Annotated in this window: 45 protein-coding genes and 1 pseudogene (1 of these 46 running past the window's edge); 24 read left to right on the top strand and 22 right to left on the bottom strand. The window is 71.4% G+C overall.

The window, feature by feature from the left end:
• The 4 genes from IF12_RS0120815 to deoC all read right to left on the bottom strand — a co-directional run.
• On the bottom strand, window positions 1–744 hold the 5' portion of the coding sequence (locus IF12_RS0120815) for a hypothetical protein (protein WP_030161934.1). 99 nt of this gene lie to the left of the window's left edge; the window shows 744 of its 843 coding nt (coding positions 1–744); its start codon is at window positions 742–744; its stop codon lies beyond the left edge, outside the window.
• A 224-nt stretch (window positions 745–968) separates the two neighbouring features.
• Window positions 969–1,919 (bottom strand): aldehyde dehydrogenase family protein, encoded by a 951-nt coding sequence (locus IF12_RS0120810; RefSeq protein WP_081913810.1) that lies wholly within the window; start codon window positions 1,917–1,919, stop codon window positions 969–971.
• Window positions 1,912–3,336, bottom strand: coding sequence for an aldehyde dehydrogenase family protein (locus IF12_RS0120805; protein ID WP_030161930.1), 1,425 nt, complete (start codon window positions 3,334–3,336; stop codon window positions 1,912–1,914). Before IF12_RS0120805 ends, IF12_RS0120810 begins: the two co-directional genes overlap by 8 nt.
• A 3-nt stretch (window positions 3,337–3,339) precedes the next feature.
• Entirely contained in the window at window positions 3,340–4,254 is a 915-nt protein-coding gene (gene deoC, locus IF12_RS0120800; RefSeq protein ID WP_030161928.1) for a deoxyribose-phosphate aldolase, read from the bottom strand.
• 169 nt (window positions 4,255–4,423) lie between these two features.
• Between deoC and upp the strand changes: the two genes are divergently transcribed.
• A complete protein-coding gene (upp, locus tag IF12_RS0120795) occupies window positions 4,424–5,056 on the top strand; it encodes a uracil phosphoribosyltransferase (RefSeq protein WP_030161926.1) in 633 nt (210 codons plus the stop codon).
• A gap of 57 nt (window positions 5,057–5,113) precedes the next feature.
• On the opposite strand, the gene IF12_RS0120790 is transcribed toward upp, so the two are convergent.
• Both IF12_RS0120790 and IF12_RS24455 read right to left on the bottom strand, forming a co-directional pair.
• Complete coding sequence (locus IF12_RS0120790) at window positions 5,114–6,772, bottom strand: phospho-sugar mutase (protein ID WP_030161923.1); 1,659 nt, start codon at window positions 6,770–6,772, stop codon at window positions 5,114–5,116.
• Between the two features lie 56 nt (window positions 6,773–6,828).
• A complete protein-coding gene (locus IF12_RS24455) occupies window positions 6,829–8,838 on the bottom strand; it encodes a protein kinase (protein WP_081913809.1) in 2,010 nt (669 codons plus the stop codon).
• Window positions 8,839–9,021: 183 nt separating this feature from the next.
• Here IF12_RS24455 and IF12_RS0120780 point away from each other — a divergent pair, with 183 nt between their 5' ends.
• Window positions 9,022–10,608 carry a methylmalonyl-CoA mutase gene (locus tag IF12_RS0120780; RefSeq protein WP_030161912.1) on the top strand — a complete coding sequence of 529 codons (1,587 nt, stop codon included), beginning with the start codon at window positions 9,022–9,024 and terminating at the stop codon, window positions 10,606–10,608.
• A 570-nt stretch (window positions 10,609–11,178) separates the two neighbouring features.
• A complete protein-coding gene (locus tag IF12_RS0120775) occupies window positions 11,179–12,369 on the top strand; it encodes an amidohydrolase (protein ID WP_035749886.1) in 1,191 nt (396 codons plus the stop codon).
• A gap of 602 nt (window positions 12,370–12,971) precedes the next feature.
• Here IF12_RS0120775 and IF12_RS0120770 read toward each other — a convergent pair.
• On the bottom strand, window positions 12,972–13,415 hold the full coding sequence (locus IF12_RS0120770) for a gamma-glutamylcyclotransferase family protein (protein WP_030161908.1): 444 nt from the start codon (window positions 13,413–13,415) through the stop codon (window positions 12,972–12,974).
• A gap of 63 nt (window positions 13,416–13,478) precedes the next feature.
• Between IF12_RS0120770 and IF12_RS0120765 the strand changes: the two genes are divergently transcribed.
• Window positions 13,479–14,864 carry an NAD(P)H-quinone dehydrogenase gene (locus tag IF12_RS0120765; protein WP_030161906.1) on the top strand — a complete coding sequence of 462 codons (1,386 nt, stop codon included), beginning with the start codon at window positions 13,479–13,481 and terminating at the stop codon, window positions 14,862–14,864.
• 54 nt (window positions 14,865–14,918) lie between these two features.
• On the opposite strand, the gene IF12_RS0120760 is transcribed toward IF12_RS0120765, so the two are convergent.
• The 4 genes from IF12_RS0120760 to IF12_RS24450 form a co-directional block, all read right to left on the bottom strand.
• Window positions 14,919–15,914: a hypothetical protein gene (locus tag IF12_RS0120760; protein WP_133884432.1), complete on the bottom strand. Its 996-nt coding sequence runs from the start codon at window positions 15,912–15,914 to the stop codon at window positions 14,919–14,921.
• A 236-nt stretch (window positions 15,915–16,150) separates the two neighbouring features.
• Window positions 16,151–17,584 (bottom strand): GuaB1 family IMP dehydrogenase-related protein, encoded by a 1,434-nt coding sequence (locus tag IF12_RS0120755; RefSeq protein WP_030161902.1) that lies wholly within the window; start codon window positions 17,582–17,584, stop codon window positions 16,151–16,153.
• Window positions 17,548–19,557, bottom strand: a complete 2,010-nt coding sequence (locus IF12_RS0120750) for a biotin carboxylase N-terminal domain-containing protein (protein ID WP_081913808.1) — start codon at window positions 19,555–19,557, stop codon at window positions 17,548–17,550. The genes IF12_RS0120755 and IF12_RS0120750 overlap by 37 nt, the downstream gene beginning before the upstream one ends.
• A 200-nt stretch (window positions 19,558–19,757) precedes the next feature.
• Window positions 19,758–20,432 (bottom strand): PadR family transcriptional regulator, encoded by a 675-nt coding sequence (locus IF12_RS24450; RefSeq protein ID WP_051704694.1) that lies wholly within the window; start codon window positions 20,430–20,432, stop codon window positions 19,758–19,760.
• Between the two features lie 144 nt (window positions 20,433–20,576).
• On the opposite strand from IF12_RS24450, the gene IF12_RS0120740 reads away from it, so the two are divergent.
• Together IF12_RS0120740 and IF12_RS0120735 are read left to right on the top strand one after the other, a co-directional pair.
• Window positions 20,577–21,545 carry a daunorubicin resistance protein DrrA family ABC transporter ATP-binding protein gene (locus IF12_RS0120740; protein WP_030161896.1) on the top strand — a complete coding sequence of 323 codons (969 nt, stop codon included), beginning with the start codon at window positions 20,577–20,579 and terminating at the stop codon, window positions 21,543–21,545.
• A 1-nt stretch (window position 21,546) separates the two neighbouring features.
• The gene (locus IF12_RS0120735; protein WP_030161894.1) at window positions 21,547–22,308 is read left to right on the top strand and encodes an ABC transporter permease; all 762 of its coding nucleotides are present in this window, start codon (window positions 21,547–21,549) and stop codon (window positions 22,306–22,308) included.
• Window positions 22,309–22,479: 171 nt separating this feature from the next.
• Here the strand turns inward: IF12_RS0120735 and IF12_RS0120730 are convergent, their stop codons facing one another.
• Window positions 22,480–23,757 (bottom strand): nucleotide sugar dehydrogenase, encoded by a 1,278-nt coding sequence (locus tag IF12_RS0120730; RefSeq protein WP_035749863.1) that lies wholly within the window; start codon window positions 23,755–23,757, stop codon window positions 22,480–22,482.
• A 340-nt stretch (window positions 23,758–24,097) separates the two neighbouring features.
• Here IF12_RS0120730 and IF12_RS23410 point away from each other — a divergent pair, with 340 nt between their 5' ends.
• Window positions 24,098–25,213, top strand: a complete 1,116-nt coding sequence (locus tag IF12_RS23410; RefSeq protein ID WP_081913807.1) for a glycosyltransferase — start codon at window positions 24,098–24,100, stop codon at window positions 25,211–25,213.
• On the opposite strand, the gene IF12_RS0120720 is transcribed toward IF12_RS23410, so the two are convergent.
• Both IF12_RS0120720 and IF12_RS0120715 read right to left on the bottom strand, forming a co-directional pair.
• The gene (locus IF12_RS0120720) at window positions 25,130–26,596 is read right to left on the bottom strand and encodes a glycosyltransferase family 2 protein (RefSeq protein ID WP_081913806.1); all 1,467 of its coding nucleotides are present in this window, start codon (window positions 26,594–26,596) and stop codon (window positions 25,130–25,132) included. The two genes, IF12_RS23410 and IF12_RS0120720, sit on opposite strands and share 84 nt — an antisense overlap.
• Window positions 26,593–27,999 (bottom strand): glycosyltransferase family 2 protein, encoded by a 1,407-nt coding sequence (locus IF12_RS0120715; RefSeq protein WP_051704690.1) that lies wholly within the window; start codon window positions 27,997–27,999, stop codon window positions 26,593–26,595. The genes IF12_RS0120720 and IF12_RS0120715 overlap by 4 nt, the downstream gene beginning before the upstream one ends.
• Window positions 28,000–28,258: 259 nt before the next feature.
• On the opposite strand from IF12_RS0120715, the gene IF12_RS0120710 reads away from it, so the two are divergent.
• The 5 genes from IF12_RS0120710 (at window position 28,259) to IF12_RS0120690 (ending at window position 34,656) form a co-directional block, all read left to right on the top strand.
• Window positions 28,259–30,799, top strand: a complete 2,541-nt coding sequence (locus IF12_RS0120710; RefSeq protein ID WP_030161886.1) for a glycosyltransferase family A protein — start codon at window positions 28,259–28,261, stop codon at window positions 30,797–30,799.
• Window positions 30,796–31,122: a hypothetical protein gene (locus tag IF12_RS0120705; protein ID WP_030161884.1), complete on the top strand. Its 327-nt coding sequence runs from the start codon at window positions 30,796–30,798 to the stop codon at window positions 31,120–31,122. Before IF12_RS0120710 ends, IF12_RS0120705 begins: the two co-directional genes overlap by 4 nt.
• 126 nt (window positions 31,123–31,248) lie before the next feature.
• Window positions 31,249–32,103, top strand: a complete 855-nt coding sequence (locus IF12_RS0120700; RefSeq protein WP_030161882.1) for an ABC transporter ATP-binding protein — start codon at window positions 31,249–31,251, stop codon at window positions 32,101–32,103.
• Window positions 32,100–34,085 (top strand): CDP-alcohol phosphatidyltransferase family protein, encoded by a 1,986-nt coding sequence (locus IF12_RS0120695; RefSeq protein WP_051704689.1) that lies wholly within the window; start codon window positions 32,100–32,102, stop codon window positions 34,083–34,085. Before IF12_RS0120700 ends, IF12_RS0120695 begins: the two co-directional genes overlap by 4 nt.
• Window positions 34,086–34,191: 106 nt before the next feature.
• Window positions 34,192–34,656, top strand: coding sequence for a hypothetical protein (locus tag IF12_RS0120690; RefSeq protein ID WP_133884430.1), 465 nt, complete (start codon window positions 34,192–34,194; stop codon window positions 34,654–34,656).
• Window positions 34,657–34,784: 128 nt separating this feature from the next.
• Here IF12_RS0120690 and IF12_RS0120685 read toward each other — a convergent pair whose 3' ends face one another.
• Window positions 34,785–35,684 (bottom strand): polysaccharide deacetylase family protein, encoded by a 900-nt coding sequence (locus tag IF12_RS0120685; RefSeq protein WP_166659628.1) that lies wholly within the window; start codon window positions 35,682–35,684, stop codon window positions 34,785–34,787.
• Between the two features lie 79 nt (window positions 35,685–35,763).
• Between IF12_RS0120685 and IF12_RS0120680 the strand changes: the two genes are divergently transcribed.
• Both IF12_RS0120680 and IF12_RS0120675 read left to right on the top strand, forming a co-directional pair.
• A complete protein-coding gene (locus IF12_RS0120680) occupies window positions 35,764–36,348 on the top strand; it encodes a UbiX family flavin prenyltransferase (RefSeq protein ID WP_030161875.1) in 585 nt (194 codons plus the stop codon).
• A 3-nt stretch (window positions 36,349–36,351) separates the two neighbouring features.
• On the top strand, window positions 36,352–36,735 hold the full coding sequence (locus tag IF12_RS0120675; RefSeq protein ID WP_030161873.1) for a hypothetical protein: 384 nt from the start codon (window positions 36,352–36,354) through the stop codon (window positions 36,733–36,735).
• Between the two features lie 184 nt (window positions 36,736–36,919).
• Here IF12_RS0120675 and IF12_RS0120670 read toward each other — a convergent pair whose 3' ends face one another.
• Window positions 36,920–38,314: a UDP-glucose/GDP-mannose dehydrogenase family protein gene (locus IF12_RS0120670; RefSeq protein WP_081913803.1), complete on the bottom strand. Its 1,395-nt coding sequence runs from the start codon at window positions 38,312–38,314 to the stop codon at window positions 36,920–36,922.
• Window positions 38,315–38,658: 344 nt separating this feature from the next.
• Between IF12_RS0120670 and IF12_RS0120665 the strand changes: the two genes are divergently transcribed.
• Window positions 38,659–39,825: an acyl-CoA dehydrogenase family protein gene (locus tag IF12_RS0120665; RefSeq protein WP_030161869.1), complete on the top strand. Its 1,167-nt coding sequence runs from the start codon at window positions 38,659–38,661 to the stop codon at window positions 39,823–39,825.
• A gap of 76 nt (window positions 39,826–39,901) precedes the next feature.
• Here IF12_RS0120665 and IF12_RS0120660 read toward each other — a convergent pair whose 3' ends face one another.
• Window positions 39,902–40,297, bottom strand: coding sequence for a hypothetical protein (locus tag IF12_RS0120660; protein WP_030161867.1), 396 nt, complete (start codon window positions 40,295–40,297; stop codon window positions 39,902–39,904).
• Window positions 40,298–40,306: 9 nt separating this feature from the next.
• Complete coding sequence (locus tag IF12_RS0120655; RefSeq protein ID WP_051704687.1) at window positions 40,307–41,230, bottom strand: sulfite exporter TauE/SafE family protein; 924 nt, start codon at window positions 41,228–41,230, stop codon at window positions 40,307–40,309.
• A gap of 361 nt (window positions 41,231–41,591) precedes the next feature.
• Between IF12_RS0120655 and mdh the strand changes: the two genes are divergently transcribed.
• The 3 genes from mdh (at window position 41,592) to IF12_RS0120640 (ending at window position 44,672) form a co-directional block, all read left to right on the top strand.
• Window positions 41,592–42,542: a malate dehydrogenase gene (gene mdh / locus IF12_RS0120650; protein WP_030161863.1), complete on the top strand. Its 951-nt coding sequence runs from the start codon at window positions 41,592–41,594 to the stop codon at window positions 42,540–42,542.
• Between the two features lie 105 nt (window positions 42,543–42,647).
• The gene (locus tag IF12_RS0120645; protein WP_133884429.1) at window positions 42,648–43,394 is read left to right on the top strand and encodes a phosphatase PAP2 family protein; all 747 of its coding nucleotides are present in this window, start codon (window positions 42,648–42,650) and stop codon (window positions 43,392–43,394) included.
• Between the two features lie 36 nt (window positions 43,395–43,430).
• Entirely contained in the window at window positions 43,431–44,672 is a 1,242-nt protein-coding gene (locus tag IF12_RS0120640; RefSeq protein WP_030161855.1) for an APC family permease, read from the top strand.
• A 115-nt stretch (window positions 44,673–44,787) separates the two neighbouring features.
• On the opposite strand, the gene IF12_RS0120635 is transcribed toward IF12_RS0120640, so the two are convergent.
• Window positions 44,788–45,150 (bottom strand): DUF3263 domain-containing protein, encoded by a 363-nt coding sequence (locus IF12_RS0120635; RefSeq protein WP_081913802.1) that lies wholly within the window; start codon window positions 45,148–45,150, stop codon window positions 44,788–44,790.
• Between the two features lie 11 nt (window positions 45,151–45,161).
• Complete coding sequence (locus tag IF12_RS0120630) at window positions 45,162–45,947, bottom strand: HAD-IIA family hydrolase (protein ID WP_030161852.1); 786 nt, start codon at window positions 45,945–45,947, stop codon at window positions 45,162–45,164.
• A 151-nt stretch (window positions 45,948–46,098) separates the two neighbouring features.
• Here IF12_RS0120630 and IF12_RS0120625 point away from each other — a divergent pair.
• Window positions 46,099–46,686 (top strand): annotated as a pseudogene (locus IF12_RS0120625) (FABP family protein); the annotation flags it as partial.
• Between the two features lie 259 nt (window positions 46,687–46,945).
• On the opposite strand, the gene IF12_RS0120620 reads toward IF12_RS0120625, so the two are convergent.
• Window positions 46,946–47,137, bottom strand: a complete 192-nt coding sequence (locus IF12_RS0120620) for a type II toxin-antitoxin system HicA family toxin (protein ID WP_030161849.1) — start codon at window positions 47,135–47,137, stop codon at window positions 46,946–46,948.
• A gap of 119 nt (window positions 47,138–47,256) precedes the next feature.
• Window positions 47,257–49,596 (bottom strand): DEAD/DEAH box helicase, encoded by a 2,340-nt coding sequence (locus IF12_RS0120615; RefSeq protein ID WP_231492663.1) that lies wholly within the window; start codon window positions 49,594–49,596, stop codon window positions 47,257–47,259.
• Window positions 49,597–49,823: 227 nt separating this feature from the next.
• Between IF12_RS0120615 and IF12_RS0120610 the strand changes: the two genes are divergently transcribed.
• The 5 genes from IF12_RS0120610 to IF12_RS0120590 all read left to right on the top strand — a co-directional run bounded on the left by IF12_RS0120610 (window position 49,824) and on the right by IF12_RS0120590 (window position 57,457).
• Window positions 49,824–50,183: an STAS domain-containing protein gene (locus IF12_RS0120610; protein WP_051704685.1), complete on the top strand. Its 360-nt coding sequence runs from the start codon at window positions 49,824–49,826 to the stop codon at window positions 50,181–50,183.
• Window positions 50,180–50,698, top strand: a complete 519-nt coding sequence (locus tag IF12_RS0120605; protein WP_051704684.1) for an ATP-binding protein — start codon at window positions 50,180–50,182, stop codon at window positions 50,696–50,698. The genes IF12_RS0120610 and IF12_RS0120605 overlap by 4 nt, the downstream gene beginning before the upstream one ends.
• A gap of 225 nt (window positions 50,699–50,923) precedes the next feature.
• A complete protein-coding gene (locus tag IF12_RS0120600) occupies window positions 50,924–53,257 on the top strand; it encodes a sodium-translocating pyrophosphatase (RefSeq protein WP_030161844.1) in 2,334 nt (777 codons plus the stop codon).
• A gap of 153 nt (window positions 53,258–53,410) precedes the next feature.
• Complete coding sequence (gene topA, locus IF12_RS0120595) at window positions 53,411–56,167, top strand: type I DNA topoisomerase (RefSeq protein ID WP_030161843.1); 2,757 nt, start codon at window positions 53,411–53,413, stop codon at window positions 56,165–56,167.
• Window positions 56,168–56,290: 123 nt separating this feature from the next.
• On the top strand, window positions 56,291–57,457 hold the full coding sequence (locus IF12_RS0120590) for a glycosyltransferase family 4 protein (protein WP_030161842.1): 1,167 nt from the start codon (window positions 56,291–56,293) through the stop codon (window positions 57,455–57,457).
• The last annotated feature ends 214 nt before the right edge of the window (window positions 57,458–57,671 follow it).

The following is a 57,671-nucleotide window of genomic DNA, read 5'->3' as shown; positions in this document are numbered from 1 at the left end:
GAGCTTGCCGCGCAGGCCCCCGTCCACGACGATCCGGAAGGTCTCGTCGAGGTCGTCGAGCGGCGACCCGGGGGCGAGCGATCCGACGATCGAGTCGTTGCGGAGCGCGTACCCGAGGTCGCGGCCGACCTCGGCGGCCTTGATGAGCAGCTCGGGCTCCCACGTGTCGTGCCCGCCGCGCAGGTTGGCGACCACCAGGTCCAGCTCGTACGTGTCGTCTTCGTCACAGGCGACGTCGTCGACGGTGAGGCGCTCCTGGAGCTCGGCGTACTCCTCGATCGCGGCGAGGTCGTGGTCGTCGTTCTCCTTGACGTAGGCCACGAGCGCCTCGGGCTCGCGGAACAGCAGGAGCTTGCCCTTGCGGGTCAAGAAGACCGGGACCTCTTCGGGATCGGCGTCGAGCGCGTCGACCTCTTCGTCGGCCGCCTCCTCGTCGTCGTCCTCGAAGTCGGCCGCGTCGGGCTCGGGGGCGTCCTCGTCCTCGGGGTCGGCGTCGTCGACCTCGGCGCCCTTGCGGCGACGGCCCTTCGGCTCGTCCTCCGCTTCCCGCGGCGCTTCGGCCGACTCCTCGTCCTCCTCGGGCTCGGTGGCCTGGGGACCGGGCAGCGTGTCCGACATCCGATAGGCGCGCAGGGTGAAGCCGGAGTCCTTGCCCAGGTGGAGCTCCACCGGGTCGACGCCGGTCTCGTTCCAGAGCTTCTCGGTCTCGGCGCTTCGCGCCGGGCCGTCCGATTCGGCCGCCATGTCGCGTCCCTCCCGCAGTCGTCAACATAGAGTCGTCTAGCTGGGGAACAGCCTACGACCACGTGACACGAGACGTCGCATCCGGTGTGCGCTTTCCACAATGTGCGCACGAATCGGGTCGAACCGGTCGCTTTCCGCACGACCCGTCCCACCCGGCACACGATCCCGGCCCACCCTGCACACGACGAAGGGGCCGCACCTTGGGCGCGGCCCCTTCTGACGTACTAGTAGCCGCCGCCGGCGGTGGCGGCCATGCCGGCCGGGTGCCACACGGTCTTGTACTCCGTCCACTGCCGCAGCAGGTCGAGGGCGCTGCCGGTCTTGCCGGGGCGGCGCACGACCTTGAGCGTCCCCGCCGCGGCGGCCTCCAGCTCCTTCGCCAGCTCGGCGTCCTCGACCCCGCCGAGGTCCAGGCCGTTGACGTCGGCGTGCGCGGCCAGGTGCGGCGCGACCTCGCCCACCTTGCCGCTCAAGACGTTGACGACCCCGCCGGGCAGGTCGGAGGTGGCGAGCACTTCACCGAAGCTCAACGCGGGCAGCGGCTTCGCCTCGCTCGCGAGGACCACCACGGTGTTCCCGGCGGCGATCGCCGGAGCGACCGCCTCGACCAGGCCCAGCAGCGGGTCCTCCTGCGGGGCGACCACGGCGACGACGCCGAGCGGCTCGGGCTTGGTGTGGTTGAAGTACGGTCCCGCGACGGGATTGGCCCCGCCCAGCACGGACGCGTACTTGTCGGTCCAGCCCGCGTAGTGCACGAGCCGGTCGATCGCCTGCTCCACGACCCCAAGGGCCGCATGGGGATCGGCGCCCGTGGCGTCGGCGAGCTCCTCCGCGAACTGCCCGGCGCGGCCCTCGAGCATCTCGGCGGCCCGGTAGAGGATCTGGCCCCGCAGGTAGGCGGTCTGCCCCGCCCACGGCCGCTGCGCCTTGCGGGCGGCGGCCACGGCGTCGCGGGCGTCCTTGCGGCTGGCGAGCGCGGCGTTCGCCAGCTCGGCGCCGTCCGGGCTGGTCACCGGGTAGCTCCTTCCGGACTCCGAGCGGGGGAACTTCCCGCCGACGTAGAGCTTGTAGGTCTTCTTGACGCGCAGGCGAACGGGTTCGGCCCGCTCGGCCTCCGTCTGGCCGGGCTCGGTGTGCGCGGGCTTGTCGTGCTCGGGCTTGGTGTGCTCAGACATCGAGGTAGGCCTCCAGTCCCTGGCGGCCGCCTTCGCGGCCGTAACCGGACTCCTTCAGGCCGCCGAACGGGCTGGCGGCGTCGAACTGGTTGAACGTGTTGGCCCACACCACACCCGCGCGCAGCCGCTCGGCCGCCCACAGGATCTTGGAGCCCTTCTCGGTCCACACCCCGGCCGACAGGCCGTAAGGCGTGTTGTTCGCCTTGGCGATCGCCTCGTCGGGGGTGCGGAAGGTCAGCACGGACAGGACCGGGCCGAAGATCTCCTCGCGGGCGATCCGCATGGACTGCTGGACGCCGGTGAACACGGTGGGGCGGAACCAGAAGCCGCGCTCGGGCAGGTCGCACGCGGGCTGCCACACCTCGGCGCCCTCGGCCCCGCCGGTCTCGGTGAGCGCGGTGATCCGCTCGAGCTGCTCGGCGGAGTTGATCGCGCCGATGTCGGTGTTCTTGTCGAGCGGGTCCCCTACGCGCAGTGTGGAGACGCGGGCCTTGAGCCGCTCCAGCACGTCGTCGGCGACCGACTCCTGGACGAGCAGTCGCGAACCGGCGCAGCACACGTGGCCCTGGTTGAAGAAGATCCCGTTGACGATCCCCTCGACGGCCTGGTCGATCGCGGCGTCGTCGAAGACGATGTTCGCGGCCTTGCCGCCCAGTTCGAGCGTGACCTTCTTCTTCGACCCCGCAACGGCCTTCGCGATGGCGCGGCCGACGGCGGTCGAGCCGGTGAACGCGATCTTGTCCACCGCGGCGTCCACAAGGGCCGCTCCAGTGGCCCCTGCGCCGGGGAGGATGTTGACCACGCCCGCGGGCAGGTCCGCCTCCTGGCACAGCTCGGCGAACAGCAGCGCGGTCAGCGGCGTGGTCTCGGCGGGCTTGAGCACCACCGTGTTCCCGCACGCGAGCGCGGGCGCGATCTTCCACGCGAGCATGAGCAGCGGGAAGTTCCACGGGATGACCTGCCCGACCACGCCGAGGGACTTCGGGTCCGGCCCGAGCCCTGCGTATTCGAGCTTGTCGGCCCAACCGGCGTGGTAGAAGAAGTGCTGCGCCGCGGTCGGCACGTCGAAGTCGCGGGTCTCCTTGATGGGCTTGCCGTTGTCGAGGGACTCGGCGACGGCGAACTCGCGGGCCTTCTCCTGGAGGAGCCGGGCGATGCGGAAGAGGTACTTGCCCCGCTCGGCCCCGCTCATGGGGCCCCACACGGTCTCGTGGGCGCGGCGGGCGGCGGCGACGGCGTTCGCGACGTCGGCTTCGCCGGCCTCGGCCACGGTGAACAGGACCTCCTCGGTGGAGGGGTCGACGGACTTGAAGACCGAGCCGTCGGCGGCGTCGGCGAACTCGCCGTCCACGAACAGCCCGTAGTGCTCTTTGATCTGGGGCCGCACCGACTCGGGCGCGGGCGCGTACTCGAACATCGCTTAGTCCACCGTCACGTAGTCGGGGCCGGAGTAGTGGCCGGTCTTGAGCTTCTGGCGCTGCATGAGCAGGTCGTTGAGGAGGCTGGAGGCGCCGAAGCGGAACCACTCGTTCGAGAGCCAGTCGTCGCCGAGGGTCTCGTTGACGCACACCAGGTACTTGATCGCGTCCTTGGTGTTGCGGATGCCGCCGGCCGGCTTCACGCCGACCTGCACGCCGGTCTGGGCCCGGAAGTCGCGCACGGCCTGCAACATCAGGAGGGTGACCGGCAGCGTGGCGTTGATGCCGACCTTGCCGGTGGAGGTCTTGATGAAGTCGGCACCGGCGTGCATGGCGAGCCAGGAGGCGCGGCGCACGTCGTCGTAGGTCACCAGTTCGCCGGTCTCGAGGATCACCTTGAGCCGGGCCTCGCCCGAGGCGGCCTTGACGGCCTTGATCTCGTGGAAGACCCGCTCCAGGTCCCCGGCCAGGAAGGCGCCGCGGTTGATGACCATGTCGATCTCGTCGGCCCCGGCGCGGACGGCCGCCTCGGTGTCGGCCAGGCGCACGTCGAGCGGGACCTGCCCGGCGGGGAACCCGGTGGCGACGGAGGCGACCTTCACCGAAGACCCTTCGAGCGCTTCGGCGGCGGTGGCGACCATCGACGGGTAGACGCAGACCGCGGCGGTCGACGGAGCGTCGCCGTCGGGGCGGATCGCCTTCGCGGCGAGCGAGCGGACCTTCCCGGGGGTGTCGGCGCCTTCGAGGGTGGTGAGGTCGATCATGCTGATGGCGAGGTCGATGGCCCGGGCCTTCGACTCCTTCTTGACCGAGCGGGTGGCGAGCCCCGCCGCGCGCGCTTCGAGGCCGACCGCGTCGACGCCGGGGAGGGCGCGGACGAGGGCGGCGGCCTCGGCGCCGCTCAAAATTGATCCCATGACCCGATGGTATCCGTATCCGTGCGATGCTCAGGCGCGACCGGGGCCGCGTCGACGCGCGAGTGGCGACCAGCTCACATTAGCGTGGCGGACCGGGCGTCAGGCGGCGTTCGAGGCCTCGGACACCGACCCGCCCGAGGGCCCCGGACACGGCCTAAGGTTGGGAACCGTGGATGTCAAGATCGTCGAACACCCGCTCGCCGCTGAACGGCTCACCGCCATGCGGGACGAGCGCTCGGACTCACCTAGGTTCCGGGCTGCCCTGCACGAGCTCACTGTGATGCTCGTCTACGAGGCCACGCGCGACGTGGCCGTGACCGAATACGAGATCCGGACCCCGGTCGCCCCCGCCAAGGGCTTCCGGCTCGGGAACCCGCCGGTGCTCGTCCCGGTGCTGCGCGCCGGGCTCGGCATGGCCGACGCGGCCCAGTCGATGATCCCGGACGCCTCGATGGGCTTCGTGGGTCTGGCCCGCGACGAGGAGACGCACGAGCCGTACGCGTACATGGAGTCCCTGCCCGACGACCTGGCCGGACGCCACGTGATCGTGCTCGATCCGATGGTCGCCACGGGCGGTTCGCTGCTGCGCTGCTGCGAGATGATCGCCGATCGCGGATGCACCGACATCGACCTCATCAGCGTCCTGTGCGCCCCGGACGGCATCGAGAAGCTCGCCGCTTCGGGCATCGCCATGAAGATGACCACCGCCGCGGTGGACCCCGAACTCAACGACAAGGCCTACATCGTCCCCGGTCTGGGCGACGCGGGAGACCGCCAGTTCGGCGCCTACCGCCGCTTCTGACCCAGACGCAAGGGGGGCCGGGCGCGCAGCGCTCGGCCCCCCTTCACGTCTATTCGTTTAGTGGGGGACGCCCAGGACCGCCGCCATCTCGGCCTTCAGGGCCTCGACGCCTGCTCGGGCCCTCTCCCTGGCGCCTTGGAGGTCGCCTCCGACGTCCTCCCGGACTTCCAGGTACGCCTTCAGCTTCGGCTCCGTGCCGCTCGGGCGGGCCACCACCCTCGCGTTCGCGGTCGTGATCGTCACGACGTCCGCGTCCGGCAGCCGGTCCAGGTAATCGGTCACCGGCTCGTCCAGCAGGCTCGTCGGCCGGTGCGCCCGCAGGCGCTTCATGCACGCGTCGATCTCGGACAGGTCCTCCACCCGGATCGACAGCTGCCCGGTCTCGTACACCCCGAACTCCTCGGCGAGCTCGTCGAGCCGGTCCTGCAATGTCGCCATCCGCGCGGCCTGGCCCGCCGCGATCTCGCTGACGACGAGCGCCGCCGAGATGCCGTCCTTGTCGCGCAGGAACTCCGGCGCGACGCAGTAGCCCAGCGCCTCCTCGAACGCGAACGCGAGGTCCGCCCCGGCCCGCGCGAGCCACTTGAAGCCCGTCAGCGTCTCGTCGTACGCGAACCCGCGCTTGTCGCACATCGCCTTGAGCTGCGTCGTGGAGACGATCGTCGTCGCGTACTTCCCTTTGTGGCCCTTGCGCATCCAGTGGTCGGCCAGGAGCACGCCCACCTCGTTGCCGGTGAGCTGGCGCCACGAGCCGTCGCCGACCGGCACGGCCACCGAGCAACGGTCCGCGTCCGGGTCCAGCGCGATCGCCACGTCCGCGCCCTCCTCGGCCGCGAGCGCCTTCAAGAGGTCGATCGCCCCCGGCTCCTCGGGGTTCGGGAACGACACGGTCGGGAAGTCCGCGTCCGGGTCGGCCTGCTCGGGCACCAGGGTCGGCGCCGGGAACCCGGCCCGCTCCATCGCTTTGACCAGGGTCCGCCCGCCGACGCCGTGCATCGGGGTCGCCACCGAGGCGAGCCGCTTGGGGTCGTCCGGGTCGACCACCGAGGCGATCGCCGCCAGGTACGACTCCAGGACCGACTCGTCGAGCACCTCGCCCTCGTCGCCCAGCGGGACCTCCGAGAGCGGCCCGAGCGCCTCGATCGCCGCCTCGATCTCGGTGTCCGCCGGCGGGACGATCTGCGCGCCCGCGCCCAGGTCGCCGCCGAGCTCGCGCCCCAGGTACACCTTGTAGCCGTTGTCCTGCGGCGGATTGTGGCTCGCGGTCACCTGGACCGCCGCCGCGCCGTCGAGCTTCGTGACCGCGTACGCGGTCACCGGGGTCGGCAGCGGCCCGGGCATGAGCAGCGCCCGCCGCCCCGAACCGGTGACGACCCGCGCGGTCTCGACGGCGAAGTCGTGGCTGCCGTGCCGCGCGTCGTAGCCGATGACGACCGGGCCGGTCGCGCCCTTGGCGTCGAGCCAGTTCGCCAGTCCCGCCGCGGCCGCGCGCACGACCGCGAGGTTCATCCCGTTCGGGCCCGCGCGCAGCGGCCCGCGCAGTCCCGCGGTGCCGAACTTGAGCCGCCCGGCGAAGCGGTCGGCCAGGTCGTCGGCCGAACCGGGGAGCGCGTCGAGCATCCGGTACAGCTCGTCGCGGGCGGCCTTGTCGGGGTCGTCGGTGATCCACTGGAGCGCCGTGGCGCGCAGTGCATCCAGATTGGTCGCGTCCGTCATGGGGAAATGGTCGCATATCCGCCGCCACGCGGACCGCTCTTGCGGGCCGTGTGGCCTCAGCCGGTCTGGAACGAGGCCACGGCCTCCTGGTAGACCTGCTGCGACAGCTCCCAGGCGTCGGCGTCCCCTGAGATGAAGATCCCGAAAGTCGTCCCGTCCCCGGCGTCCACGATGGCCCAGATCGAGTGCCGCTCGGCCCCGACGTCGTCGAGGTTCGTCCCGGTGTACTCCAGGACCGTGCCGCTGAGGCCGCCGATCACGACGTCCTCGAGCCGTACCTGGACCAGGTCGGTCATCTCGCCCGGCAGCCCGTTCCAGTAGTCGCCCAGGTAGCCCTCGGGGTTGCCCGCGCCGCGGTCGGAGCCGCCGTAGAACCGCACCCACTGGGTCTCGTCCTGCGGGTTGTAGAACGAGACGTAGTCGTCGCCGGCCATGCCCTCGGGCCAGTCGGCGGGGTGGTTCACGCTGAAGCCGCTGCCGCTGTACGTCGCGGTCTCGAACGGGGCGCTGCTCTCATCCTCGCCGCCGTCGTCCCCGCCGCCGTCGGGCGGGTCCTCCTCGCCGGTGGTCTCCTCGGCCAGGGTCGGGTCCTCCCCGCCGGCCTCGCCGCCGTCGCCGGAGAACTGCCACTTGTAGACGCCCCAGCCGAGCACGAGCACGAGCAGCACGCAGATGGCGATGGCCGACCCGGACTTCCAGCGGTTCGTCTCCGGCTCAGGCTCGGGTTCGTCCACGCGCGGGCGCGCGCCCGTTCGCGGCGGCGAGACCTCCTGGTGCGCCGCCGAAGGGCTGCCGCCCCGGTACTGCTGCATGCCGCCGGTGCCACCCAGCGGACCGGCGAGCAGCGACGAGAGTTCTTGGCGCACTTCGGGAAGCGAGGCGCGCTGCTGGGGGTCCTTCGCGAGCATCCCGCCGAGCAGCGGCGTCAGCAGCCCGGCGTGCCGCGGGTTCTCCGGCGGCTCCTGCACGACCGCGCGCATCGTCGAGACCGCGTCGCCCCGGTCGAACGGCGGCCGCCCCTCGACCGCCGCGTACAGGGTCACGCCGAGGCTGAACACGTCGCTGGCGGGTTCGGCCGGATGTCCGACCGCCCGCTCGGGCGCGATGTAGTGCGCCGAGCCCAGGACCTTGCCCGGGGTCGTCCCGCCCGAGACCTGGTGCATCTGGGCGGCGCCGAAATCCGACAGGACGCAGCGCCCGTCGGTCGAGATGAGCACGTTGCCGGGCTTGACGTCCCGGTGGATGATCCCCGCGTCGTGCGCCGCCTGCAACGCCCCGACCAGCGCCAGGCCGATCTTCGCGGCCACGCGCGGCTGGAGCGGCCCGTCCTGCGTCAGGATCTCCGCCAGGCTCCGCGCCTGGAGCAGCTCCATGACGATCCACGGCAGCCCCAGGTGCTCGACCACGTCGAACACGCGGATGACCGCCGGATGCGAGAGCCCCGCCGCGATCTGCGCCTCCCGGCGCGAGCGGTCGATGAGCTGGGCGCGCTCCTGCGGCGGCAGGTCCGGCGGCAGGAACACCTCTTTGAGGGCCACCTCCCGGCGCAGCACCATGTCCGTCGCGCGCCACACCGAGCCGTTGCCGCCCTTGCCGACCAGGTCCACCAGCTGGTACCGCTCGGCGACCAGGTCGCCGGGACCGGCCCGGTTGGCCCCGGCCCCCGGCCCGAACGGGCGCTGCCCCTGGTCCTCGCCGACCGCGAAGCTCTGCCCGAGGTTGCCGTAATTGCCGTAGGAGGAGCTGTGCCGGTACGAGGAGTCGCCGTACGAGTCCCCGCCGTAGGGGGAGCGGTTGTACGCCCCCGAGGGGCCCGCCGCGGCGTCGTACGCCGAGGAGGTCTCGTAGCCGCGCCCGTAGGCGCCCGGGTGCGGATCGGACCCGGCGAACCTCGCGCCGAACGAGGGATGCGGATCGCCCCCGGCGGGCTCGGAGCCGTACCCTGAACCGTAATGTCCCTGGGCCCCTGGGGCCTCAGGCGAACTGCGCGGAGTCGGCACCGCGCCGGGGCGGGGGTCCTCATACGCGCCGGGACCACCGCGACCGTAGTCAGATGAGTACGTCATACCGCCACTCCTCGCGAAGGATCCCCACTAGTCTGCCGCGTCCCGGCCACAGGTGTGGAACCGGGGATGCGTAACAGGTCACGGACGACGACGTAAGCGGTCTCGGCCCCGGGGCTCGGCGGCGCCCTCGACGAGACCACCTGGACTACCCGAAGACGCAGTTCAACACCTAGGATGGCAGCCATGCAGCCGCCACCGCAAGGCCGGGACGGGTTCGAGATCCGAACCGTCTACGGACCCGACGACACCGCCCCCGGCCTTCCGGAGCGACTCGGCGAACCCGGGTCCTTCCCCTACACCCGCGGCGTCCACCCCACCATGTACACCTCCCGGCCCTGGACGATGCGCCAGTACGCCGGGTTCGCCTCCGCCGCCGAGTCCAACCGCCGCTACCGGGACCTCCTCGCGGCCGGGACCACCGGGCTCTCGGTCGCCTTCGACCTGCCCACCCAGATGGGCTACGACTCCGACGCCCCCGAGGCCCTCGGCGAGGTCGGCAAGGTCGGCGTCGCCATCGACTCCCTCGCCGACATGCGGGTCCTGTTCGACGGGATCCCCCTCGACGAGGTCTCCACCTCCATGACCATCAACGCGCCCGCCGCGGTCCTGCTGCTGCTCTACCAGCTCGTCGCCGAGGAGCAGGGCGTCGGACCCGCCGCCCTGCGCGGCACGATCCAGAACGACATCCTCAAGGAGTACATCGCCCGCGGGACCTACATCTTCCCGCCCGTGCCCTCCCTGCGCCTGGTCAGCGACACCTTCGCCTACTGCGCCGCCGAACTGCCGCAGTGGAACACCATCTCCATCTCCGGCTACCACATGGCCGAGGCCGGGGCCACGCCCGCGCAGGAGCTCGCGTTCACCCTCGCCGACGGCATCGAGTACGTCGAGTGCGCCCTGGCCGCCGGCCTCGAAGTGGACGCCTTCGCCCCGCGCCTGTCCTTCTTCTTCGTGGCCCGCTCGGCCCTGCTCTCCGAGGTCGCGAAGTTCCGCGCCGCGCGCCGCATCTGGGCCCGCATCATGCGCGATCGCTTCGGCGCGAAGGACCCCCGCTCGATGAAGCTGCGGTTCCACACCCAGACCGCGGGGGTCGAGCTCACCGCCCAACAGCCGGAGGTGAACCTCGCCCGCGTCACCGTCCAGGCGATCGCCGCCGTCCTCGGCGGCACCCAGTCGCTGCACACCAACGCCTACGACGAGGCCATCGCGCTGCCCACGGACGCCTCGGCGCGATTGGCGCTGCGCACCCAGCAGGTCATCGCCGCCGAGACCGACCTGACCCAGACCGTCGACCCCTTCGCCGGCTCCTACGCCGTCGAGAGCCTCACCGACGAGATCGAGGCCGAGGCGCTGCGGCTCATCGACGCGGTCTTCGCGCACGGCTCGGCCGTCGCCGCGATCGAGGAGGGCTTCCAGAAGAGCGAGATCGAGCGCAGCGCCTATGCCACGGCCAAGCGGATCGACGCGGGGGAGCAGATCGTCGTCGGCGTCAACAAGTACGTCCTCAATGGGGACGACGCGCCGTATAAACCGCTCAAAGTGGACCCCGCGATCGAGTCCGCGCAGGTCCGGCGGCTCACTTCGCATCGCGCCGGCCGCGATTCGAGTGCGGTCGAAAGCGCACTCGAAGCACTGCGCGCTGCCGCGACCGGAACCGACAATGTGCTCTATCCACTCAAAACGGCACTCGCGGCCGGAGCGACCGTGGGCGAAGTCTGCACCGCCCTCGCCGCCGAATGGGGCCGGTACACGCCGACCGACAACTGGTGACCGAATGGTCACCGAGAGGCGAAGCGCACAAGGCGTCTGTCGCCGCATTCGGTCAGCGGGTAAACACTGTTCGACGGGAGCGTCACCAATCGCGAACAGAACGCGGTCCGGTCGAAAAATCGGGTTTCGGCCGTAACTTATCGCTCTGGCAAGCGTTATGCCTCATGACGGCGGGTTCGGCCGCGAGGCCGTAACCGCCGGTCGTGCGGCCGTGACCCATGGGCGGGAAAAGCCTCGGTGCGATTCGCGGACCAAAAGCTGGTCCCGCCCGGGTTCGGACGGCGGGCGTCGCAGATCACGGCGCTGACCGCAACGGAGTGCGATCGGATTAAGCTTGCCCAATCGCCTTCCATTGGCTTTGATCCTCGAACGCGAATTGCGAGGCGCGAAGAAATGTACACGCTCACTGCGGAGAAAGTCGTCGAGATGGGTACCGCCACGAAATCCAATGAGCCGCTGCCGAGTGCGATCGCGCCCGAATCGTGTCTCGTGGTACCGGCCGCACTGCCCACTCTCGATAAGGCTGTTGGAGACACAGCATCCGGCCAGACCGCAATGGAGCCGCAGGCCATGCCCACATCGCTGCCCGATTTCCTCGACGGCTGGCTCGCAGCGCACGAGGAGGAGATCGTCGCCGTCAGGCGCCACATCCACGCCAACCCGCGCCTGTCGCGCCAAGAGCACGACACCGCGGACTTCGTGGCCGCGCGCCTGGTCGAAGCGGGCCTCCAGCCGCGCCTCATCCCCGACGGAACGGGCCTGACCTGCGACATCGGCACCGGTGACCGGATCATCGCGATCCGCGCCGACATGGACGCCCTCCCGATCCACGACCCGAAGCCGGTCCCGTACCGCTCCACGGTCGACGGGGTGTGCCACGCGTGCGGGCACGACGCCCACACCGCGATGCTCCTCGGCGTCGGCCGCGTCCTCGCCGACCTCGAACGCCGCGAGGGCCTGCCGGGGCGCTTCCGCCTGGTCTTCCAGCCGTCCGAGGAGCAGTTCCCCTCGGGCGCGCCCACGATGATCAAGTACGGGGCGCTCACCGGCGTCGACGCGATCTTCGCGTTCCACTGCGACCCGCAGTTCGAGGTCGGGCAGGTCGGCGTGCGAAACGGGCCGCTCACGGCCGCGTGCGACGTGATGGAGGTCCGCATGCAGGGCCGCGGCGGGCACACCTCCCGCCCGCACCTGACCTCCGACCTGGTGACCGCCATCGGGCGCGTCGTGGTCGACGTGCCCGCGCTGGTGAACCGGCGCCTGGACCCGAGGCAGTCGGTCGCGATCGTCTTCGGGGCGGTGCAGGCCGGGGAGGCCGCGAACGCGATCCCGCAGGAGGCGCTCGCGCGCGCCACGGTGCGCGTGCACGGGCGCGAGACCTGGGAGATGATCCCGGACCTGGTGCAGGAGGTGACGCGGTCGGTGGCCCGCGCCTCCGGCGTCGAATGCGAGATCGAGTACCGCCGCGGCGTGCCGCCGGTGGTCAACGACCGCTCCGCGTCGGCGATGCTCGCCGGCGCGACGGCCGCCGCGCTCGGCGAGGGCGCCGTGGCCGAGGCGCCGATGTCCATGGGCGGCGAGGACTTCGCGTACTACCTGGAGCAGGTGCCCGGGGCGATGGCGCGCCTCGGCGTCGGCCGCCCCGGTGAGCGCCTCGACATCCACCAGGGCAACTTCGACATCGACGAGCGCGCCCTCGGGCACGGCGTCCGCGTCATGACCCACACGGTCCTGGCCGCTTCGGTGAACCCGGCGTTCTGAGCTTCGGCGAACGGTTGCGGGGGAGGCGCGAAGCGCCTCCCCCGCAACCGTGAAGCGGGGAAGAAAAAACGTGAACGGAGTGTCCGGGCAAATCGGACATCGCAAGCACCCCGACACGACCGTAGCGCGCAGGACCGACACGGGCCCTTGACATGAGGCCAGGTCGCGAATAGCGCTGCCGCAGAAGGACCCAGCGCGTCCACAGGGCGCCGCTGAACCGGAAGCGCGTCGAACGCGCCCGACACGGGATTCCGCCGACACGGGACTCAGCGCAGGTGCGTTGCCGCAGGGTCAGGCGTGTCGCTCGGCCTCAGCACCGCGAGTGCGATGCGTCGCCCAGTGTGGTGCGTTGCTCCAGGGTCAGGCGCGTCGCTCGGCCTCAACACCGCGAGTGGGGTGCGTCGCCCAGCGTGGTCCGTTGCCGCAGGGGCAGGCGCGTCGCTCGGTTTCTGCACCGCGAGTACGGTGCGTGGCCCGGCGTCGGGACCGCCCGTGCCGCATGTCGTTCGGCTCTCGCACCGTTCGCGTGGTGCGTCTTTGCAGCGCCGCCTACGTGTCGCAGTGCCGCCGACTGTCTCAGCGCCTCCGGTCTGCGACCGTCGCTATTCGGCGGTGGGGCGCTTGCGCAGGGCTTCCACGTAATCCTGCGGCGCGCCACCGGCTTCGGCCGCACGCATGATCTCGTCGAGGTACCACTGGCTCGGCAGCCCGCCCTCGAAGCCGTCGAAGACGTACAGCCACACTTGGCGGTTCGCCTCCAGCGTCGCCGCCTGCGTGTTCATCCTCCGGTAGAGCCCCGAGTTCAGGCCCTCCAGCTCGTCGAGCACTTGGCGGTCGGCCGGGTCGAGGTCGTAGAGCGACACGAAGACCCGTTCGCCGGGGGCCTCGACGACGGTCGCGACCGCCGACTCCCAGCCCAGGTCAGCGCCGGCGAACGTCAGTCGCCAGCCCTCCAGCCAGCCCGTGCCCACCAACGGCGAGCGCGGGCAGGTCGCACGCATGCGTGCGGGGTCGAGATTCGAGCCATACGCGGCATAGAGATGCACGACTCGAAGATACCCTTAAACCAGCCCGCACTGAAGCATCCCGAACACCGAAAGGCGCGCCCCGTGACACGAGTAGCGATCATCGGCGGAGGCCCGGCCGGGTACGAGGCCGCCCTCGTGGCGGCCCAGCTCGGCGCTGAGGTCTCCCTCATCGAGGCCACCGGGGCGGGCGGCGCCTGCGTCCTCTCCGACTGCGTCCCTTCCAAGACCTTCATCGCCGCCTCCGCCGTCCTCACCGAGATCCGCGAGTCCAGCGAGCTCGGCATCGGCACCAAGGAGGCCACGGCCGACCCCGGGGCCGTCAACGGCCGGGTGCGCCGCCTCGCCACCCAGCAGTCGGCCGACATCGCGCAGAAGCTCGTCGACGCCGGCGTCGAGATCGTCTACGGGCGCGGCGCCCTCCGCGTCGACCAGGCCTACAACTACGTGCACGAACTCCACGTCGTCCCGCTCGAAGGCGAGCCCTACGACGCCGACGCCGACGTCGTCCTCATCGCCACCGGCGCCACCCCCCGCACCCTCACCTCCGCCCCCGTCGACGGCGAGCGCATCCTCACCTGGCGCCAGCTCTACGACCTCAAGGAGCTGCCCGAGCACCTCATCGTCGTCGGCTCGGGCGTCACCGGCGCCGAGTTCGCCTCCGCCTACCTCGCGATGGGATCGAACGTCACCCTCATCTCCTCGCGCGACCGCGTCATGCCCCACGAGGACGCCGAGGCCGCCGAGACCGTCGGGCGCGTCTTCGTGCGCCGCGGCATGGACGTGCGCAACCACTCCCGGGCCGCCGCCGCCCGCCGCACCGAATCGGGCGTCGAGGTCGAACTCGACGACGGCACCGTCGTGGAGGGCAGCCACGCCCTCATCTGCGTCGGCTCGATCCCCAACTCCGACAACCTCGGCCTCCACGCCTACGGCGTCAAAGTGGACGACCGCGGGTTCATCCCCGTGGACAAGGTCTCCCGCACCAACGTGCCCGGCGTGTACGCCGCCGGCGACGTCACCGGCGTCCACGCCCTGGCGTCGGTCGCGGCCATGCAGGGCCGCATCGCGATCTGGCACGCCCTCGGCGAGGCCGTGCGCCCCATCAAGCTCCCGCACGTGGCCGCGAACGTGTTCACCGACCCCGAGCTCGCCTCGGTCGGCGTCACCCAGGCCGACGTGGACTCGCGGAAGGTGGACTGCCGCGCGGTGCTCCTGCCGTTCGCGTCCAACCCGCGCGCCAAGATGGTCGACCGCACCGAGGGCTTCGTGAAGCTCTTCGCGTGGAACTCCTCGGGCATCGTCGCCGGCGGCGTCATCGTCGGCTCGCGGGCCTCCGAGCTCATCGCGCCGGTCGCGCTCGCGGTGGAGCAGCGCCTCACCGTCGAGCAGGTCGCGCGGGCCTTCACCATCTACCCGTCGCTGTCGGGATCGGTCGCCGAGGCTGCCCGCCAGCTCATGGAGTTCTGAGCGTGAACGAGTGCGGGCCCGCGGTGATCACCGCGGGCCCGCACTCGTCGTCTTCTACTCGAAGGTCTCGACCCGCAGGTGGCGGATGAGGTGGACGTCGGTGGCCCCGCCGGTCGAGGCCGCGAAGCCGATCTTGAAGGTGTCGGGCGCCTCGAAGGGCATCTCGGTCTCCAGGACCCGGTGCCAGCCGTCGCCGTCGAGGAAGTCGATGTCGACGGTGACCTTCGGGTGCGTGCCCTCGGTGACCTTGAGCTTCACCTTCCGCTTGCTCTCGTCGAGGGTGTCGGCGCGCAGGCTCGCGGCCAGCGGCGACCCGTACAGCTCGCCGTCCCCGGCGGTGCCGACGACCTCGTCGGTGGCGGTGGACGCCAGCAGGCAGTAGCCCTCGGTGCCCTGTCCCGGCCCGCGCAGGACCACGTTGTCGGGGGCGCGGTTGAAGGGGACCTGCAACTGCTCGGGCGCGCGGTACTCCTCGGGGCAGCCGTTGCCGCGGCCCTCGGTGTCGGCCGAGAAGTTGCCCCACGCGTCCAGTCCCAGGCCGAGGTAGGCGCCGTCGACGCCGGGGAGGTCGCCGTGCTGGGCGTAGCCGAGGCTCCCGCCGAAGGCCCCGGCCTCGGTGAGGTCGGTCTCGCCGTCGACGAGGAAGAACGAGATGCCGTCCGCGCCGGTGCCGCCGTACTGGTACTGGGCGAAGGTGACCTCGATGCCGCCTTCGTTCGGCAGCGCCTGGTTGAGGATCGCGGCGCCGGTGTTGATCGTGCTCGCGTCGGTGAGCTGGAGGTACCCGGGGACCTTGCCCGATTCGGGGACGTCCCCTTCGGCCTGGTCGGCGCAGGAGCCGAAGCCGTTGATCCCGACCGGGTCGCTCGCGCCGGTCAGGCACGCGCCGAGGGAGAGCGCCGCGGCGGGCACGTCCTCGCCGTTGCTCGTCATCGGCGCGTTGAACAGCATGACCTTCTTCTCTTCGGCCGCACCGGCGCCGGCGGGCAGCGCGGCGAGGGCGGCGGCGAGCATCATCGAACCGGCCGCGAACATGGCAGTACGTTTCACTGGAGCTCCTTCGATCCTGGCTCGCGGACCGTCGACTTCCACCGGTCGGGTCCGCTCGGGCAAGGGCCCCGGAGAGCGGGGCCGAATACAGAGCGAAGCTATCCGAGAACGCCCTGCCGCGAAGGCGGTTCGGGCAATTGAGGACGGTCCACACGAGACCGTCCAGGGCGGGCACCGGACGAGACGCCGCGGGCCGCAGACATCGTCTGCGGCCCGCGGCGTCTCTGCTCTTGCGGCTACCAGGAACTGGGGACGGGGGCGCCTTCGGTGTAGCCGGCCGCGGACTGGACGCCGACGGCGGCCCGCTCGTGGAACTCCTCGAGGTTCGTCGCCCCCGCGTACGTCGCGGCCGATCGCACCCCGGCCACGATCGAGTCGAGGAGGTCCTCGACCCCGGGCCGCTTCGGGTCCAGGTACATCCGCCCCGTCGAGATGCCCTCCTCGAACAGTCCCTTGCGGGCCTGCTCGAACGAGGACTCGGCGGCGCTGCGGGCCTTGACCGCGCGCGCCGAGGCCATCCCGAAGGACTCCTTGTACGGCTTGCCGTCCGCGTCGTAGTGCATGTCGCCGGGCGATTCGTGGGTCCCGGCGAACCACGAGCCGATCATGACGTTCGAGGCCCCCGCGGCGAGCGCGAGCGCCACGTCCCTGGGGTGGCGCACGCCGCCGTCGGCCCACACGTGCCTGCCGAGCCGCCTGGCGGTCGCGGCGCATTCGAGGACCGCCGAGAACTGCGGGCGGCCCACCCCGGTCATCATCCGGGTCGTGCACATCGCGCCCGGGCCCACGCCGACCTTGACGATGTCGGCGCCGGCCTCGATCAGGTCCGTCGCGCCCTCGGCGGTGACGACGTTGCCGGCGGCGATCGGCAGGTCCGGCGCGGCGTCGCGCACGACCTTGAGCGCGTCCAGCATCCGCTCCTGGTGCCCGTGGGCGGTGTCGACGACGATCACGTCGGCCCCGGCCTCGACCAGGGCGGCGGCCTTGCCGCTCACGTCTCCGTTGATGCCGATCGCGACCGCGATCCGCAGCCTGCCGTCCGCGTCGGTGTTGGGCCGGTAGATGGTGTTGCGCAGCGCGCCGGCCCGGGTGAGCACGCCGTGGAGGGTGTCGCCGTCGAGCACGGGCGCGAGTTTGACGTTGGCCGCCTCCAGGGTCCGGAAGGCCTCGGCGTCGGAGACGCCCAGCGGCAGCGTGACGAGCCGGTCGGAGGCGACCTGCTCCAGTTGCGTGAAGCGGTCGACGCCGCGGCAGTCGGCCTCGGTGACCACGCCGAGCGGGCGCCGCTCGGAGTCGACGACGATGACCGCGCCGTGCGCCCGCTTGGGGAACAGCGCGATCGCCTCGGCGACGGTCGCGGTCGGCGGCAGGGTCAGGGCCGCGTCGCAGTCGAGCGGGCGGGACTTGACGCGCGCGATGACGTCGGCGACGACGTCGACGGGGATGTCCTGGGGGATGACGGCCATGGCGCCGCGGCGCGCGAGCGTCTCGGCCATGCGCCGCCCCGAGACGGCGGTCATGTTCGCGGCGATGATCGGGATGGAGTTGCCGGTGCCGTCGGCGCTCGACAGGTCGACGTCGAGTCGCGAGGACACCGACGAGCGGCCCGGCACCATGAACACGTCGGAGTAGGTCAGGTCGTGGCCGGGATGTCCGTCGATGAAGCGCATGGCAGATCCCCCTGTAGGGAGTGGTCGAGGTCCCCGCGGCCTAGGCCCCGGCAGACGCGGTCCGGCGGTCGGGGCGCGGCGGCGAGGTTCGGCGGTCGGGTCCGGCGGCGTTCGGCCGCCGCCGGGAACCCTAACCCGGATTCGGTCGAGAGCAGCAGTGCTTGTGTCGCGGCCATGCCTGTGTCGTTGGGCACAGCACTGCCCATTGTCCCCCCTCGGCGCCGCGGTTGTAAGTCCGCGATCTGACAGATCGGCGCACCCGCGGCGACGACGTCGCCGATGGCGACCTCCAGCCCCGAGACCGTGCCGGACTTGTGCGCCTCGATGGGCTGCTCCATCTTCATGGCCTCCAGGACCACGATCGTGTCGCCCTTGACGACCGTCTGGCCGTCGGCGACCGCGACCTTGACGATGGTGCCCTGCATCGGCGAGGGCAGGCCGTCGCCGCCGATGGCCGGCCCGGCGTCGGACCGCTTCTTGGTCCCGCGCTTCTTCGGCTTGTTCGAGGCGACCGGGTTGAGCAGGCCGGCCGGGATCGACACTTCGAGGCGCTTGCCGCCGACCTCGACGACCAGGTTCGCGCGCTCCTCGGCCTCGCCGCCCGCCGCGGCCGCGGCGTCGAACGGTTCGAGCGTGTTGTCCCACTCGGTCTCGATCCACCGGGTGTGGACCGTGAAGTCCTCGGCGAACGCGGGGTCCTCGACGACGGCGCGGTGGAAGGGGATGACCGTGGCGATCCCCTCGACCTCCAGCTCGGCGAGGGCCCGCCGCGAGCGGCGCAGGGCCTCCTCGCGGGTGGGGGCGGTGACGATGACCTTGGCCAGCAGCGAGTCGAAGTTCCCGTCGATGACGGTGCCCTCCTCGATGCCGGTGTCCACGCGCACGCCCGGCCCGGCCGGGAGCCGCAGCTTCGTGACCGCGCCGGGGGCCGGCAGGAACCCGCGGCCGGGGTCCTCGCCGTTGATGCGGAACTCGATGGAGTGCCCGCGCGGCTCGGGGTCGGACTCGATCGGGACGGCCTCGCCGGAGGCGATGCGGAACTGCTCGCGCACGAGGTCGAGCCCGCTGGTCTCCTCGGAGACGGGGTGCTCGACCTGGAGGCGGGTGTTCACCTCGAGGAAGGAGATGGTGCCGTCGACGGCGACGAGGAACTCGACGGTGCCCGCGCCGTGGTAGTCCGACTCCTTGCAGATGGCCTTGGCGGCCTTGTGGATCACCTCGCGCTGCTCGTCGGTGAGGAACGGCGCGGGGGCCTCCTCCACGAGCTTCTGGTGGCGGCGCTGGAGCGAGCAGTCGCGGGTGCCGACGACGATGACGTTGCCGTGCGTGTCGGCCAGGACCTGCGCCTCGACGTGGCGGGGCCGGTCGAGGTAGCGCTCGACGAAGCACTCGCCGCGCCCGAACGCGGCCTCGGCCTCGCGGACGGCCGACTCGAACAGGTCGGGGATCTCCTCGCGCTCCCGGGCGACCTTGAGGCCGCGGCCGCCGCCGCCGAAGGCGGCCTTGATCGCGACGGGCAGGCCGTGCTCGTCGGCGAACGCGAGGATCTCGGAGGCGTCCTTGACCGGGTCCTTGGTGCCGGGCACCAGCGGCACGTTCGCCTTCATGGCGAGGTGGCGCGCGGTGACCTTGTCGCCGAGGTCCCTGATGGACTGCGGGGTGGGCCCGATCCAGGTGAGCCCGGCGTCGATGACGGCCTGGGCGAACTCGGCGTTCTCGGACAGGAAGCCGTAGCCGGGATGCACCGCGTCCGCCTCGCTGCGCTCGGCGATCCGCAGCAGCTTGTCGATCCGCAGGTAGGTCTCGGCGGCGGTGAGGCCGTCGAGCGCGAACGCCTCGTCGGCCAGGAGGGTGTGAGGAGCATCGCGGTCACCGTCGGCGTAGACGGCGACCGACTCGTAGCCGGCGTCACGGCATGCCCGGATGACTCTCACTGCGATCTCGCCGCGGTTGGCGATCAATACCTTGCGCACGTCCCGCAGTGTAGTGGTCCCGTCTCCGGGTCCGGAGGGACGGCGAAGGCCCCGGCCCGGTCGAACCGGGATATACCGCTCGAACTTTGGTGGTTCTCCACAAGACGGTTTGTGGATTTTTTAGCGTGATCTGTCAAACGATCGTTCAGGTGCGGTCCTCGCCCCTGAAGGCGCCCGCCGGGTCCGCGGCGCGCCCGCGGTCACTCGAAGGTCGACTTCCATTCGCGCACGGCCTCGTTCCGGAAGCCGTCGGAGCGGATCGCCTCGCGCCATCGCTCGGTCTCCGCGGGCCCGGGCTCGCCGCCGAGGTCGAGTTCGCCGCTCTCGATGCGCGCGGCGGTGGTCTCGCACCACTCGGCGTCCACCACGGTGAGGTCCACGTGCCGCTTGAGCATGGCCCGCACGTGCGGGGGCGTGTACGCGGCGGCGTCCTCCTCGGTGTACTCGCCCACGGTGGAGGCCAGGAGCACCGTGAGCGACTCGGCCCTGCCGTAGAGCACCTCGGCGCGCTGCCGCAGCATCGCCGCGCTCTCCGAACCGCTCAGCGTGGGCGCGAACGACCACGCGACGGCGAACGGGTCCTCGGGCGCGCCGACCTCCCACAGCTTCTCGCGCACGAGCCGCTGGAACTCGGTCTCCCCGGCGACGGTGATCCGGTAGGTGGTGCGGGCGGGCCGGTCGTCCACCGATTCGGTGGCGACGACCTCGATGAGCCCGTCGGCGGTGAGGCGCTTGAGCGCGTGGTAGATCGAGCCGGCCCCCACCACGGAGGTCCCGGGCATCCGCCACGAGTCGAGCTCGCGGCGGACGAGGTAGCCGTGGACGGGTCCGAGCCACCGGACCAGGCCGAGTACTAGCAGTCGCGTGCTCCACATGCCTGAATATTATCCTGTTGACCAATTGGTACGCCGCGCCTATACCTGGTTGTGGCCCACTCGAGGCATCATTTATAGTCAAACTTGAACAAGGAAACCGGCCGCCCACAGACGGCCTGGAACGACACCACCCGCGAGGTACACATGCTCATCGAGACCAAGGGGCTGAAGAAGACCTTCAAGTCCCGCGGCAAGGAGGTCGAGGCCGTCCGCGGCGTCGACCTCTCCGTGAAGGAGGGGGAGATCTTCGGACTCCTCGGCCCCAACGGCGCCGGCAAGACCACCACCATGCGAATGCTCTCCACCCTCATCGAACCCACCGAGGGCAAGGTGAGCGTCTGCGGCCACGACCTGGCCCGCGACCCCGGCGGCGTCCGCCGCGACATCGGCTTCGTCGGCCAGGAGGGCGGCACCTGGGGCGAGGTCACCGCCCGCGACGAGCTGGTCATGCAGGGCCGCCTCTACGGCATGTCCAAGAAGGACTCCGCCGCCCGCGCCGAGGTAGTCCTCGAGGCCTTCCAGCTCACCGAGTTCGCCGACCGCATGGTCAAGACCTACTCCGGCGGCCAGAAGCGCCGCCTCGACATCGCCCTCGGCGTCATGCACGAGCCCCGGCTCCTCTTCCTCGACGAGCCCACCACCGGCCTCGACCCGCAGTCGCGCGCCCACATGTGGGACGAGGTGCGGGCCCTGCGCCAGAGGGGCACCGCCGTCTTCCTCACCACCCACTACCTCGACGAGGCCGACGCCCTGTGCGACCGGATCGCCATCATCGACCACGGCGAGATCGTCGCCGAGGGCACGCCCCTCGAACTCAAGAAGGCCGTCGCCGGCGACGTGGTCCTCATCGGCATCACCGACCAGCCCGCCGAGGCCGGGACCCTCCTGGGCGACAAGTCCTACGTCCGCGAGGTCGAGGCGGGCGAACCCGACCCGGCCACCGGCATCGCCGTGCTGCGCCTCTACGTGGACGACGGGGCCGCCGCGCTGCCCGAGCTGCTGCGCGCCCTCGACGCCGCGTCCATCGCCCCCGCGTCCATCGAGCTGCACCGGCCCAGCCTCGACGACGTCTTCCTGAAGCAGACCGGCCGCTCGCTGCGGGAGGAGAACTGACATGAAGGCACTGCGCGACACCTGGCTCGTCTACTCCCGGGCCATGAAGCTCAACCTCAAGCAGCCGGTGTGGCTGGTGGTGATGCTCATCCAGCCGCTGTACTTCCTCATCCTCTTCGCCCCGCTGCTCAACGGACTCGAAGGCACCCCCGGCTTCGAGGCCGGCGCCATGGAGACCTTCGTGCCGGGCCTGATCATCATGATGGCCCTGTTCGGCTCCACCTTCGTCGGCTTCGGCCTCATCGCCGAACTGCGCCAAGGGGTCATCGAGCGGATGCGGGTCACCCCGGTCAGCCGCGTGGCCCTCCTCATCGGCCGCACCCTCTCGACGGTCTCGACCACGCTCATCCAGGCGCTCATCCTCGTGGTCCTCGCCGCCCCGATCGGCGGCCTGACGATCTACTGGCCCGGGGTGTTCCTCATGTTCGGGATCATCATCCTGACCTCGTTCATGCTCGGGGCGCTCTCCTACGGGGTGGCGATCGTGCTCAAGAGCGAGGACACGCTCGCGCCGGTGCTCAACACCGTGGTCCAGCCGATCATGCTGCTGTCGGGCATCATGCTGCCGATGGCGCTGGCCCCGGCCTGGCTCCAGAACGTGGCCGACTTCAACCCGTTCTACTACGCGGTCGAGGCCGCCCGCTCCCTGTTCTCCGGGGACCTGGGCGCCGACGCGATCTGGCAGGCGGCCGTCTTCATCGGCGGCCTCGCGGTGGTCCTGGTCTGGTGGGCCAGCCGCAAGTTCTCCCGCGCCGTCGCCTAACCCCGCGAAGCCGACGACCGCCGCGCACCGGCAGGTGCGCGGCGGTCGTTCACTCTTTCGGGCGACAATTCTCCTAACGACGGTAAGAACGACGGTTTTCTGTCGGACCCCCGCGGGAGAATTGGCCTGGGGTCGCCCCCCTGGGAGGGCGGGGGACTGCCCGGGGGTGGTTCAGAGGGCCTCGACGCCTTCGGCGCCTCGCAGCGCGCCCCTCGTGTCCAGCACCGGCACCCCCGCCGGCAGCGACTCCGGCGCGTACTCCGCGTGGTTCGTCAACAGCACGATCAGATCGGCCTTCGCCGTCGCCAGATCCGTCACCCGCTCCACCTCCTGGCCCGCGACCGACCAGCTCGACACATGCGGATCGTGGTACGCCAACTCGGCGCCCGCCTCGATCAGCTTGCGGCCCACCGGCGTCGAAGGCGACTCGCGCTGGTCGGCGATGTCGGGCTTGTACGTCACCCCGAGCAGCAGCACCCGCGCGCGCGACAGCGCGAGCCCGCCCCCGTTCAGCTTCGCCATCGCCCGGCCCACCACGTACTCCGGCATCCGGTTGTTGATCTCCTGCGCCAGCTCCACGAAACGGAACGGGTACCCGAGCGTCCGCACCTTGTACGACAGGTAGTTCGGATCGATCGGAATGCAGTGCCCGCCCACGCCCGGCCCCGGATAGAACGCCTGGTACCCGAACGGCTTCGTCTTCGCCAGCCCGATCGCGTCCCACAGGTCCACGCCCAGCTCGCGGCAGAACACCGCCATCTCGTTCACCAGCGCGATGTTGACGTGCCGGTAGGTGTTCTCCAGCAGCTTCGCCATCTCCGCCTCGCGAGTGCCCTTGGCCTCCACGACGGTGTCGATGAACGCGCCGTACAGGTCCCTCGCCGCCGCGGTGCACTCCGGGGTCAGGCCCCCGACCACCTTGGGGGTGTTCACGATCCCGTAGACCGGGTTCCCCGGGTCGACGCGCTCGGGGGAGAACGCCAGGCGGAAGTCCTCGCCCGGCACCAGACCCGACTCCTCGCGCAGGATCGGCGCGACGACCTCCTCGGTCGTGCCCGGGTACGTCGTGGACTCCAGGACCACCAGGGCCCCGCGCTGCAAATGCCGCCCCGCCGAGTGCGCGGCGCCGATCACGGCCGCCAGATCGGGCCCGCCGGCCTCGCCCAGCGGCGTCGGCACGCAGATGACGATCGCCTTCGCGCGGGCCTGCACCGACGCGTCCGTGGTGGCCGTGAAGCCCCCGCGGAGCATCCGGTCGAGCTCGGCGTCCGCGATGTCGTCGATATGGCTGGAGCCGGCGTTCAGGGCGTCGACCACCGTCTGCGAGCGGTCGAGCCCGACCACCTTGAGGCCCTTGGCCGTCGCGGCCTGCGCCAGCGGAAGGCCGACATAGCCCTGGCCGACCACGACGAGGTCGACCGGAGGGCCGGAGGGCGCAACAGGTGCCACAATGGACTCCTCAGTGGTTCGATGTTGTGTGCTCATCAGAATGGAATCGACATTAGCAATAACGAGCTATACGCCATTGACCAGGGTAAACGACAACTCATGTTGGCGACTCGTTCATTTCGCGGACACTTGGCGGCAAGCCGATGGTCGATCGGCCTGTTTGTTCACCGAGTGCTCAAGAAGAGTTCACCATTGACCGAATGGCGGACTCGGCCGTGAAACGGCCTCGGAATGATTCGCGGAATCGGCCCTTGTAGTGTGCGAACGCCTGATTCGCGGCGTGACCTGGGTCCTATTCGCCGGTCAGTGCGGGTGTGCCCGCGGGGCTACCATCGATGTCATGCCCTCATTGAGCATCGTCATCCCCGTCTACGAGGCCGAGGACTACCTCGCCGGTTGCCTCGACACCATCGTGGGCGGCGAGGAAGACCGGCTCGAGATCGTCGTCGTCGACGACTGCTCGCCCGACGGCTCCCGCGCCGTCGCCGAGCGCTACGCCGAGGGCGACCGGCGGATCCGCATCGTCTCGACCCCGCGGAACGCCGGCTCGGGCCCGGCCCGCAACTTCGGCCTCGCCCAGGCCTCGGGCGACTACGTCTGGTTCGTGGACGCCGACGACGAGCTCAAGCCCGGCGCGGTCGACCGCGTGCTCAAGGCCGTCACCGTCGCCGAGGCGCCCGACGTGGTCCTCGTCCAGCACGAGAAGGTCCGCGACATCGGCGCGCCCTCGGGCGAGATCGTCGAGATCGGGGAACTCGCCGACCTCGCCGCGCACTGCCCCGCCGACCCGGACGGGTTCACCCTCGCCGAGTGGCCCCAGATCGTCGACTACACCCACACCCCGTGGACCAAGGTCTCCCGCCGCGGCTTCCTCACCGGCATCGACCTCGACTTCCCCACCGGCTGGTACACCGACATCCCCTGGACCTATGGCCTGCTGCGCCGCGCCGAGCGCATCGCGGTGGTCACCGAATGCTGCTACCAGTGGCGCCAGCGCGCCGGCTCCTCCATCACCCGCACCCGCGACGACCGCCACTTCGACGTGTTCACCCAGTGGCAGCGCACCTGGGACGACCTCGAAGGCGTCGACGACGAGGGCGTCCGCGTCGCCTTGTTCAACCACATGGTCTGGCACCTGCTGCTGGTCATCGGCAACACCGAGCGGGTCGACCCGAAGAAGCGCCGCGAGTTCTTCCGCCGCACCTCGGAGCTGTACCGCCGCTACCACCCCGGTCCGGACGCCTGGAGTCCCGCCGAGGGCGTCACCGGTCTCAAGCAGCGGCTCCTGGCCGCCCGCGCCTATCTCGGTTACGAGGCGCTGCGCCAGGTGTACCGGCTGTCCAAGCGGGTGCGGCGCACCGGCGGCGCCGAGTCAGCGCCCGAGCGCGCGGCGCAGGATGCCTCGGGCTTTGCCGCCCAGCCCCTCGCCGGACCCGGCAGGGTCACCCGCTCCTGAAGGGGAGGCGCCGAAGGCCGTCACGAGCGGTCCGGCGACGATCCGCTCGTATCCCCACACCGCGTCGATCGGGACGCCCAGGTGCGCGGCCCGCGCGGCGGCGGCGGTGCGCTCCAGGCGGACCGTGCCTTCGGGGAGCATGACTTCGACCAGGCCGAGGCGGCGTTCGTTGGCGTGGGCGACCAGTGCGGCGATCGCGTCCGGTGACGGCGTGGCGGCCGGGGGCACTTCGATCCGGTAGGGCGCGTCCTTGGCGGGCGGTGCGGTTCGGGCGAACCGGACGCGGCCCTCGCCTTTGAAGGACTCCATGAGCAGTCGCGCTTCGAAGTGCGGGTCGTCAAGGGGCGCATGGCGTCTGGTTTCTGGTTCGGGCCATTCGCCGGTGAGCGTCACGCGGAGGTCCGGGGTGGTCCCGGTCAGCAGTGCGTCCACACAGGATTGGACTCCGGTCCCGGCTGCGACGGTGACGTCGGCGAGCGGGGTGTCCCAGTTCCGGTTCGCCCTGGGCCGCTTGAGGTCCAGTTCGGGGACCCGGTTGGCGATCCGCGGGGCCCGGTAGCGTTTGGCGAGGTCGCCGCGCACGCTGATCTGGCGCGGGCCGAGGTGCCAGGCGGAGGAGTCGGCGTCGGGCACGAACACGGCTCCGGCCTGGTGGAGCCGGTAGCCGAAGACGGTGTCGGAGCCGAAGACCATGTCGGCGTCCATGCCGCCGGCGGCCTCGTATAGGCGCCGGTGGACCGAGAACGTGGCTCCGACGAGGACCCGGAACGCCCGGTGGTCGGATTCGCGCAGTCCGGCCGTCGCGTCGATGATCCGTTCGATCCATTGGGGCTCTGCGGTGTCGGCGTCGTAGAGTTCGGCGGCCTTCCCGGCCTGCACCGCGGCGAACACCGCTCCGGGGTCGAGGTCGCCGGCGCGGTAGTCCACGAACCGCTTGTGGCCCAGGACGGCCAGGTAGTCGGCGGCGTGGTGCCAGCGCATCTGCGCCTCGACGTGGTCGTCGAAGACCAGCATGTCCGAGTCCAGGCGCAGGACGACATCACCTTCGCTCTGCGCCACACCGGAGTTCGTGGCGTGGGCCGAGGCCCAGCCGTCTGGCAGCGGTGCGACGATCCGCGTCTCGTCGGGGCGGATGTCGGGCAGTCGCAGGGGCGGCGCGGTGCCGTCGTCGACGACGAGGACCTCCAGCAGTTCGGCCGGATAGGTCTGCGCGGCGAGGGAGGCGAGGGTGGCGTCGAGTTTGTCCTGGTGGCCGTGCGCGGGGATCACGACGCTGACGCGCAGGCGCGGCCGCCATGCGCCGGTGGGCCGTTCGAGCGGCCCGTAGTCGTTGCCGCGCAGGACCGGGCCGTTCGCGCCGGTGTTCGCAGTGTCCATGATCATCGCTTGAGGAGGGCGCGCAGGCGGGCGCGTTGGCGGGCGTTGAGGAACCGGCGCGCGAGCCGTCGGGCGGGGTCGGCGGCGGGGGGCGTGAACACGGTCGCGCCGGGTTCGGTCTCGGCGAGGCCGCTGTACTGCGCGGCGCCCCAGATCCCGGCCACGACCTGGTCGAGGTCGGGGCCACCGGTGATGTGGCGGGCGCGGGAGAACGCGGCGGTCCGCTCCAGCCGGGCGGGCGGGCCGTCTTCGAGCGCGGCGAGGACCAGTCCGGCGTCGACGCGTTCCATCGTCGCCAGCATCTTGCCGATGCTCTTGGGCCCCAGCGGGATCGGTTTGGGCAGCACCAGCCGGTAGGGCACGGCGGGGTCGGGTTCGGGGCGTTCGGGGCGCAGTCGCACGCGCGCTTCGCCCTCGTAGAGCTCCTCGACGAGGCGCTGCTGCGCGCCGTCGCCGGCGAGGATCGAGGCGCGGTCCTGGGGCGCGGGGCCGTGGCCGGTGACGAGGGTGAAGCGGGCGTCGCCGTCGGGGCCGCCGAGGACCGGTGCGACGCAGGCGTCCACGTCGGCCGCGGTGGCGCCGTCGACGTCGATCACGATGTCGACCAGGGGGACTCGCCAGGCGCGCGGCGGCGCGGTGCGGCGCATCCCGTGCAGCGGCACCCGCTGCGCGATGTGCGGGACCCGCTGGCGGCGGCCCTCGTCCTCCTTGTGCTGCATCTGGGGGATGCCCAGATGCCATGCGGAGGAGGCGGTCTCGGGCACGAACACGGCGCCCGCCTGCGCGAGGCGGTAGGCGAACTCGGTGTCCGATCCCAGGCGCAGGTCGGTGTCGAGGCCGCCGACGGTCTTGAAGAAGTCGCGGTGCACCGATCCGGTGGCGCCGATGAAGACCCGGTAGTTCCCGGGGTGGTGGGCGGTGAGGCCGTCGGAGTCGGCGATGACCTTCTCGATCCAGTGGGGGCTGGACTCCTCGACGGCGAACAGGGCCGCGGCCTCGCCGTAGGCGACCTTCTCGTGGACCTGCTCGGGGCTCATGAGGCCCGCCTCCCAGCGGACGAACCGCTTGTGGCCGAGGACCGCCAGGTAGTCGGCGGCGTGGTGCCAGCGCATCTGCGCCTCGACGTGGTCGCCGAAGGCCACCATGTCGGCGTCGAGGCGCAGAACGACCTCGCCTTCGGCGTGGCCGGCGCCGGTGTTGACCGCGTGCGCCGAACCCCAGGACTCGGGGGTGGAGGCGATGAGCCGGGTGTGCTCGGGGCGCAGTTCGGGCAGTCGCAGCGGCGGCTCGGAGCCGTCGTCGACGACGAGGACCTCCATGAGGTTCGACGGGTACGTTTGCGCGGCGAGCGCCGCCAGGGCGAGGTCGAGCTTCTCCTGGCCGCCGTAGGCCGGCACGACGACGCTCACTGCGAGACTCGGCTGCCATTCGGCCGAATTCGGCGGGTGGAGCGCCCTATAGTCGTTGCGGACAATGCGCGGGCGTTTCGGTGAGTCGTTCATTTCGTTCTCACGATATCCCGGTCGCGATCACGAGGATTGACCGGCTTCCCAGTTCAACATCTGTTTACGCAGGTGAGGGTCTCTGTTCGCATTCAATTCAACTCTATTGCCATTCGGCGGGCGAAGATCTGGGCGGAATGCAACCTGGAGATGAACGCACTTGACGATGCCAGCTTACGAGACCGAGCGCTATCCGGTCCGCCTCCTCGACGACTACCTGGCGAAGGCGACGGGACGGCGGGCGAGCGCGCCGGTCGCGACCGCGCTGCGCACCCGCTCGCCGGGCGCGCGGCATCTGCTCGTGCGGGCGGTCGGCGACGGCCTCGCGCTCCCCGACCTGCTCGACGCCGCGCGCTCGGGCTCGGCCCGCGGCCTCGCCGCCCGGCCGCGTCCGGGGGCGCTGCGCGACCTGGCCCGGGTCGTCGGCCTCCAGTCCGGCGGCGAGGAGGACCGGCGCGACGCGGTCGCGCTCTACGACCTCGCCTTGGACCTGGACGGGCCGCGGCGCGTCGCGCCCCGCGACGCCGCCGTCCACGCGCAGCTCGCCTACGCCCTCGGGGACCTCTCGAAGGCCCGGCGGCTGCTGCGCCGCTACGGTCGGCGCACGGCCCCCCTGGAGCGCGCCGCGCTCCTGACCGACCTGGAGCATCCGCGGCACGGCGGTGACGAACGCGACTGGCTGCGCCGCCTCGGCGCGCTCTGCGGCCACCCCGAACTGCGGCTCCTCCCGGCCGACGAGGCCCGCGACGGCGCTGCCGACACTGCCGCCGACACCGTTCCCTGGTTCGACCGCCTCAGCGCCGCTCCCGGTCCTCGCGTCGCGTCGGGTCCGAAGGTCTCGGTGGTCATGACCGCCTACCGGCCCGACCGGGCCCTGCTCACCGCCGTCCGCTCCCTCACCGAGGGCACCTGGGCGAACCTCGAGGTCCTCGTCGTCGACGACGCCTCCGGTCCCGAATACGACGGGGTCCTCGACGCCGCCGCCGCGCTCGACGACCGCGTCCGCGTCATCCGCAAGAGCGTCAACGGCGGCACCTTCGCCGCCCGGAACACCGCGTTCGACGCCCTCACCGGGGAGTTCGTGACCGGCCTGGACGCCGACGACTGGGCCGCGCCCGGCCGCCTGGCCCGTTCGATCGCGCCGCTGCTGGCCGAACCGGACCTCCAGCTCACCTACGGCGAGGCGTTCCTGTTCAACGAGGACCTCACCGCCACCCGCCCCGGCCGCGTCCTCACCACCGCCTCGACCGCCTCGATGATGTTCCACCGCGCCGTTTTGGACCGGATCGGCTACTTCGACGAGGTCCGCAAGGGCGCCGACACCGAGTTCCTGCATCGGGTCTCGGCCGCGTTCGGCCCCGGCGCGGTGTGCCGCCTCGACGGCGTGCGCGACACGGTCATGCGCCAGGCCCCCGGCTCGCTCTCGCGCGAGGAGTTCGGGCCCGGCTGGAAGCACCCCTCCCGCCGCGCCTACCAGTCCGCCTATCCGCTGTGGCACCGGGCGATCAGCGCCGGCGAGGCCGACCCGTACCTGCCGCGCGAACCCGACCCGCGCCCGTTCTGGGCCCCCCGCCACGCCGCCGCGGCCCGCTCCGAACAGCGCCGGCGCCGTTTCGACGTGGTCTTCTGCCTCGACTGGCGGCCCTTCGGCGGACCCCAGAAGTCCACGATCGAGGAGATCCTGGCGCTGCGCGCCGAAGGCCTCGACGTGGCCGTCATGCACCTGGAGTCCTGGCGGCACATGACCGTCGAGGACCGCCCCATGTGCGAGCCGATCCAGCGGATGATCAACGACGGCACCGTCGACCAGGTCCTGGTCACCGACGACGTGGCCTGCGATCTGCTGATCCTGCGCTACCCGCCGATCCTCCAGTTCCGCACTGGCGAACGCTCGGCGGTGCGCCCGGCGCGGATGGTCGTGCTCGCCAACCAGGCCCCGGCCGAACGCGACGGCTCCGACATCCGCTACGAGCCCCGGGCCTGCCACGCCAACGCGACCGAGATGTTCGGCGTCGCGCCCCTGTGGGTCCCGCAGGGCCCCCAGGTCCGCGAGGCCCTCACGCCGACCCTCGACAGTGATGCGGGCGCGGAGCCGGGCCCGGGCGTCCTCGCCGACTTCGACATGCCCGGCATCCTCGACATCGCGGCGATCGCCCCGGCCCGCACTGGGTTCCGCTCCACTCTGCCCGTGGTCGGGCGCCACTCCCGCGACGACTGGACCAAATGGCCCACCGCCGCCGACCTCCCGCTGGTCTACCCCGGCGACGGCCATTGGGACGTGCGCGTCATGGGCGGGGTCAAGAGTGTCGCCCGCATCACCGGCCAGGCCCCGCCGCCCTCGTGGACCTGCTACGGCTTCAACGAGACCGACGTGGAGGCCTTCCTCTACCAACTCGACTTCTGGATCTACTTCCCGCACCCGTTGCAGTACGAGGCCTTCGGGCGGGCCGTCCTCGAAGCGCTCGCGGCAGGGTGCGTGACCGTCCTGCCCCCGCGCTTCGAGCCGACCTTCGGCGACGCCGCCCTCTACTGCGAACCATCCGAAGTGGTCAAAGTGGTGGAGGACCACCACGCCGACCTCGACCGGTTCCTCGCCCAGAGCGCCCTCGCCCAGCGGCGGGTGCGCGAGCGGTTCAGCCACGACTCCTACCGCACACTCGTCTCCGGCCTCCTGGCCGACGCCCGCGACCGAAAGCGCCAGCCTTGAAAACGAAGCTCAGAGCCCTCCACCGCCGCCTCGGCCGGCCCTCCGCGCTGCGCCTGGGCGCCGCCGCGGGCCCGGTCCTGGCCCTCGCTCTCGTCGCCCTCGCCGCCTGGGGCGACACCCGTGTCCTGTGGGCCGCCTCATCCCTGATGAGCCTGCTCACGCTCGCGGCCGTGGCCCTGGTGTGGAGCGAGACGCGCAAGGCCCGCGCCGAGGCCCGCGCCAGCGCCGAGCGCACCGAGTTCACCTACCGGAAGATCCTCGCCGCCTTCGAGGTCGAACGCCTCGCCGCCGAACGCCGCCACGACGCCCAGGCCGAGCGCTGAAGCGCCCCCGCCGCGTCGCGGGCCGCTCCGGGATCGGCCGTCATCTGGCCACCTCGGCCGGGCGGTAGTATTGGCGCGCCATCTGCAAGCCGCACAGCAACCACCTGTTCCGGGAGGGCCGCCCCCATGGAAGAGCCGATCATCCAGGCTCGCGACCTCGGGATCTGCTTCGCCAAAGGCAAGCAGAAGAAGGGCCGCGTCAAAGACCTCTTCGTGCGGCGCTCCGCCAACAAGAAGGGCGCCCAGCAGCAGGACTTCTGGCCGCTGCGCCACGTCGACTTCGACATCTTCCCCGGTGACGCGGTCGGCATCATCGGGCGCAACGGCACCGGCAAGTCCACGCTCCTGCGCCTGATCACCGGCGTGCTCATCCCCGACGAGGGCTACGTGCGCCGCGAGGGCCGCGTGGCCCCGCTCATCGCCCTGTCCGCCGGGTTCTCCGGCGACCTCACCGGCCGCGAGAACGTCAACCTCGTGGGCGCCCTGCACGGCATGAGCACCAAGGAGATCAAGTCGAAATTCGACGAGATCGTCGACTTCTCCGAGCTCGAGGACTTCATCGACACCCCCGTCAAGCACTACTCCTCGGGCATGAAGGTCCGCCTCGGCTTCGGGGTCATCACCCAGCTGCCGCACCCGATCCTGCTGGTCGACGAGGCGCTCGCCGTCGGCGACGCCGCCTTCAAGCGCAAGTGCCAGGCCGTCATCGCCGGCCTGCTCAAGGAGGGCCGGACCCTCGTGTTCGTCTCCCACTCCGAGGGCGACCTGAAGAAGTACTGCAAGCGGGGGATCTTCCTCGACGCCGGCACCCTGGAGACCGACGGCACCGTCCAGGAGGCCCTCGACGCCTACAAGGCCGCCGAGAAGCGCGACGCGAAGGCCAAGGCCGACAAGAAGGCCGCCGCGAAGAAGGCCGCCGACGCCGCCAAGGCCAAGGCCGCACCCGCCCCGGTCCCCGGCCCCGCCGAGGCCACCGCGTGAGTCGAGCCGTCATCCTGCCGGCTCCGGGCGGTCACGCCGAGATCGAAGAGGACCGCACCGTCCTGGACCGGCTCATCGCGCAGATCCGCGAGGCCGGCTGCGACGACGTGACCGTCCTGGCCCGGCCCGGCGCGGACCGGCCCGTCAAGGCCGTCCAGATCGAGTCGGCCGATCCCGGCGCCGACCTGGCCCATCTCGGCGACCTCGCCTTCGCCGGCGAGGGCCCCCTGTTCGTCGCCTGCGCCGACCTCGTCGCCTCCCAGACCACCGTCGCCGCGGTCCTGTCGGACTCCTCGCGGCGCTCGGGCGTCCTCGTCGGCGCCGACGACCCGGCCGCCGCGCCCGTCGCGGTCGAACGCGGCCTCGTCACCGGCCCCGGGCCCGGCCCGACCCGCCTCGGCGGGCTCGCCAAGGTCTCCGCGGCCCACCTCGCGCGCCTCAAACGCCACTGGCCCCGCCAAGGCGCCGTCCAGGACGCCTTCGAGGCGACCCTCGCCGCCCTCCACGCCCGCGCGATCCCCGTCAACGCCTACAAGACCGCCGGCCTGCCGCACCGCCAGGTCGCCGGCGCCGACGAGGCCCGCGAGGTCATCGCCGCGTTCGAAGCGGTCGACATGGACGCCTGGCGCCTCGCCAGCGCCGTCAAGCACGACGACGACCTCTTCGCGACCTACGCCGTCTCCACCTGGTCCCCGAAGCTCGTCAAGCTCGCCGCCCGGCTCGGCTGGACCCCCACCCCCATCACCTGGGTCTCCATCGCCCTCGCCATCGGCGCCGCCGCGATCTTCGCCACCGGCTGGTCGCCGTGGTACCTCGCGGCCGCGGCCCTGATGTACTTCAGCTTCGTCTTCGACTGCGTCGACGGCCAACTGGCCCGCTACACCCAGAACTTCTCCTCCTTCGGCGGCTGGCTCGACATGATGGCCGACCGCTCCAAGGAGTTCCTCATCTACGCCGGCCTCGCCGCCGGGGCCACCGCCGGCGGCGTCAGCGCCCCCCTCGCGTGGGGGCTCGCCATCGGCGCCATGGTCACCCAGACCGTGCGCCACACCGCCGACACCTGGTACGCCGTCCTGCTCGACACCGCCGTGGTCCGCCAGGCCCGCGAGCGGGAGTCGGCCCCGCCGGTCGGCCGCGCCGCCCACCTCGGCAGGCGCCTCGGCTCGGCCTCCGAGCAGGTCATGGGCGCCCACCGCACCCCCCTGTACTGGATCAAGCGGACCATCGTCGCCCCCGTCGGCGAACGCTGGCTCCTCCTCGCCGTCGGCGCCGTCGCCTTCGGCCCCGAGATCGCCCTCGGCGCCCTCCTGGCCTGGCAGCTACTCGCCCTCGCGTACACGACCGCCGGGCGCACCCTCAGGTCCCTGGCCGCCCGCACCGCCGCCCTGCGACGGCCCGACCGGGCCGCCCACCGCGACGACGGCCCCCTCGCCCGCCTGGTGCCGCGCAGCCCCGTCGGCGGCGACATGACGCCGCTCGCGGCCACCGCCGCCGGGGTGCTCAGCGCCGCCGCGGCCGTCCTCGCGGCCGCGCTCGCCGCTCCCGCGTGGGTCCCGTTCGGGCTCGCCGGGCTCGCCCTCGCGCTGGCCGTCTCGGTGGCCCGCACCGACCACGAGGGCCTGCTCGACTGGTTCATCCCCGCCGGGCTGCGCGCGGTCGAACTCGGCGTCATCGCCGCGGCCGGCCTCGTCGCCGCGGTCTCCTGGCCGGTCCTGTACGCGCTGCTGACGGTGATCAGCCTGTACTTCTACGACCTCGCCGCCGGGCTCGACAAGGCCGCCTCCCCGGTGGCCCGCCGCGGCCTCGGCCTCGGCTGGCCCGTCCGCAGCCTCATCGCCCTCGCCGCTTCGGCGATCGCGGTCGCCACCGGCCCGGCAGTGGCCACAGTGGTCTTCGGACTGCTCGCGGTGTACGTCGCGGCGGTCTTCGTCGGCGCGGTCGTGGCGGGAACCCTCAGGGCCTCCCGCGCCGCGGCGGCCTGAGGCCCGGCCGATCCGGCTCGGACTGTCAAGACTGTCAACCGAACTCGTTCGGGGCACATTGCCCGACAGGCGAGCGGCGCTGGCGTCCCGCGACTAAGGTGTACGTGTGCGCAGGTTTCGGTTCACGCGACTCGTGCTCGCCGCGGCCGTGATCGGGGCGGTGGGCGTCCTTTCGCTGCCTTGGCACGAGAACGAGGGCGGCCCGGCCGGCGACCCCGATGTGATTTCCCATGTGGACTGGACCAACGCCGACAAGTCCGACACGTGGCCCCCGGACGGCCCGACGCCGGGCCCGGGCTACGACGGCGACGGCAACGGCACCCCCGACGCCGAAGAAGACGGCAGTGGTGGCGACAACGGCGGGAACGGCGATGACGGTGGCGACGCCGGCCCGACCGGCGAGGCCGGTTCCCCCGGCACGAGCCGCAACGGCGGGGACCAGGACCGCAGCGAGTCCGGCGGCCTGCTCGATCTGGCCTTCCCCGTGCAGGCCGCGTTGAGCGTGGGCCTGCTCGGGCTCGCGTTCCTGGCGCTCCTGCCCGGCCGCCGGATGCCCGCCGACCTCCGCTGACGCCCCTTCGCAACGCCTGCCGCGAGGCGACCGGTCTCCACAGCGCTTGCCGCGAACAGCGCAGGCGTTCGCTCCTTCAGCGTTCGAGCCGATATGCCCGCCTCAGGGCCTGTCCGTGACGCCCTCTCTCACAGGCCGGTGTAGGCGTAGCCGCGCTTGTCGAACTCGTCGAGGATCGACCTCAGGGCCGCGCACATGTCCTCCTGGTTCGAGGCGCCGTCGTGCAGGAGCACGATCGCGCCCGGCTCGGTCTCGCTGAGCACGTGCTTCTCGATCTGGGCCCCGGTCGTCTTGTTGTCCCAGTCGGACGGGTCCACTGCCCAGTGCAGCGACTCCATGCCCAGGTCGGCGGCCACGGCGATCGCGCGCTCGGTCCACTGCCCGCCCGGGTGCCTGAAGTAGGCGACCTCGGCGCCCGGGGCCGCCTTGACGATCGCGTCGTTGGTGCGCTGGAGGTTCGCGCGGATCTCCGCCTCGCTCCACTTGCCGAGGTCGAACTCGTGGAACCACGCGTGGTTGCACAGGGTGTGCCCCTCGCGCGCGATGTCGGCGATGATCTCCGGGTACGCCTCGGCGTACGCGCCGATGACGCAGAAGACCGCCTTGATGCCCCGCTCGCGCAGCATCGCCAGCACCGTCGGCGTCCACTCGGGGGAGGGACCGTCGTCGAAGGTGAGCGCCACGGCGTCGGTGCCGGTGTGGTTGCGGGTCCCCAGCGGGCCGTCGTAGGTGTTGGAGGCCGGCTCGGCCTCGGGAGCGGGCGCGGACGATTCGGCCGAAGGCGAGACCGACTCGCTCGACGGCGCCGCCGACTCGTCCCCGGGCGCCCCTTCGACGCTCGTGTCCGCTCCGGTCTCGCCGCCCGAGGTCGTCTCCTCGCCCTCGCTCGCGGACGTCGGAGCGGCCGAGGCAGTAGGCTCGGTCGCGGTCAGGGTTCCCGAGGGCGGATCGCCGCCGTCGGGCCACACCCAGGCGAGCAGCAGCAGTGCGGCCGCTGCTGCCGCGATGCCGATTTTGTTGCGGCCCATCCGGTGATTGTAGGTGTCCTGTGCCACTGCGCAGGGGATTCGAGGCAGCGATGCGAGAGTGGAATTCGAGGGGGACGCCATGCGGCTCGTCGTCGGCATGACCGGGGCGACCGGCGCGGTCTTCGGCGTCCGCCTGCTCCAGGCGCTCCGCGAGATCGACGGCGTCGAGACCCATCTGGTCATGAGCCGGTGGGCGCGCACGACGCTGCGGCTGGAGACGCCGTTCAGCCCCGCCGAGGTGGCCGCGCTCGCCGACCACCACTGGGGGCCGGGGGAGCAGGCCGCGCCGATCTCCTCGGGGTCCTTCCGCACCGACGGGATGATCATCGCGCCGTGCTCGATGAAGACCGTCGCGGCGGTGCGCACCGGCTACACCGAGGGCCTGATCGGGCGCGCGGCGGACGTGACGCTCAAGGAGCGACGCCGCCTGGTGCTGCTGGCCCGCGAGAGCCCGCTCTCGGAGATCCACCTGGAGAACCTGCTGGCGCTCTCGCGGATGGGCGCGGTGGTGCTGCCGCCGGTGCCCGCCTTCTACAACCTTCCTGAGACGATCGACGACATCGTCGACCACGTCGTCGCCCGGACCCTCGACCAGTTCGGCCTCGAAAGCGCGAAAGCGAAGCGCTGGAAGGGCCTGGAGGGGCCCGGCGCAGAACAGGAGTAGCCGGTGGACACGTTGATGTGGGAGGCCAAGGCCGCCGAGGGGCGGGGCGCCGAACTGCTGCGGTGGATGCTGGACGAGGGGGTGCGCGCGATCGCCGACCCGCGGGTGCGGACCGAGGTCTTCGTCGCGGGCGACCGCGTCGTGGTGATCCTCGTCCGAGAAGGCGAAAGTGACGGCGCCGCAGAAGGCGCGGGCGAAGATACAGGCGCAGGCGCAGGCGCAGGCGCAGGCGCAGGCGCAGGCGGGGGCGCAGGCGCAGGCGGGGGCGCGGGCGAAGATGCTGGCGCTGGCGCAGGCGTCGCGAGGCGCCTTCCCGACCCTCCCGAAGAACTCATCGACCGGGCCCCCCACGCCTGGCCCTTCACCCGAGTCAACCTCGCGCCCTGATCGGACCGTAACGATGTCGGACCCCCGAGGCAGGGTTGTTGTCAGGGGTCTCGCGAATGTCCGTTTTGAAGGCTAAAGCCCGAAATGCTCGGTCTGAAATGACCGTCGCCCGTTCCCTTGAAACGACGAACCGCCCGGCGCGCTCAGCGCGCCGGGCGGTTCGGGGATTCGCGTCCAAGGGCCTTCAGCGGCCGATGCCCTTGTAGGCCCAGCCGTGCTTCGTCCACTGCTCGGGATCGAAGGCGTTCATGCCGTCCAGTATGCGCCGCTCGGCGACCTGCTGGCCCAGCGCTTCGGGGTCGAGGGTCCGGAACTCCTCCCACGGCACCATCGCGCACACCACGTCGGCGCCCGCCACCGCCTCCGCGAGGGTCTTCACGAAGCTCAGCTCCGGCGCGGCGGCCTTGGCGTTCTCCAGGCCTTCCGGGTCGTACACGACCACGTCGGCCCGCGCCGACCGCAGCCGCTGCGCGATCGCGAGCGCCGGCGAGTCGCGGATGTCGTCGGTGTCGGGCTTGAACGTCGCGCCCAGGTAGGCCACCCGCAGGCCCGACAGGTCCGGCCCGTTCGGGCCGGCGGTGCGCCCGACCAGGTCCGCGACGTGGCGCACGACCTGCGCGCGGCGCCGCGTGTTGACCGCGTCGACCTCGTCGAGGAACCGGAACGACTCGCCCACGCCCAGTTCCCCGGCGCGCGCCGACAGCGCCCGGATGTCCTTCGGCAGGCAGCCGCCGCCGAAGCCGATCCCGGCGCGCAGGAACCTGTTGCCGATGCGCTGGTCGTAGCCGATTGCCCGCGCCAGGTCGGCCACGTCGCCGCCGGTGACCTCGCACAGGTCGGCCATGGCGTTGATGAAGGAGATCTTCGTGGACAGGAACGCGTTCGCGGCGACCTTCACGAGTTCGGCCGTCGCCAGGTCGGTCTCGACCACCGGGACCTCGCGGTCCTCGACGGCGGCGAGTTCGAGGATGCCGCGGTGGACGTCCTTGAGCAGCTGGGAGGCCCACTCGGACTGCGCGGCGTAGACGATCCGGTTGGGGCGCAGCACGTCGTGCATCGCGTTCGACTCCTGGAGGAACTCCGGGCTCCAGCCGACCTCGACGCCCAGGTCCTCGGGGGTGTGGCGGTCCACCAGCTCCTGGACCCAGGAGGCGGTGCCCACCGGCACGGTGGACTTGCCGACGATGAGGACCTTGCGGGTCAGGCGCCCGGCGAGGTCGATGACCGAGGACTCGATGTAGGAGAGGTCGGCGCCCGGCTCGCCCTTGCGCTGCGGGGTGCCCACGCAGATGAAGTGCACGTCGGCGAAGTCGGCGACGGACTGGAGGTCGGTGGTGAAGCGCAGGCGGCCGGTCTCGAGGTTCTTCTTGAGCAGCTCCGGCAGGCCAGGCTCGTGTATCGGGAGGGTGCCGGAGGCGAAGGCCTCGATCTTGGCGGTGTCGATGTCGTAACCGATCACCTCGTAACCCAGCTCCGCGAAGCAGATCGCGTAGGTCGCCCCGAGGTACCCGCATCCCAGGAAGGAGATGCGGGGCCGGGTGGTGGTGTTCTGCGAAGGGGTCTGGATCGCGTTGACCATCTGGTGAGTGCCTTGTCTGTGCTCGTCCGACGGCGCCCCGGTTGGCGGGGGCCTGGTTCGTGCGCGGCCCGGTCCTGCTGCGACCCGGCCAGGAGATGCGCCGCCGCTGCCGTGGGCGGCGCCGTTCGCGCGGCGGCCTCGAATTGTACGTGTATACGACCATGGCCTGCGCCATCGTATATTCAACTTCACGCATGAACGTCCTGTGACGTTGCGAAGAATCCGTGGAGAACTCACGGTGTCGCCGGTCACCGGGGCCCGGGCGGGTGGGCTACACTCGCCCTGTATTACCGACGAGTAACAACCACCGCGACGATAGCTGCGACAACCGCCGGGAGCCACCGATGTCCACCGGGTTCAGCCCATACCGCCTGCCAGAAGAGTACGACGACATCCGCTCCGCCACCCGCGAAGTGTGCGAGACCGGCGTCGCCCCCAACGCTGCCGAGGCCGACGCGACCGCGACCTTCCCCAAGGCCTCCTACGCCGCGCTCAAGGCCTCCGACCTCCACGCGCCCCACATCCCGGCCGAATACGGCGGCGCGGGCATCGACGCGCTCGGCACCGCGATCGTCATCGAGGAGGTCGCCCGCGCGTGCGCCTCCTCCTCGCTCATCCCGGCGGTCAACAAGCTCGGCTCGCTGCCGCTGCTGCTCGACGCCTCCGAGGACCTCAAGCGCCGCTACCTGCCGCCGGTGGCGGCGGGCGAGGCGATGTTCTCCTACTGCCTCTCCGAGCCCGAGGCGGGCTCGGACGCCGCCTCGATGACCACCCGCGCCGTCCGCGACGGCGACGAGTGGGTCCTCGACGGCGTCAAGCGCTGGATCACCAACGCGGGCGTCAGCGAGTTCTACACCGTCTTCGCCGTGACCGAACCGGGCGCGGGCGCCAAGGGCATCTCGGCGTTCGTCGTCGAGAAGGGCGACGCGGGCGTCTCCTTCGGCAAGCCCGAGAAGAAGCTCGGCATCAAGGGCTCCCCGACCGCCGAGGTCTACCTCGACTCGGTGCGCCTGCCCGCGGGCCGCCTCATCGGCGAAGCGGGCCAAGGCTTCTCGCTCGCGATGCGCACCCTCGACCACACCCGCGTCACCATCGCCGCGCAGGCCCTCGGCATCGCCCAGGGCGCGCTCGACGCCGCGACCGCCTACGCCGCCGAGCGCGAGCAGTTCGGCCGCCCGATCGCCGCGTTCCAGGGCGTCCAGTTCCTCCTCGCCGACGCGGCCATGAAGATCAGCGCCGCCCGCGAGCTCACCTACGCCGCCGCGGCCCGCTCCGAGCGCGGCGACGGCGATCTCACCTACTTCGGGGCCGCCGCCAAGTGCTTCGCCTCGGACGCGGCCATGCAGATCACCACCGACATGGTCCAGGTCCTCGGCGGCTACGGCTACACCCAGGACTTCCCGCTCGAACGCATGATGCGCGACGCCAAGATCACCCAGATCTACGAGGGCACCAACCAGGTCCAGCGCATCGTCATCGCCCGCGAACTCCAGCGCGGCAACGCGTTCTAGGGCGTGTCGGATCGCGACCGAAGAGGGCCGGGCGGCCGCCCGGCCCTCTTCGCCACGCCGCCGCCGGCAGGGGGCTTCAGATTCGCCTGCGCCAGGCCACGACCGCGGCGACCGCGAAGGCCGACGCGGCGGCCGAGGACAGGAACACGAGCGGGTTGACCCAGAACGGCACGAGCTGAACCGTCCTTTCGGAGCAGGTCAGTTTGCCGCTGATCGGGAACGAGGATTCCCGATAGCCGACGAAGGACCCGGCGCCTTCGTAGGACGAGCACAGCTCGTCCACTTCGAAACGGAACAGGCTCAGCGTCCCCGCGTCGTAGGCGAGTATCGCGACGCAGAGCGAGCCGAGCGCCACCGCCGCGAAGACCGTGCTCCGAGGCGCGCGAACCCCTTGCCGCCGGTTGCGGGCACCGGCGATGAGCAGGGCGATGAGCACCGCGACCGCGATAGGGCACCCCAGGAACGTGAACACCGCGCGAACCTACGCCTCGGCTTTGGCCGGCGCGGGATCGAACCGGTCCGGCTCGGCCTGGTTCGGCTCGGCCCCTGGAGCGGCTCGGCGTCTCGGCCCCACCAGTACCACCGCCCACACCGCCGCCAGCGCCAGGTACGCGCCCGTCACCGCCGGCCACGGCAGGCTGAAGTTCCCGAGGAAGGTCCGCAGGTTCAGCGCCACCACCAGCATCCCGATCGTCGAGCCCAGTTTCGCGGTCGGAATCCGGCGCGTCAGCCACGCCGCCAGCGGCGCGGCCGCCATCCCGCCGACCGCCATGCCCGCCACCAGCGGCCACAGCACCGTCAGCGTCTGCGGGGCCGCGAGCCAGAACCCGGCGACGGCCGCCGTCGAGGCGAACACCTGCGCCGTCGAGACCGATCCGACCACTTTGTACGGCTCCAGCCGGGAGGTCGTCAGCGTGATCGGCATCGTCACTGGGCCCCAGCCGCCCCCGCCGACCGCCGCGAGGAAGCCCCCGACCAGGCCCGTCGGCGCCGCGAATCCCGTCCGCACCGGCCCGGCGGGCGTGCCGCCTCCGGCGGCGAAGCGCCACACGATGGCCGCGCCGAGCGCCACGAGGATCGCGCTGGTGACCGGCGTGGCCGCGTCCAGGCGCGTCAGCGACATGAGCGCCCACGCGCCGGCGAAGCCGCCGACCGCTCCGGGGATGCCCAGGCGGAGCGTGGTGGGCCAGTGGACGTTCCGCAGCTTGGCGTGGGCGACGGCGCTGACGGTGCCGGTGGCGATCGTCGCCACGTTGACCGACGCCGAGGCCACGGCCGGTGCGATGCCCAGGCCCAGCAGGAACGTCATCGTGATGGTGCCGAAGCCCATGCCGAGGCTGCCGTCCACGAGCTGGGCGACGAAGCCCGCGGTGACGGCGGTGAGGATGGTGGTCGCGATCAGCACGCGCGGCTCCCTCGGATCTGGACGGCCCCCAAATACTCCACAAAGCCAGTAGGAGTTGTCAACGTGGGTCCACGTCTCGGGACGCCCGCATCGTCGCCCGAGGGCGCCACCCGCCTTTTCGGGAGGTCTCCGCCACCCGGTCAGGGGCCGGATGCGCCCTTCGAGACGAGAGTCATAGCGTGGACGAACAGACCTGGTTACGCTCGCGTTGCCGGTTCGCGGTCCCGAGGGCCTCACCGAGCGTGCGGCGCCGCGGACCTCACCGGGCGCGGCCCGCCATGCAGACCCTTGGCGCCAACCGCGCCAACAATTCCGGCTGCCTGCGCAGCACACGGGCAGCCTAAATGCAGAGGAGCATTCGATGGGTAAGAAGGTCACGGTCGTCGGCGCCGGTTTCTACGGCTCCACCACCGCCCAGCGCCTGGCCGAGTACGACATCTTCGACGAGGTCGTGCTCACCGACATCGTCGAGGGCAAGCCCGAGGGCATCGCCCTCGACATGAACCAGTCCCGCACCATCGAGGGCTTCGAGACCAAGGTCGTCGGCGCGACCACCGACGCCGACGGCGGCGGCTACGACAAGACCGCCGGGTCCGACGTCATCGTCATCACCGCGGGCCTCCCGCGCAAGCCCGGCATGAGCCGCATGGACCTCCTCGAGGTCAACGCCAAGATCGTTCGCGGCGTCACCGAGAACCTCGTCAAGCACTCCCCGAACGCCGTGATCATCGTCGTCTCCAACCCGCTCGACGAGATGACCGCGCTCGCGCAGCTCGCCTCCGGGTTCCCCAAGAACCGGGTCCTGGGCCAGGCCGGGATGCTCGACACCGCGCGCTTCACGAACTTCGTGGCCGAGGAGCTCCAGGTGCCGGTCGCCTCCGTCACGACCCTCACCCTCGGCTCGCACGGCGACACCATGGTGCCCGTGCCCAGCCAGTCCTCCGTCGACGGCAAGCCGCTGGCCGACCTCCTCCCCGCCGATAAGGTCGAGGAGCTGGTCACCAAGACCCGCAACGGCGGCGCCGAGATCGTGGCCCTCCTCAAGACCGGCTCGGCGTACTACGCCCCGTCGGCCGCCGCCGCCCGCATGGCCAAGGCCGTCGCCGAGGACTCCGGCGCCGTCCTGCCCGTGTGCGCCTGGGTCGACGGCGAGTACGGCATCTCCGGCGTCTACCTCGGCGTCAACGCCGAGATCGGCGCCGAAGGCGTCAAGAAGGTCGTCGAGACCCCCCTCACCGAGGGCGAGCTGGCGAACCTCAAGGAGGCCGCCGAGGCCGTCCGCGCCAAGCAGGCGGACGTCGCCGACCTGTAGACGGCGTTCCGGCGCCCGGTCGACCGCCCGCGTCCGCGGCGGAACGGCCGGGCGCCGCGCCATATCGGATTCAACCCGGACGCTTCAGTCGCTAGGCTTACGGCCGTGACCGTCGTAGGCCAGCGCGAACCCCGGGCGCCCCGGGGCCATTGGAGGCCCTTCGTCCCCAAGCGGCCCGGCTCGTGGGCGCTGGAGCTCGCCATGGCGTGCGGCCTGGTCCTGTGGACCGTCCCGCTGTTCTGGGTGAGCCCCTTGGTGCGCTTCGACATCGCGGTCCGCGACGCGGTCGACGCCCACCGGGGGCCGCTCGCCGAGCAGGTCGCGACCTTCACCAACATGCTCGGCCAGGGCGGCGCGCTCGGCTCGGTCGCGCTCGGCATCGCCGCGATCATCGCCTGGCGCCGCCGCGACGTCCGGCCCCTGCTGGCGTTCGTCACCACCTATTTCATGGCCGGGGCCGTGCTCCTGCTGAAGTACACGCTGCTGCGCGTCTACCCGCACTGGCCCGACATCGCCTCGCCCCCGTACGCCGACGCCGCGCAGGCGGTGCTGCTGACCTCGTTGGAGCCGGCCGGGGCGTATCCGTCCGGGCACGTGCTCAACTCGGTGGTCTGGTACGGCTTCATCGTCATCCTCGTCGGCCGGTCCTTCGGGGTCTGGCAGCGGCGACTGTTCCTGCTGCTGCCGCCGCTCATCGTCGGGTTCTCCACGACCTACCTGGGCTTCCACTGGTTCAGCGACACCCCCGCCGGACTGTTCATCGGCGTCCTCATCATCCGCGTCGTCAAACGAATACATTGGGACACAATGGAACTACCATTGTGGCTGGAGCCTGAGCGGCGGTATCGGTAGGCCAGGGCCCCAAGGCCCGCGCGGTATCTTCAAGGCATGCCCACTCCGCCGCGAGATCGGCCGCCCCTCCAGCGCCGCCTCGGCCTCCCCTCGGCGATCGCGATCGGACTCGCCTCCATGCTCGGCGCGGGCGTCTTCGTCGTCTGGGGCCCGGCCGCGCGCGCCGCGGGCTCGGGGCCCGCGATGCTGGCCGCCCTCGCGATCGCCGCCGTCATCGCCTACTGCAACGCCCGCTCCACCGCCCGCCTCGCCGCCCTGTACCCGCGGGCCGGCGGCGCCTACGTCTACGGCACCCGCCGCCTCCACCCGGCCGCCGGCTTCGCCGCGGGCTGGGCCTTCACGGTCGGCAAGACCGCCTCGGGCGCGGCGATGGCCCTGACGCTCGGCGCCTACCTCCTGCCCGGCCACCCCAGGGCGCTCGCGGCCGCCGCGGTCGTCGCCTTCTGCGCGATCAACCTCTTGGGCGTCAAGCGGACCGCTCTGGCCTCGGCGGTGTTCGCCGGGATCACGCTGCTGGTCCTCGGCGCGGTCGTCATCGCCGGGCTCACCGGCCCGGTGGCCGCCCAGCCGCTGGGCGACACGCACCCTTGGGGCACGCTGACCGCGGCCGGGTTCGTGTTCTTCGCGTTCGCCGGCTACGCGCGGGTCGCGACGCTCGGCGAGGAGGTCACCCGACCCGAGTGGACCATCCCGCGGGCCGTGGTGATCGCGCTCGGCGTCACGGTCGGGGTGTACGCGCTGGTCGCGGTGACCGCGCTGCGCGTCCTGGGGGCAGGGACCCTCGCCGAGTCGGCCGCGCCGCTGGCCGACCTCGCGGCGGCGGGCGCTCCGGCGCTGGGCCCGCTGGTCGCGATCGGCGCGGGGATCGCCGTCGCCGGGGTCCTGCTGAGCCTGCTGGCCGGGATCGGCCGGACGATGCTGGCGATGGCCCGCGACCGGCGCCTGCCGCGGTCGCTGACGGCCGTCTCGAAGCGCTTCGGGGTCCCTTGGGCCGCCGAGGTCGCCGCGAGCGCCCTCGTCCTGTTCCTGGTGTCCATGCTGGACTTGACGGAGGCGATCGGCCTGTCCGGCTTCTGCGTCCTGGTCTACTACGCGGTCGCCAACGCCTCGGCGCTGACGCTCGACCGCCGCGCCCCGCTGCCGTGGATCGGCCTCGCCGGGTGCCTCCTGGTGGCCGCGAGCCTGCCGCCGCCCTCGGTGCTCGGCGGCCTGGCGGTGCTCGCGGCCGGCGCGCTGTGGTTCGTCCTCACCGAACGCCGCCGCGGACCCGAGGTCTGAGAGGTCTGACGGTCGCAGTCCGACGCGTGCCGTCCGCGGCGTTGCGCCGCAACGACCCGCGGACCCGGCGCGCGTCCAGTTTATTGGCGGAGCGTGCTCGAACGCGCCGCGCGTCTTACCGCGCCGCGCGGCGCTCGTCTCGGGCCGCCCGGAGGCGCCGCACGACCGCCGGCTGCTGCGCGGCGGCCTCGGGATGGTCGATGAGCCGCGCCAGGTGCTGGTAGTACCGCTCCGGGGTGAGCTCCAGCTCGTCGCTGATCGCCTGCGTCTTCGCGCCGGTGGCCCGCCACCAGCGCGCCTCGAACGCCAGGACCCGCGACTCCAGCGCCGACAGCTTGCTCTCGGGGTCGCGGGGGCGCGGCCCCGCCTGCTTCGGCGGCACCTCCTGCGGTGTCCGCGAGGGCCGGGGCGCGGGGAGGCGCTCGTCCTCTCGGCGCGCGCGCGGTGCCGAAGCGGCGGGGCGGTGGACGGGGGCCATCGGGGGACTCCTTACTCGATCCAGTCGATCAGGTCCGCGACCGAGTCCTTGACGTGGTTCGGCCGGAAGGGGTAGCGCTCGACTTCCTCAATAGTGTCAGTGACCCCCGACAAGACCAGGACCGTCTCGAGCCCGGCTTCGAGCCCCGACAGCACGTCGGTGTCCATGCGGTCGCCGATCATCACCGTCGACTCCGAGTGGGCCCCGATGCGGCGCAACGCGTTGCGCATCATCAGCGGGTTCGGCTTGCCGGGGAAGTACGCCTCGGAACCGGTCGCCGCGGTGATCATCGCCGCAACCGCGCCGACGCCGAGCATGAGGCCCTCGGGGCTCGGCCCGGTCGTGTCGGGGTTGGTGCAGATCAGCCTCGAACCGGCCTTGACCAGACGCACCGCCGTGGTGAGCGCGCCGAAGTCGTAGCGGCGCGTCTCGCCGAGGACCACGTAGTCGGGGCGGTAATCGGTGAGCACGTAACCGATCTCGTGCAGCGCCGTGGTCAGGCCCGCCTCGCCGATGACGTACGCCGAGCCCTTGGGGCGCTGCGACTGGAGGAAGTCCGCGGTCGCCATCGCCGAGGTGTAGATCGACTCGACCGGGACGGCCAACCCCGAGTTCTTCAACCGCACATGCAGATCGCGCGGCGTGTAGATCGAGTTGTTGGTGAGCACGAGGAACCGCTTCCCCGCCGACTGCAACTTCTCGATGAGCTTGTTGGCGCCCGGAACGGGTACGCCCTCGTGGACGAGCACGCCGTCCATGTCCGAGAGCCAGCTGTCGAAGGGTCCTGGTGTAGTCATGAGCATTATCTTGCCATCGCTCGGAGAAAACGACGAGGTGCGGACGTAAAGTGGTGGCCGTGGAGACGGCATTGACGGCCGTGCTCGTCATCGCCGCAGGCGCCATGGCGGGCGCAATCGGCTACTGGACCATTCGAACCGCGAGGAGCAAATGAGCGAGCGCGAAGTACCGGCGGAGTTCGCCTCGACCTTCGAGAAGGTCGAGCCCTACCCGTTCGAGGAGACCGACGACCTGCGCAGCGGCCCGAACCTGCACGACGACCTGCTGCCGCTGCTGCCGCTGGTCGGGCGCTGGCGGGGCCGCGGCCAAGGCGGCTACCCCGGCACCGAGGACTTCCTGTACGCCCAAGAGCTCGGCTTCCTCCACGACGGACGCCCGTTCCTGCGCTACTACGCGCGCTCGTGGATCATCGACCCCGAGGGCGAAGCGGTGCGTCCCGCGGCGCAGGAGACCGGCTGGTGGCGCGTGGTCAAGGGCGAGGACCCCAAGCGCCCCGAGATCGAAGTGCTCCTCGCGCACCCCACCGGCGTCCTGGACCTGTACTACGGCCATGTGGACGGCACCCGGATCGAGATCGCCACCGACGCGGTGGTCCGCAGCCCCCAGGCCAAGGAGGTCACCGCCGGCAAGCGCCTCTACGGCCTGGTCGAAGGCGCCCTCATGTACGCCCAGGAGATGGCGGCCGAAGGCCAACCGATGAGCCCCCACCTCAGCGCCAGCCTCACCCGAATCGCCGGCTTACAGCGGTCGGCTCATTCAGGCGCAGGCCTTCGCGTGCCAGGCCTCGACGACCGAGTCGATGCCGCCGCCGCCGACTTCGGTGAGCGTGACTTCGACCGACTCGATCGGCGTGTCGAACATCGTGGCGATGAGGTCCCGGGCCATGTACTCGGCGTCGGACCAGTCTTCGCCTTGGGTCACGGCGCCTTTGAGGCTCGGCACCGCGACGACCCAACCGCTCTCGGGCGCGGCTTCGGCGATGGCGTGGTAGCGCATCTCAGGCCTCCTCTGCTTGGCGGATGATCGAACGGGCTGTGCCTTCCTTGATCTCGCGATGGCGCGGGAGGAACAGCGTCTGGCCGAGGATCCGGTACATGTCGTGACTGCCGCCGTGTCGGACGAACTCCAGCGTAGCGCCCTTGTCGTCGGCGATCTTCGTCAACTGTCTGAGCAATTCGCGTTGCTTCACCCATTCGAGGGTTCCGGAAGGCGTTCGAACACCGGCGCAGCGACACGCGTCCGGAATCCGAGAAAGCGCTGCGGCCCCTGATGATCGGCATCGCAGAGCGGGCGCGGCCGCCGGTGGGTTCAGAAGTCGCCGGGCCAGAGGTCTGCTTCTTTTTGTTCAGTCGGGGCCGCCTCTTGGATCGGGGCCTGGGCGTGGACTGTCGCCTTGACCGGGCCTTCTCCCGCTTTCAGGAGTCTGTCGAGGAGGGTCAGCGCGCCCCGCTTGCTCAAAGGTTCATTGCCGTTGCCGCACTTCGGGCTCTGGATGCAGCTCGGGCAGCCGAAGTGGCACTCGCAGCTTCCGATCGCCTCCCGCGTCGCCCCCAGCCACTCCCTCCACTTGCGGAACGCCTGCTCCGCGAAGCCCGCCCCGCCCGGGTGCCCGTCGTACACGAACACCGTCGGCAGCTCCGTGTCCATGTGCGCCGAGGTCGACAGCCCGCCGATGTCCCACCGATCGCACGTCGCGATCAACGGCAGCAGCCCGATCGAGGCGTGCTCGGCCGCGTGCAGCGACCCCGCCAGGTCCTTCAACCCGTCCAGCGACTCCGGCTCCACCGTCCACCACACCGCCACCGTCCGCAGCGTCTGCGGCGGCAGGTCGAGCGTCTGCGTGTCGATCACCTCGCCCGAGGGCAACCGCCTGCGCTGGTACGAGATCACGTTCGACGTCACCTCCACCTCGCCCAGGCACAGCGTCGCCTCGCCCATCTCCAGCCGCTCGCGCTCGGCGAGCACCTCCAGGTGCGTGATCTCCTGCGCCATCGTCGTCCACGGCGGCTTCGCCGCGTGCACCAGCGCCACCCCGTCGTCCAGGTCCAACTCGTCCACGATGAACGACTCGCCCTGGTGCAGGTACAGCGCTCCGGTGTGGACGAGCCGGTGCGAGGCCGCCGCGTCGATCGTGCCGATGAGCCGGCCCGTGCTCGTCTCCGCGATGTCCACGCCCATCGGCCCCGAACCGCGCAGCGCCACCTCCGGGCGCTCCGAACCGATCCAGTAGTAGCGCCCCCCGGGGCGCCTGCGCAGCAGCTTCTGCTCGCACAACTGCTCGGCGACCTCCCGGCTCCCCGGGATCGCCTCCAGGTCCGCCTCCCGCAGCGGCAGCTCCTCGGCCGCCAGGCACAGGTGCCCGGCCAGCACGTACGGGTTCGACGGGTCGCACACGCTCGCCTCCACCGGCCGGTCGAAGATCGCCTCCGGGTGGTGCACCAGGAACGTGTCCAGCGGATCGTCCTTCGCCAGCATCACCGCCAGCGCCTCGGTGTCCCCCCGACCCGCCCGGCCGATCTGCTGCCAGAACGAGGCCAGCCGCCCCGGATACCCGCACAGCAGCACCGCGTCCAGGCCCGTCACGTCGATGCCCAGCTCCAGCGCGTTCGTCGTCGCCACGCCCAGCAGCCTGCCCTCGCGCAGGTCCGCCTCCAGGTCGCGGCGGTGCTCGCGCAGGTACCCCGCCCGGTACGCCGCGATCCGGCCCGAGGCCGGGTCCGCGCCCAGGCGCGACTTCGCCTCGGCCGCGACGATCTCGGCCCCGCGCCGCGAGGGCACGAACGCGAGCGTCCGCACGCCGCGGCGCACCAGCTGCGCCAGCATCCGCGCGGTCTCGCTCAAAGTGGACGCCTGCTGCGGTTCGCCGTCGATCTCGTACGTGACCGGCTCCCACAGTGCCACCGTGGCCCCCGGCGACGGCGAGGCGTCCTCGGTGACCGCGGCCGCCGGCCGTCCGGTGAGGACCGATAGCGAAGCGGCCGGGTCGGCCGCGGTGGCGCTGGCGGCGATCACCGTCGGGTTCGCGCCGTAGTGCTCGGCCAGCCGCAGGAGCCGGCGCAGCGTCAAGGCGACGTGGGCGCCGAAGACCCCGCGGTAGACGTGGCACTCGTCGACGACGACGTACTTCAGGTTCTTGAGCAGGGACCGCCACATGCGGTGGCGGGGGAGCAGCGAGTGGTGGAGCAGGTCCGGGTTCGACAGGACCAGGTTCGCGAACCGCTGGGCCCACTGGCGGTGCTCGAACGGCGTGTCGCCGTCCACGATCGCCGGGATCAGCCCCGGGACGGCGAACTCGCCCACCGCGCGGGCCTGGTCGGCCGCGAGGGCCTTCGTGGGCGCCAGGTACAGCGTGCGGCCCTCGCCCTCGGCGGACGCCTCGGTGAGCAGCGGCAGCAGGTACGCCAGGCTCTTGCCCGAGGCGGTGCCGGTCGCCACGACCACGTCGCGGCCCTCGAACGCGTGCGTCGCCGCCTCGGCCTGGTGCGGCCACGGCCGCGTGATCCCGGTGCCGGCCAGGGCGTCCCGCACCTCCGGCGGGACCCATTCGGGCCATTCGCACCGCACGGACCGCCGCGGCGGCAGGCGGCGCAGGTGGCGCAGGCCTTCGGCGTCGAGCGCGTCGATGAGCTGTTCGGTCGGGACGGACACGCCTCCAATGATGCCGCAGGCCCCCGACATCGCGATCACGCCGAGCGCGGCGCCCGTCGCGCTGCGGTCATACGCTCCCGGCTCCGGCCCACCGGGAACGCAGTACGCTTATGGGCCAAGACACAGTGTTCTCGCGGCGCGAGCGGACAGGCCCGGGCCGATCCGCGGCGCGCAGCCCGAAGGCGCCGCCTGCGAGCCGCGAGTCCGAGGAGCCCGAGGGAGACGGCGTGAGAGGAACGGCAGGCGACGGCGCGGCCGAGCCCGAACTGGGGCTCGGTCTCTCCACGGTCGGTGAGTACGCGGTCATCAGCGTCACCGGCGAGATCGACATGTACACCGCTCCGCAACTGCGCGAGGCCGTCCGCCAGCTCTCCTCCGAGGGCCGCATGCGCGTCGCGATCGACCTCACTCCCACCGAGTTCTGCGACTCGACCGGTCTGGGCGTGCTCATCGGCGCCCGCAGGCGCCTGTCGGACGCCGGCGGCAGCCTCGTCGTCGTGTGCGGGAACCCGCGCATCCGCAAGCTTTTGGACCTGACCGGACTCGACAAGGTGCTCGATGTCCGGGAAGCGGTGCCCGGCGAGTGAACGGCTCCAAGCACGACCGCGCCGGGGGACGGGCCGAACCGGTGACCGTCCGGTTCGCGTTCACCCCCGCCGCCGCGTACGTCCGCGCCGCCCGCCTCGTGGCCGCCGACGTGGCCGCGCACGCCGGCGTCGCCACCGGACTGCTCGACGAGGTGCGCCAAGCGGTCGGCGAGGCGTGCACGCGCGCGGTCCTGCGGCACAGAGACCGCGGACTCGAGGACCTAGTGCGCGTAGAATTTTCGATCGGTGATCGTTTCGTTGCAAAAATCACCGACAACGCGCAGGATCTGCGCGCACGCCCGAACGGCCGAGTCGGCGCCGCCGTGCCGGGCGGCGATGCGCGAGCGAGCGATCACGACACCATCGAAGAGGACACCCTCTCCGAGGAGATCACCCTCATCGTCCTCGGCGGCCTGGTCGAAGACCTGGTCGTGACCGGTCCCGACGCCGACGGCGGCACCACCGTCAGCATGAGCTGGCCCCTGCCCGGATCCGGCTCCTCGACCGACCACTGAGTCCCAGCACACCCCCGGCGAGACGCGTGAGCGACCCCACTCCCAAAGCCCTCACATCGTTACACTCCGCTCGTTATGTCAGCCGCGTCGTGGACGCGGCACGGCCGCACCGTCCCGCCCGTCCTCGTCCCCCACCGGTGATCGAACGACTCGGACGCGCGTCGCCAGCCGTCCGTCCCGGGCACGGCGACGCATGCGAGCCATAAATCGCTATGGAGGAACCACATGCATACGTTGCTCGCCAACGGCGACGAGGGCGTAGGCCAGCTGACGGGCTCGAACCTGAGCCTCGTCGTGCTCGCCGCCGCGCTCGCGCTGGTAGCGCTCGGAGGCGCCGCCGCGCTCGTCAAGAGCATCCTCGCGGCAGGCACCGGCACCGAGAAGATGCGCGAGATCGCCGGAGCCGTCCAGGAAGGCGCCTCCGCCTACCTGCGACGCCAGTTCCGCGCACTCGGGATCTTCGTCGTCATCGCCGTGGTCCTGCTCTTCCTGCTGCCGGTCGGAGAAGCCGGCAACGACGTCCGCATCGGACGCAGCCTCTTCTTCATCGTCGGCGCCGGATTCAGCGCCTTCATCGGCTGGGCGGGCATGAGCCTCGCCACCCGCGCGAACGTGCGCGTCGCCGCCGCCGCCCGCGACGGCGAATCGACCAACGCCATGCACCTGGCCTTCCGCACCGGCGGCGTGGTCGGCTTCCTCACCGTCGGCCTCGGCCTGCTCGGCGCCGCCATCGTCGTCTTCGTCTACAACGGCGACGCCCCGATCGTCCTGGAGGGCTTCGGCTTCGGCGCCGCCCTCCTCGCGATGTTCATGCGCGTCGGCGGCGGCATCTTCACCAAGGCCGCCGACGTCGGCGCCGACCTCGTCGGCAAGGTCGAGCAGGGCATCCCCGAGGACGACCCGCGCAACCCGGCGACCATCGCCGACAACGTGGGCGACAACGTCGGCGACTGCGCCGGCATGGCCGCCGACCTCTTCGAGTCCTACGCGGTCGTCCTGGTCGCCAGCCTCATCCTCGGCCGCGCCGCCTTCGGCGACTCCGGCCTGGTCCTGCCCCTGATCGTCGCCTCCGTCGGCATCGTCTGTGCCATCATCGGCGTCATCATCACCCGCCTGCGGGCCTCCGACGCCTCCGGCCTCACCGCGATCAACCGCGCCTTCTACATCTCGGCGGTCATCGCCGCGGGACTCGCGGCGGCGGCGATCTTCGCGTACGTGCCCTCGACCTGGACCGAACTCGGTGGCAGCATCGACCCGGCCGACCTCGCCCAGATCCCGGTCAACCCGCAGGTGCTCGCCATCGTCGCCGTCTGCATCGGCATCGCGCTCGCCGCGGCGATCATGACGCTCACCGGCTACTACACCGACACCCGCTACAAGCCGACGAAGGCCGTGTCGGCCTCCACGCGCACCGGCGCGGCCACGAACATCCTCTCGGGCTTCTCGCTCGGCCTGGAGTCGGCCGTCTACACCGCGCTCATCATCGCCGGCGCGGTCCTGGGCGCCTACCTCCTCGGCGGCGGGGTCATCCTCGCGAGCCTGTTCGCCATCGCGCTGGCCGGCTGCGGCCTGCTGACCACCGTCGGCGTCATCGTCGCCATGGACACCTTCGGGCCCATCAGCGACAACGCCCAGGGCATCGCGGAGATGTCCGGCGACGTCGAGGGCGACGCGGCGCGCACGCTCACCGACCTCGACGCGGTCGGCAACACCACCAAGGCCATCACCAAGGGCATCGCGATCGCGACCGCGGTCCTGGCCGCGACGGCCCTGTTCGGCGCCTACACCGACGCGGTCGGCAAGGGCGAGGACGGCCTGGCCGGCACCGCCCTGTTCGAGGCCCTGAGCCTGGCCGACCCGAAGAACATCGTGGGCTTCATCATCGGCGCCGCCGTGGTCTTCCTGTTCTCCGGCCTGGCGATCAACGCCGTCGCCCGCTCCGCGGGCGCGGTCGTCAACGAGGTCCGCGACCAGTTCGCGCGCTTCCCCGGGATCATGGAGGGCACCCAGCGCCCCGAGTACGGCCGCGTGGTCGACATCTGCACCCGCGACGCCCAGCGCGAGCTGATCACCCCGGGCCTGCTGGCCATCACCGCCCCGATCGCGGTCGGCTTCGGCCTCGGCGTCGGGCCGCTCGCCGCCTACCTCGCCGGCGCGATCGCCTGCGGCGTGCTCATGGCGGTCATGCTGTCGAACTCCGGCGGCGCCTGGGACAACGCGAAGAAGGACATCGAGGACGGCGCGCACGGCGGCAAGGGCTCCGAGGCCCACGCCGCGGCCGTCATCGGCGACACCGTCGGCGACCCGTTCAAGGACACCGCCGGTCCCGCGATCAACCCGCTGCTCAAGGTCATGAACCTCGTGAGCCTCATCATCGCCCCGGCGGTGGTGGTCTTCACCCTCGGCGACCAGTCCTCCGGACCGGTCCGCTGGCTCATCACCGGCGGCGCCGTGGTCGTCTTGATCGGCGCGATCGTCATCTCCAAGCGCCGGTCCTCGGTGGTGGAGGCGGGGGAATCCCGCGCCCCGGAGCCGCGTGAGTCGGTCGAGGTCGGCTAGGTCCGGGGCTCCGCGAGCCCTTCGGGGAAGGCGTTGAAATCACGCCGGTCCCCGCGTGTGCCCCGGTCGCTGCGACCGGGGCACACGCATACTCAGGGGACGCAGTGCGGAAGCGTGAGCTAACGTAACGAATCCAGTCCATTTTCCGAGCGAATGGTGGGAGCAGTGGCCGATCTCAAGCGCCTGGTCATCGTCGAGTCACCGGCGAAGGCCAAGACGATCGCCGCATACCTGGGCCCGAACTACATCGTCGACTCCTCCCTCGGGCACATCCGGGACCTGCCGCGCAGCGCCAAGGAGATCCCGGCCAAGTACAAGGACAAGGCCTGGTCGCGGCTCGGCGTGGACGTCGACAACGACTTCACGCCGCTGTACATCGTCAACCCCGAGCGCTCGGCCCACGTCAAGAAGCTCAAGGGCTACCTCGCGGAAGTCGACGAACTCTTCCTCGCCACCGATGAGGACCGCGAAGGCGAGGCCATCGCCTGGCACCTGCTGGAGACCCTCAAACCCAAGATCCCGGTCAAGCGCATGGTCTTCCACGAGATCACCCCCGCCGCGATCGCCGAGGCCGCCGCGAACCCGCGCGAACTCAACCAGGACCTCGTCGACGCCCAGGAGGCCCGCCGCATCCTCGACCGCCTCTACGGCTACGAGGTCAGCCCGGTCCTGTGGAAGAAAGTGATGCCCCGCCTGTCGGCCGGGCGCGTCCAGTCGGTCGCCACCCGCATCGTCGTCGAGCGCGAGCGGGCCCGCATGGCCTTCCACGCCGCCGACTACTGGGACGTCACCGCCAACCTCGCCACCGACGAGGACCAGCGGTTCAAGTCCACCCTCATCGCCCTCGACGGCGACCGCGTCGCCACCGGCAAGGACTTCGACGCCGCCACCGGCCGCGTCAAGGGCAACGTCGTCCACCTCGACGAGGCCGGCGCCCGCGGCCTGGCCCGGCGCCTGGAAGGGCGCGACTTCACCGTCCTCAAGGTCGAGAAGAAGCCCTACCGCCGCCGTCCCTACCCGCCGTTCATCACCTCGACCCTCCAGCAGGAGGGCGGACGCAAGCTCCGCCTCTCCAGCGCCCAGGTCATGCGGGTCGCCCAGCGGCTCTACGAGAACGGCCACATCACCTATATGCGGACCGACTCGACGAACCTGTCGGCCACCGCGATCAACGCCGCGCGCGCCCAGGCCGCCGAGCTCTACGGCGCCCAGTACGTGCCCTCCGAGCCGCGCCACTACGCCCGCAAGGTCAAGAACGCGCAGGAGGCCCACGAGGCCATCCGCCCCGCCGGGGACCGCTTCAAGACCCCCGCGCAGCTCAAAGGCCAGCTCTCGGCCGAGGAGTACCGGCTCTACGAGCTCATCTGGCGCCGCACCCTCGCCTCGCAGATGGTCGACGCCACCGGCAACTCCACTTCGGTGCGCACCCGCGGCACCACCGCCGACGGCGAGCAGGCCGACTTCGGCGCCTCCGGCAAGACCATCACCAACCCCGGTTTCCTCCTCGCCTACGTCGAGTCCATCGACGACGGCGACGCCGACGACGCCGAGAAGCGCCTGCCCGAACTCGCCGAGCGCCAGCACCTCGCCGAGCGCGGCCTCGAAGCCGCCGGGCACACCACCCAGCCGCCCGCCCGCTACACCGAGGCGAGCCTCGTCAAGGCCCTCGAGGAGCGCGGCATCGGCCGCCCCTCGACCTACGCCTCGATCATGCAGACCGTCCAGGACCGCGGCTACGTCTTCAAGAAGGGCCAGGCGCTCGTCCCGTCCTTCCTGGCCTTCGCCGTGATCGGCCTCATGGAGCAGCACTTCCCGCGCCTGGTCGACTACGACTTCACCGCCGGCATGGAGAACGAGCTCGACGAGGTCGCCGCCGGCCAGGAGGGCCGCGCGACGTTCCTGCGCGCCTTCTACTTCGGCGGCGAGGACAAAGAGGGCACCGTGGCCGCCTCCGGCGGGCTGCGCAACCTCGTCGAGCAGGAACTGGGCAAGATCGACGCCCGCGGGGTCAACTCGATCCCGCTGTACACCGACGAGAAGGACCGCAAGATCGTCGTCCGCGTCGGCAAGTACGGCCCCTACCTCGAACGCACCAGCCCGGCCCAGGCCGAGGCCGGCGAGCCCGGCGAGCGCACCTCCGTCCCCGAGCACCTCGCCCCCGACGAGCTGACCCCCGCCAAGGTCGAGGAGCTCTACGAGCTCGGCTCCGGCGAGGGCGAACTCGGCGTCCACCCCGAGACCGGTGAGCCCGTGCTCGCCAAGTCCGGCCGCTACGGCCCCTACGTCACCAGCGGCGAGAAGTCCGCCTCCCTGCTGACCGGCCAGAAGCTCTCCGAACTCACCCTCGACGACGCCCTGCGGCTCCTGACGCTCCCGCGCCTGGTCGGCACCGACGCCGAAGGCGAGGAGATCCGCACCGCCCTCGGCCCGCACGGCCCCTACGTCAAGAAGAAGCGCGAGTTCCGCTCCCTCGACAGCGAGGAGCAGCTGTTCACGCTGACCCTCGAAGAGGCCGAGAAGCTCCTCGCGCAGCCGAAGTCGCGCGGGCGCCAGCAGCGCCCGCAGTCCCTGCTGAAGGAACTGGGCCCCGACCCGGTCACCGGCAAGGAGGTCACGCTCAAGGACGGCCGCTTCGGGCCCTACGTGACCGACGGCGAGACCAACGCCTCGATCCGCAAGACCGACTCGATCGAGGACCTCACCATCGACCGCGCGGCCGAGCTCCTCGCCGAACGCCGCGAGAAGGTCGCCTCCGGCGTGGTCCCGGCCAAGAAGACCGCGAAGAAGGCCGCCAAGAAGACCGCCGCCAAGAAAGCGGTGAAGAAGACCGCCGCGAAGAAGACGGCCGCCAAGAAGACCACCGCGAAGAAGACCACCGCGAAGAAGGCCGCCAAGAAGTCCGCTTCCTGACCCGTTCGGGCGCGCGTGGCCTGCCGTGGATCGGGCCCCGGGCGACCTATCGTGGCCGAGTGCCCCGCTTCGGGGCCGACGGCGGTCGCAGCGACGCGCCGCAGCGAGAATGGAATCCACACCGTGCGCATCACGTTCCTCGTCCGCACCGTCTGGGGCATCGGCGGGACCATCCGGACCACGATCAACACCGCCGAGGCCCTCGCCGAACGGGGCCACGACGTCCGGATCGTGTCGTGTGTGCGCAACAAGGCCGCCCCCGACTTCCCGATCGACCCGCGCGTCACCGTCACGAGCCTGTGGGACGTCCGGAGCCCCGCCGACGGCGGTGAGTCCCTCTCCTTCGCCGACGCCTACCGGGCCCGGCGGCCCTCCTACCTCGACGCGGACGGGGTCAACAACATGAAGGAGTCCTCGCGCCTGCTCGACCGGCGCGTCAAGCGCTTCTTCGAGCAGGTCGAGACCGACGTCCTCGTCACCACGCAGGTGACGCTCAACCTCTACGCCGCCGAGTACGCCCGCCCCGGCACGATCGTGGTCGGCCAGGAGCACCTCTTCCTCGACAACTACCGCCCCCAGGTGCGCCGCCGCATCCTCGACGCATACGGGCGCCTCGCCGCGATCGTCACCATCACCGAGGCCGACGCCCGCGCCTACCGCGAGGCCCTCGGCGCTCAGGCCGACCTCGTCACCGTCATCCCGAACTCCGTGCCCGCCAACACCTGCGGCCCTTCACCGCTGACCGAGCCGGTCATCATGGCCGCCGGGCGACTCACGAGCATGAAGGGCTTCAACCTCCTCGTCGAGGCCTTCGGCGAGATCGCCCACCGGTACCCGGACTGGTCGGTGCGCATCTACGGGCGCGGCCCCGAGCGCAAGCGCCTCCAGCGGCTCGTCGGCGAGTACGGCCTGCGCGGCCGCATCAAGCTCATGGGGCCCGTCTCGCCCCTCGACCAGGCCTGGCACGAGGCCTCCATCGCGGCCGTCACCTCGCACTACGAGTCGTTCGGCCTCATCCTCGTCGAAGCGATGGCCGCCGGGATGCCCGTGGTCTCCACCGCCGTCAAGCAGGGCCCGATCGAACTGGTCGACCACGAGGTCAACGGCCTGCTCGTCGCCTCCAAGAACGTCGAGCAGCTCTCGGCGGCCCTGGAGCGGCTCATGGACGACCCGGCGCTGCGGCGCAAGCTCGCCGACGGCGGCCGGGCCACCGCCCGCGCCTACGAGCCGGACCAGGTCGTTCTCCGGCACGAGCGGCTCTTCGAGCGACTCGTCGGAAACCGGCGATGACCGACCATGGGCAGTCATTTCGGTCGATATGTCCTCCCGCCTCGGCCCGAGCGCCGCGACCTGCGAGGATGAGGGGACCGGAGTGATCCACGATGCAGCGAAGGCGGCGGTTCCCGTGTCCACGAATATTGTCATTTTGGCGGCTGGTGTCGGTTCGCGGTTGGGGCGGCCGCATCCGAAGCCGTTGACGCCGTTGAGTACTGGTGAGACGATT

Origin of the sequence: Glycomyces sp. NRRL B-16210 (genome assembly GCF_000719515.1) — a bacterium.
Classification (GTDB): Bacteria; Actinomycetota; Actinomycetes; order Mycobacteriales; family Micromonosporaceae; genus Glycomyces.
The sequence above is the reverse complement of the archived record's forward strand: the minus strand, read 5'-3'. Positions and strand labels throughout refer to the sequence as shown.

Excerpts from the sequence above, each read along its gene's own strand:
- IF12_RS0120790 (WP_030161923.1), bottom strand. The coding sequence starts at position 6,772 with ATGACGGACGCGACCAATCTGGATGCACTGCGCGCCACGGCGCTCCAG.
- IF12_RS24450 (WP_051704694.1), bottom strand. The coding sequence starts at position 20,432 with ATGTGGAGCACGCGACTGCTAGTACTCGGCCTGGTCCGGTGGCTCGGA.
- IF12_RS0120780 (WP_030161912.1), top strand. The coding sequence starts at position 9,022 with ATGCAGCCGCCACCGCAAGGCCGGGACGGGTTCGAGATCCGAACCGTC.
- IF12_RS0120775 (WP_035749886.1), top strand. The coding sequence starts at position 11,179 with ATGCCCACATCGCTGCCCGATTTCCTCGACGGCTGGCTCGCAGCGCAC.
- IF12_RS0120640 (WP_030161855.1), top strand. The coding sequence starts at position 43,431 with ATGCCCACTCCGCCGCGAGATCGGCCGCCCCTCCAGCGCCGCCTCGGC.
- IF12_RS0120600 (WP_030161844.1), top strand. The coding sequence starts at position 50,924 with ATGCATACGTTGCTCGCCAACGGCGACGAGGGCGTAGGCCAGCTGACG.
- IF12_RS0120665 (WP_030161869.1), top strand. The coding sequence starts at position 38,659 with ATGTCCACCGGGTTCAGCCCATACCGCCTGCCAGAAGAGTACGACGAC.
- IF12_RS0120700 (WP_030161882.1), top strand. The coding sequence starts at position 31,249 with ATGGAAGAGCCGATCATCCAGGCTCGCGACCTCGGGATCTGCTTCGCC.
- IF12_RS24455 (WP_081913809.1), bottom strand. The coding sequence starts at position 8,838 with ATGACGTACTCATCTGACTACGGTCGCGGTGGTCCCGGCGCGTATGAG.
- IF12_RS0120720 (WP_081913806.1), bottom strand. The coding sequence starts at position 26,596 with ATGATCATGGACACTGCGAACACCGGCGCGAACGGCCCGGTCCTGCGC.
- IF12_RS0120635 (WP_081913802.1), bottom strand. The coding sequence starts at position 45,150 with ATGGCCCCCGTCCACCGCCCCGCCGCTTCGGCACCGCGCGCGCGCCGA.
- topA (WP_030161843.1), top strand. The coding sequence starts at position 53,411 with ATGGTGGGAGCAGTGGCCGATCTCAAGCGCCTGGTCATCGTCGAGTCA.
- IF12_RS23410 (WP_081913807.1), top strand. The coding sequence starts at position 24,098 with ATGCCCTCATTGAGCATCGTCATCCCCGTCTACGAGGCCGAGGACTAC.
- IF12_RS0120735 (WP_030161894.1), top strand. The coding sequence starts at position 21,547 with ATGAAGGCACTGCGCGACACCTGGCTCGTCTACTCCCGGGCCATGAAG.
- IF12_RS0120710 (WP_030161886.1), top strand. The coding sequence starts at position 28,259 with ATGCCAGCTTACGAGACCGAGCGCTATCCGGTCCGCCTCCTCGACGAC.
- IF12_RS0120810 (WP_081913810.1), bottom strand. The coding sequence starts at position 1,919 with ATGTCTGAGCACACCAAGCCCGAGCACGACAAGCCCGCGCACACCGAG.
- mdh (WP_030161863.1), top strand. The coding sequence starts at position 41,592 with ATGGGTAAGAAGGTCACGGTCGTCGGCGCCGGTTTCTACGGCTCCACC.
- IF12_RS0120630 (WP_030161852.1), bottom strand. The coding sequence starts at position 45,947 with ATGACTACACCAGGACCCTTCGACAGCTGGCTCTCGGACATGGACGGC.
- IF12_RS0120805 (WP_030161930.1), bottom strand. The coding sequence starts at position 3,336 with ATGTTCGAGTACGCGCCCGCGCCCGAGTCGGTGCGGCCCCAGATCAAA.
- deoC (WP_030161928.1), bottom strand. The coding sequence starts at position 4,254 with ATGGGATCAATTTTGAGCGGCGCCGAGGCCGCCGCCCTCGTCCGCGCC.
- IF12_RS0120685 (WP_166659628.1), bottom strand. The coding sequence starts at position 35,684 with ATGGGCCGCAACAAAATCGGCATCGCGGCAGCAGCGGCCGCACTGCTG.
- IF12_RS0120680 (WP_030161875.1), top strand. The coding sequence starts at position 35,764 with ATGCGGCTCGTCGTCGGCATGACCGGGGCGACCGGCGCGGTCTTCGGC.
- IF12_RS0120755 (WP_030161902.1), bottom strand. The coding sequence starts at position 17,584 with ATGCGCTTCATCGACGGACATCCCGGCCACGACCTGACCTACTCCGAC.
- IF12_RS0120740 (WP_030161896.1), top strand. The coding sequence starts at position 20,577 with ATGCTCATCGAGACCAAGGGGCTGAAGAAGACCTTCAAGTCCCGCGGC.
- IF12_RS0120670 (WP_081913803.1), bottom strand. The coding sequence starts at position 38,314 with ATGGTCAACGCGATCCAGACCCCTTCGCAGAACACCACCACCCGGCCC.